45 protein-coding genes (1 of these 45 running past the window's edge) are annotated in these 57,671 nt (G+C 60.7%); 28 read left to right on the forward strand and 17 right to left on the reverse strand.

The window, feature by feature from the left end; translation table 11 throughout:
• The first annotated feature begins 369 nt into the window (after positions 1 to 369).
• From NMA52_RS00005 to NMA52_RS00045, 9 genes are all read left to right on the forward strand, one after another.
• On the forward strand, positions 370 to 1,512 hold the full coding sequence (locus NMA52_RS00005) for an amidohydrolase (RefSeq protein ID WP_254825570.1): 1,143 nt from the start codon (positions 370 to 372) through the stop codon (positions 1,510 to 1,512).
• Between the two features lie 64 nt (positions 1,513 to 1,576).
• On the forward strand, positions 1,577 to 2,311 hold the full coding sequence (locus NMA52_RS00010) for an SDR family oxidoreductase (protein WP_254825571.1): 735 nt from the start codon (positions 1,577 to 1,579) through the stop codon (positions 2,309 to 2,311).
• A gap of 101 nt (positions 2,312 to 2,412) precedes the next feature.
• Positions 2,413 to 2,880 carry a hypothetical protein gene (locus NMA52_RS00015; RefSeq protein WP_254825572.1) on the forward strand — a complete coding sequence of 156 codons (468 nt, stop codon included), beginning with the start codon at positions 2,413 to 2,415 and terminating at the stop codon, positions 2,878 to 2,880.
• 117 nt (positions 2,881 to 2,997) lie between these two features.
• Positions 2,998 to 3,864 (forward strand): DUF58 domain-containing protein, encoded by an 867-nt coding sequence (locus NMA52_RS00020; RefSeq protein WP_254825573.1) that lies wholly within the window; start codon positions 2,998 to 3,000, stop codon positions 3,862 to 3,864.
• A gap of 346 nt (positions 3,865 to 4,210) precedes the next feature.
• On the forward strand, positions 4,211 to 5,851 hold the full coding sequence (locus NMA52_RS00025; RefSeq protein ID WP_254825574.1) for an NAD+ synthase: 1,641 nt from the start codon (positions 4,211 to 4,213) through the stop codon (positions 5,849 to 5,851).
• Positions 5,852 to 5,877: 26 nt separating this feature from the next.
• A complete protein-coding gene (locus tag NMA52_RS00030; protein ID WP_254825575.1) occupies positions 5,878 to 7,263 on the forward strand; it encodes a DUF819 domain-containing protein in 1,386 nt (461 codons plus the stop codon).
• Positions 7,264 to 7,335: 72 nt separating this feature from the next.
• On the forward strand, positions 7,336 to 8,172 hold the full coding sequence (locus tag NMA52_RS00035; protein ID WP_254825576.1) for an SDR family oxidoreductase: 837 nt from the start codon (positions 7,336 to 7,338) through the stop codon (positions 8,170 to 8,172).
• 57 nt (positions 8,173 to 8,229) lie between these two features.
• Complete coding sequence (locus tag NMA52_RS00040) at positions 8,230 to 9,060, forward strand: SDR family oxidoreductase (protein ID WP_254825577.1); 831 nt, start codon at positions 8,230 to 8,232, stop codon at positions 9,058 to 9,060.
• 200 nt (positions 9,061 to 9,260) lie between these two features.
• Entirely contained in the window at positions 9,261 to 9,869 is a 609-nt protein-coding gene (locus NMA52_RS00045) for a flavin reductase family protein (RefSeq protein WP_254825578.1), read from the forward strand.
• 20 nt (positions 9,870 to 9,889) lie between these two features.
• Here NMA52_RS00045 and NMA52_RS00050 read toward each other — a convergent pair whose 3' ends face one another.
• Positions 9,890 to 12,958: a T9SS type A sorting domain-containing protein gene (locus NMA52_RS00050; protein WP_254825579.1), complete on the reverse strand. Its 3,069-nt coding sequence runs from the start codon at positions 12,956 to 12,958 to the stop codon at positions 9,890 to 9,892.
• Between the two features lie 251 nt (positions 12,959 to 13,209).
• Here NMA52_RS00050 and NMA52_RS00055 point away from each other — a divergent pair, with 251 nt between their 5' ends.
• On the forward strand, positions 13,210 to 14,847 hold the full coding sequence (locus NMA52_RS00055; protein WP_254825580.1) for a S41 family peptidase: 1,638 nt from the start codon (positions 13,210 to 13,212) through the stop codon (positions 14,845 to 14,847).
• Between the two features lie 17 nt (positions 14,848 to 14,864).
• Here NMA52_RS00055 and NMA52_RS00060 read toward each other — a convergent pair whose 3' ends face one another.
• The 3 genes from NMA52_RS00060 to NMA52_RS00070 form a co-directional block, all read right to left on the reverse strand.
• A complete protein-coding gene (locus NMA52_RS00060) occupies positions 14,865 to 16,814 on the reverse strand; it encodes a SulP family inorganic anion transporter (protein WP_254825581.1) in 1,950 nt (649 codons plus the stop codon).
• 105 nt (positions 16,815 to 16,919) lie between these two features.
• The gene (locus tag NMA52_RS00065) at positions 16,920 to 18,506 is read right to left on the reverse strand and encodes a SulP family inorganic anion transporter (RefSeq protein ID WP_371930936.1); all 1,587 of its coding nucleotides are present in this window, start codon (positions 18,504 to 18,506) and stop codon (positions 16,920 to 16,922) included.
• A 160-nt stretch (positions 18,507 to 18,666) separates the two neighbouring features.
• Positions 18,667 to 20,433, reverse strand: coding sequence for an ABC transporter ATP-binding protein (locus tag NMA52_RS00070; protein ID WP_254825583.1), 1,767 nt, complete (start codon positions 20,431 to 20,433; stop codon positions 18,667 to 18,669).
• A gap of 111 nt (positions 20,434 to 20,544) precedes the next feature.
• Between NMA52_RS00070 and NMA52_RS00075 the strand changes: the two genes are divergently transcribed.
• The 11 genes from NMA52_RS00075 to nth all read left to right on the forward strand — a co-directional run bounded on the left by NMA52_RS00075 (position 20,545) and on the right by nth (position 33,418).
• Entirely contained in the window at positions 20,545 to 20,907 is a 363-nt protein-coding gene (locus tag NMA52_RS00075) for a DUF2237 family protein (protein ID WP_254825584.1), read from the forward strand.
• Between the two features lie 127 nt (positions 20,908 to 21,034).
• Positions 21,035 to 22,282 carry an efflux RND transporter periplasmic adaptor subunit gene (locus NMA52_RS00080; RefSeq protein ID WP_254825585.1) on the forward strand — a complete coding sequence of 416 codons (1,248 nt, stop codon included), beginning with the start codon at positions 21,035 to 21,037 and terminating at the stop codon, positions 22,280 to 22,282.
• Positions 22,279 to 23,745 carry a TolC family protein gene (locus NMA52_RS00085; protein WP_254825586.1) on the forward strand — a complete coding sequence of 489 codons (1,467 nt, stop codon included), beginning with the start codon at positions 22,279 to 22,281 and terminating at the stop codon, positions 23,743 to 23,745. Before NMA52_RS00080 ends, NMA52_RS00085 begins: the two co-directional genes overlap by 4 nt.
• A 34-nt stretch (positions 23,746 to 23,779) precedes the next feature.
• Positions 23,780 to 24,445: an ABC transporter ATP-binding protein gene (locus NMA52_RS00090; RefSeq protein WP_254825587.1), complete on the forward strand. Its 666-nt coding sequence runs from the start codon at positions 23,780 to 23,782 to the stop codon at positions 24,443 to 24,445.
• A gap of 55 nt (positions 24,446 to 24,500) precedes the next feature.
• Positions 24,501 to 25,832: an ABC transporter permease gene (locus tag NMA52_RS00095; protein WP_254825588.1), complete on the forward strand. Its 1,332-nt coding sequence runs from the start codon at positions 24,501 to 24,503 to the stop codon at positions 25,830 to 25,832.
• A gap of 35 nt (positions 25,833 to 25,867) precedes the next feature.
• Positions 25,868 to 27,046 (forward strand): ABC transporter permease, encoded by a 1,179-nt coding sequence (locus NMA52_RS00100; RefSeq protein ID WP_254825589.1) that lies wholly within the window; start codon positions 25,868 to 25,870, stop codon positions 27,044 to 27,046.
• A gap of 126 nt (positions 27,047 to 27,172) precedes the next feature.
• The gene (locus tag NMA52_RS00105) at positions 27,173 to 28,480 is read left to right on the forward strand and encodes a sigma 54-interacting transcriptional regulator (RefSeq protein WP_254825590.1); all 1,308 of its coding nucleotides are present in this window, start codon (positions 27,173 to 27,175) and stop codon (positions 28,478 to 28,480) included.
• A gap of 17 nt (positions 28,481 to 28,497) precedes the next feature.
• Positions 28,498 to 29,772, forward strand: a complete 1,275-nt coding sequence (locus NMA52_RS00110; protein WP_254825591.1) for a PAS domain-containing sensor histidine kinase — start codon at positions 28,498 to 28,500, stop codon at positions 29,770 to 29,772.
• Positions 29,773 to 29,846: 74 nt separating this feature from the next.
• Positions 29,847 to 30,206, forward strand: a complete 360-nt coding sequence (locus tag NMA52_RS00115; RefSeq protein WP_254825592.1) for a BlaI/MecI/CopY family transcriptional regulator — start codon at positions 29,847 to 29,849, stop codon at positions 30,204 to 30,206.
• Complete coding sequence (locus NMA52_RS00120) at positions 30,203 to 32,692, forward strand: M56 family metallopeptidase (RefSeq protein WP_254825593.1); 2,490 nt, start codon at positions 30,203 to 30,205, stop codon at positions 32,690 to 32,692. Before NMA52_RS00115 ends, NMA52_RS00120 begins: the two co-directional genes overlap by 4 nt.
• A gap of 33 nt (positions 32,693 to 32,725) precedes the next feature.
• Complete coding sequence (gene nth, locus NMA52_RS00125) at positions 32,726 to 33,418, forward strand: endonuclease III (protein WP_254825594.1); 693 nt, start codon at positions 32,726 to 32,728, stop codon at positions 33,416 to 33,418.
• On the opposite strand, the gene NMA52_RS00130 is transcribed toward nth, so the two are convergent.
• Together NMA52_RS00130 and NMA52_RS00135 are read right to left on the reverse strand one after the other, a co-directional pair.
• Entirely contained in the window at positions 33,366 to 34,238 is an 873-nt protein-coding gene (locus tag NMA52_RS00130) for an SDR family oxidoreductase (RefSeq protein WP_254825595.1), read from the reverse strand. The two genes, nth and NMA52_RS00130, sit on opposite strands and share 53 nt — an antisense overlap.
• Before the next feature lie 18 nt (positions 34,239 to 34,256).
• Positions 34,257 to 36,470: a patatin-like phospholipase family protein gene (locus NMA52_RS00135; protein WP_254825596.1), complete on the reverse strand. Its 2,214-nt coding sequence runs from the start codon at positions 36,468 to 36,470 to the stop codon at positions 34,257 to 34,259.
• 82 nt (positions 36,471 to 36,552) lie between these two features.
• Between NMA52_RS00135 and NMA52_RS00140 the strand changes: the two genes are divergently transcribed.
• Positions 36,553 to 38,808 carry a hypothetical protein gene (locus NMA52_RS00140; protein WP_254825597.1) on the forward strand — a complete coding sequence of 752 codons (2,256 nt, stop codon included), beginning with the start codon at positions 36,553 to 36,555 and terminating at the stop codon, positions 38,806 to 38,808.
• Positions 38,809 to 38,864: 56 nt separating this feature from the next.
• Complete coding sequence (gene hemB / locus NMA52_RS00145) at positions 38,865 to 39,851, forward strand: porphobilinogen synthase (protein WP_254825598.1); 987 nt, start codon at positions 38,865 to 38,867, stop codon at positions 39,849 to 39,851.
• Positions 39,852 to 40,009: 158 nt separating this feature from the next.
• Here the strand turns inward: hemB and NMA52_RS00150 are convergent, their stop codons facing one another.
• From NMA52_RS00150 to NMA52_RS00195, 10 genes are all read right to left on the reverse strand, one after another.
• Complete coding sequence (locus NMA52_RS00150) at positions 40,010 to 40,633, reverse strand: hypothetical protein (RefSeq protein ID WP_254825599.1); 624 nt, start codon at positions 40,631 to 40,633, stop codon at positions 40,010 to 40,012.
• Between the two features lie 10 nt (positions 40,634 to 40,643).
• Positions 40,644 to 41,309: a 16S rRNA (cytidine(1402)-2'-O)-methyltransferase gene (gene rsmI, locus NMA52_RS00155; protein ID WP_254825600.1), complete on the reverse strand. Its 666-nt coding sequence runs from the start codon at positions 41,307 to 41,309 to the stop codon at positions 40,644 to 40,646.
• A gap of 27 nt (positions 41,310 to 41,336) precedes the next feature.
• Positions 41,337 to 41,993, reverse strand: a complete 657-nt coding sequence (locus NMA52_RS00160; RefSeq protein WP_254825601.1) for a DUF1440 domain-containing protein — start codon at positions 41,991 to 41,993, stop codon at positions 41,337 to 41,339.
• A 64-nt stretch (positions 41,994 to 42,057) separates the two neighbouring features.
• Positions 42,058 to 44,544, reverse strand: a complete 2,487-nt coding sequence (locus tag NMA52_RS00165; protein WP_254825602.1) for a transglycosylase domain-containing protein — start codon at positions 44,542 to 44,544, stop codon at positions 42,058 to 42,060.
• Between the two features lie 79 nt (positions 44,545 to 44,623).
• The gene (locus NMA52_RS00170) at positions 44,624 to 47,140 is read right to left on the reverse strand and encodes a M14 family zinc carboxypeptidase (protein ID WP_254825603.1); all 2,517 of its coding nucleotides are present in this window, start codon (positions 47,138 to 47,140) and stop codon (positions 44,624 to 44,626) included.
• A 61-nt stretch (positions 47,141 to 47,201) separates the two neighbouring features.
• A complete protein-coding gene (locus NMA52_RS00175; protein ID WP_254825604.1) occupies positions 47,202 to 47,801 on the reverse strand; it encodes a gluconate 2-dehydrogenase subunit 3 family protein in 600 nt (199 codons plus the stop codon).
• Positions 47,801 to 49,507, reverse strand: coding sequence for a GMC oxidoreductase (locus tag NMA52_RS00180; RefSeq protein WP_254825605.1), 1,707 nt, complete (start codon positions 49,505 to 49,507; stop codon positions 47,801 to 47,803). Before NMA52_RS00180 ends, NMA52_RS00175 begins: the two co-directional genes overlap by 1 nt.
• A 116-nt stretch (positions 49,508 to 49,623) precedes the next feature.
• Positions 49,624 to 50,592: a hypothetical protein gene (locus NMA52_RS00185; protein WP_254825606.1), complete on the reverse strand. Its 969-nt coding sequence runs from the start codon at positions 50,590 to 50,592 to the stop codon at positions 49,624 to 49,626.
• Positions 50,593 to 50,645: 53 nt separating this feature from the next.
• The gene (locus NMA52_RS00190; protein ID WP_254825607.1) at positions 50,646 to 52,166 is read right to left on the reverse strand and encodes a DUF6770 family protein; all 1,521 of its coding nucleotides are present in this window, start codon (positions 52,164 to 52,166) and stop codon (positions 50,646 to 50,648) included.
• Entirely contained in the window at positions 52,163 to 53,545 is a 1,383-nt protein-coding gene (locus NMA52_RS00195) for a M48 family metalloprotease (RefSeq protein WP_254825608.1), read from the reverse strand. Before NMA52_RS00195 ends, NMA52_RS00190 begins: the two co-directional genes overlap by 4 nt.
• Before the next feature lie 276 nt (positions 53,546 to 53,821).
• On the opposite strand from NMA52_RS00195, the gene NMA52_RS00200 reads away from it, so the two are divergent.
• The 5 genes from NMA52_RS00200 to NMA52_RS00220 all read left to right on the forward strand — a co-directional run bounded on the left by NMA52_RS00200 (position 53,822) and on the right by NMA52_RS00220 (position 57,202).
• Positions 53,822 to 55,270, forward strand: coding sequence for a hypothetical protein (locus NMA52_RS00200; RefSeq protein ID WP_254825609.1), 1,449 nt, complete (start codon positions 53,822 to 53,824; stop codon positions 55,268 to 55,270).
• The gene (locus NMA52_RS00205) at positions 55,267 to 55,680 is read left to right on the forward strand and encodes a hypothetical protein (RefSeq protein ID WP_254825610.1); all 414 of its coding nucleotides are present in this window, start codon (positions 55,267 to 55,269) and stop codon (positions 55,678 to 55,680) included. Before NMA52_RS00200 ends, NMA52_RS00205 begins: the two co-directional genes overlap by 4 nt.
• Positions 55,681 to 55,742: 62 nt before the next feature.
• Entirely contained in the window at positions 55,743 to 56,432 is a 690-nt protein-coding gene (locus NMA52_RS00210) for a rhomboid family intramembrane serine protease (protein ID WP_254825611.1), read from the forward strand.
• Between the two features lie 109 nt (positions 56,433 to 56,541).
• Positions 56,542 to 56,781, forward strand: coding sequence for a hypothetical protein (locus NMA52_RS00215; protein ID WP_254825612.1), 240 nt, complete (start codon positions 56,542 to 56,544; stop codon positions 56,779 to 56,781).
• Positions 56,782 to 56,986: 205 nt separating this feature from the next.
• On the forward strand, positions 56,987 to 57,202 hold the full coding sequence (locus tag NMA52_RS00220; RefSeq protein WP_254825613.1) for a hypothetical protein: 216 nt from the start codon (positions 56,987 to 56,989) through the stop codon (positions 57,200 to 57,202).
• A gap of 3 nt (positions 57,203 to 57,205) precedes the next feature.
• Here NMA52_RS00220 and NMA52_RS00225 read toward each other — a convergent pair whose 3' ends face one another.
• A protein-coding gene (locus NMA52_RS00225; RefSeq protein ID WP_254825614.1) for a CoA pyrophosphatase crosses the window boundary here: on the reverse strand, positions 57,206 to 57,671 show its 3' portion. 179 nt of this gene lie beyond the right edge of the window; 466 of the gene's 645 nt are visible here — the last part of the coding sequence; the start codon falls outside the window, past its right edge — the gene reads right to left on this strand; its stop codon occupies positions 57,206 to 57,208.

Consider the following 57,671-nt stretch of genomic DNA (forward strand, 5'->3'; position numbering starts at 1 on the left):
CCGGGTGGTGGCCAACGCGGTGAAGAACAAAATCATCGAGCGCGTCTTCGCCGTCGTGCGGCGGGGCACTACATATCAAAAAAATTATCAACCAAACTTGCAAGCATCATAGAAAACACGGATCTTCTCAGGTCGAGCGGCCTCCGGTCCGAGATGTTTCAGGTCGAGGCGTTGCACGCCGAGCAGAGCAAGAGGTCGAATTGCCTCTAGTCCGAGACGTTTCACCACGGATGGCCACGGATGGCTCACGGATTTAGAGCGGCCTCCGGTCCGAGACGCATCTGTATCCATCCGGGCGGCGGCGCGCGGGAGCTATAATCCTTGAGAAAAGCGAGCCATCACGGCCGGCTGATCCGTATCATTGGACCGATGATCGACCGACTAGAAAGGTTACGGAAAACACTTCATCGCTTCCCCGACCTCTCCGGGGCGGAGGGCGGCACCGCGGAACGTATCCGTCACTTCATCCGGGAACACGCCGCGGCGGAGATCATCGGGGATATGGGAGACCAGAGCTTCGCCGCCGTTTACGCATTTCCCGGGCCCGGCCCCACGGTGATGATCCGCTGCGAACTGGATGCGCTGCCCATCACGGAAACCGGAGAGCTTGCGCACCGATCAACGGTTGCGGGGGTATCGCACAAGTGCGGACACGACGGGCATATGGCCATCGCCTGTGGCGTACTGCAGTGGCTTACGGAGCGGTCTTTCGCGGGAGGCAGGGTGGCCGTGTTGTTTCAATCCGCCGAAGAGACGGGCCGGGGCGCGCGGCAGGTCGTGGGCAGCGAAGCCTTCCGGAGTATCGCCCCCGATTACGTATTCGCCCTCCACAACATCCCCGGGGAACCCCTGCACGAAATCATCACCGTGGAAGGGACCTTTTCGTCGGAGGTACGCAGCTTCGCCGTTGTCCTGACCGGGGTGGAGTGTCACGCCGCCGAGCCGGAGAACGGGATCAACCCCACCGCTGCCGTCGGCGTGCTGATCGGGGCGCTGGCGGAGCTGCAGCTCGCTGAGCCTTACGATCCGAACTACGCCCTGCTGACCCCGGTACACGTGAGCGTAGGACAAAAATCCTACGGCATCTCCCCCGGTTCCGGGGAACTCCACTATACGGTCCGCGCACGGACGGGCCAAAAGATGCAGGCGCTTGTGACCGCCGTCACGGACCTCATCGGACGCACCGCCGCCGCGCACGGACTTACGTGCCGACTGGACTGGTTCGAGCACTTTCCGGCTACCCGGAACAATGCTGAAGCTAACACCCTCATTCGTAACGCGACGCAAAGGCGGGGGCTTACCCTGAACGAACGGCCACATCCGTTTGCTTTCGGCGAGGACTTCGGTTGGTTCTCCGGGCACGCAAAAGTTGCCATGTTCGGTCTCGGGGCGGGGGAGGAGATGCCGGCGCTGCACCACCCGGACTACGACTTTCCGGACGACCTGATCGCTACCGGGGTCTCCGTATTTTCGACGATCATCGGTCAGCTGTTACCCGGGGTTGAACAATAGCCCTAAGTAATCCACTCTGACCCGCTCCCGGAAACGGGCTTTCTCAACCCTACATCTATCCCAAATGAACCTAAAGGACAAGTCTATCATCATCACGGGCTCCTCCAAAGGGATCGGAAAAGAGATCGCGATCCTGCTGGCCGCTCAGGGGGCGAGCGTAGTGGTGAACTTTCACGCCGATGCGACGGCGGCGGATGGCGTGGTGAAATACATTACGGATCAGGGGGGCACCGCCACTGCCGTACGGGCCGATGTCAGCAAGCGGGAAGAGGTTGCCCACTTATTCGACGAGACCATCAAACGGTACGGGAAAGTGGACGTGCTCGTGAATAACGCCGGGATCATGGTCTCAAAGGAGATAAAGGACAACTCCCAGGAAGATTTTACCCGCCAGTTCGATGTAAACGTCAGGGGTGTTTTCCATGGCTTACAGGAAGCGTACACCAAACTCGCTGACCACGGAAACATCATCAACTTTTCTTCTAGTACCGTCAAACTGATGTTGCCGAAGTACGGACTGTACTCCGCTACGAAGGCAGCGGTAGAACAAATGACACGGGTGTTTTCCCGGGAGATCGGCAGGGGCATTTCCGTCAATGCCGTGGCACCCGGACCCACCAAAACCGACCTCTTCCTGGAGGGTAAATCGGACGAATTCATCGAAAAACTCAGAGGGATGAATGCCTTCAATCGTCTGGCGGAACCCTCCGATATTGCCAAAGTCGTATTGTTCTTAGCCAGTGATGATTCTAAATGGATATCCGGCCAGGTAATCCTCGCAAACGGCGCGATGGTGTAGTGCCGCCAACTATCTACCGGCCGTAAACCAGTTAGGTGCACTCTCGGGCGCGCAAACACCGCCCGCCGTTCCGGGTTCTATAACCCCTATACCGTACACTAATGCTGCACCTACTACGCTCCGTTTCCGTCCTGGCCCTCTGCTGCCTGCTTGCCTGCTCTTCCTCCGGTGAGGGCAGCGAAGCGGAGTCTTCCGGTGCCAGGACCGTAACCATCGACCAACCCAACGAGGCTAAGGAGGTAGAAAATACACTGGCCCTGGAGCCCGGCCTCTACGTAATCGACGGTTCGGAATGTGATGATCCGGTCGCTACCGGCTCCCGGGTCTGGACCGGTCGCGGACTGGAAGCGTCTTCGACAACGAATTGTACGTTCGAGGTCACGTCCCATGAGGGTATGGTGTACCACGGTCGGCAGTCGTGCGACAACTCGGGCACCACCGAATTTTCGGTCGAGGTACTCGAGCCGGGCTCGTTCGTCCTGACGGAGGCGGGCGAGACGATGCATCTGACTCTGTGTCCGGATGGCGAGGTACCGGAATGGGTAAGGGATAAGCTCAGTGGAAAGTAACGGAGCGGTGGAATCAGGTTTGCTTTAGCTTTTTTGCCTTGCTCCCGCGCGCCGCCGCCCGCCTTGCCGCTGGATCGTACCTTGCATCCACTCATCCTCCCAACCACTCCTACCCCCATGGAAACCACCGAACTCCTAAAGCGCGTCCGCCGGATCGAGATCAAGACGAAGGGGCTGAGCCGGCAGATCTTTTCGGGAGAGTACCACTCGGCCTTCAAGGGGCGCGGAATGTCGTTCAGTGAAGTTCGCAACTACCAGTACGGTGACGACGTGCGCAACATCGACTGGAACGTAACCGCCCGTTCGGGAGAGCCATACGTAAAGGTCTTCGAGGAGGAACGGGAGCTGACCGTGATGCTGCTGGTGGACATCTCAAAGTCCAGCTTCTTCGGTACGGTGAGGCAGCCCAAAAATGAATTGATCACCGAGATCTGCGCGGTACTAGCCTTTTCGGCCGCCCAGAATAACGACAAGGTGGGACTACTGCTGTTCAGTGACCGGGTGGAGAAATTCCTGCCGCCGAAAAAGGGTAGGGGGCACGTGCTGCGCATCATCCGGGAGTTGCTGGATACCCGTCCGCAGGGCAGCGGTACCGACATCGGCATGGCGCTGACCTACTTCACCAACATGGTCAAGAAGCGGAGCATCTGTTTTCTGGTCTCCGATTACCTGGCTACCGGCTACGAACGTCCCCTGCGGCTGGCCGCCCGCCGCCACGATCTCGTCGGACTACACCTCTACGATCCCCGCGAACGGGAACTGCCGCCCATCGGGTTGTTGCGTACCGTCGACGCCGAATCCGGCAAAACCCAGTGGATCGATACGGACAGTAAGCATGTACGCACCCGCTACGCCGACTGGTACAGCGAGAACATGGGCTACTTCAACGACTCCTTTCGTCAGAGTGGGGCCGATACCCTCAGCGTGGAAACCACGGAGGACTACGTGAAGGAACTGCTGAGATTTTTCCGGCGGAGGGGGTAAGGGGGGTATTGCAGCTATGCTCGCTTCGCTCGTGGGGTTAAACGCAGATGTTGGCGGATTCAGGTCGCAGATTTACGCGGATTTGCTCCCTACGCCCGTATTAAATCCGTGGAAATCCGTGTCCTAATCCGTTCAAATCCGTGATGAAAAAACTGCCGCGCAGCGGCCTCCCCACAACATTAATCTGCGTTAATCCGCGAAGACAATCTGCCTAAATCAGCGCTGAAAAACCACCCGCGCAGCGGTCATCTACCAAAATAAAAATCCGCCGAAATTTGCGTTGAAAAAAACCACCTGAGCAGCGGCCACCCCCCACCGTTCCTGCCACCTTCCTTACCTTCCCGCCATGAATATAGCCCTCGCCCAGATCAACGTCCACGTCGGCAATTTCGACGCTAACCTGAAAAAGATGCTCGACTATACCGAGCGCGCGAAACGGCAGGGAGCGGATATCGTGGTGTTTCCCGAATTGGCCACCGTCGGCTATCCCCCCCGCGACTTTCTTGAGTTCGATGACTTCATCGACAAGGCCAACGTGGTCGTCCAGGAACTCGCTAAGGCCGCCGACGGCATCGCCATCGTGGTGGGGTCACCGACCAAGAATCCCGTCGTGGAGGGCAAGGATCTGTATAACAGCGCCTACTTTCTGGCCAACGGACGCATCCAGCAGGTACAGCACAAGACCCTCCTGCCCACCTACGACATCTTCGACGAGTACCGCTACTTCGAGCCCGCCGCGGAGTGGAACGTCGTGCGCTACCAGGATAAGACCATCGCCATGATTGTCTGTGAGGACAGCTGGAACGTCGGCAACGAAAATCCACTCTATAAGATCAACCCCATGGATCTGCTGATGGAGCACACGCCCGACTTCATCATCAATATCTCGGCCTCCCCCTTCTCCTTCGACCACGCCGCCGAACGGGTCATGGTACTGCAGGCCAACGTCGACCTCTATAACCTGCCGATGTACTACGTCAACCACGTAGGCGCGCAGACCGAAGTCCTCTTCGACGGCGGCTCCCTGGTCATCAACCAACGGGGGGAGGTGGTCGACGAGATGCCCTACTTCGAAGAGTGCCTGCGGGTGTACAACACCGAGGAGGTAAAGGACGGCGACGAAATGACCGGCGAGCGCGAGCGGGACAAGATGACCCTCATTCACGACGCGCTGGTAATGGGCATTCGCCAGTACTTCACCAAACTGGGTTTCCGGCGCGCCATCCTCGGACTGAGCGGCGGCATCGACTCGGCTCTCGTCGCGGTGCTTGCCTCCCGGGCCCTCGGACCGGAGAACGTACGCTGCGTGCTCATGCCCAGTCAGCACAGTAGCGACCACAGCGTAAACGACGCCCGCCAACTGGCCCAGAACCTGGGTTGCCAGTACGACATCGTCCCCATCGAAAGCGTCTACCACAGCTACATCGACCTCCTGCGGCCCCACTTCTTCGGGTATAAGGAAGGACTGGCCGAAGAAAACCTACAGGCCCGGATTCGCGGCATGATCCTGATGGCCTTCAGCAACAAGTTCGGCAACATCCTCCTGAACACCAGCAACAAGAGCGAAATGGCGGTGGGCTACGGTACCCTGTACGGCGATATGGCCGGCGGCCTCAGCGTGATCGGCGACGTATATAAGACCGAATGTTTCGAACTGGCCCGCTTCATCAATAAGGACGGCGAGGTCATCCCCGACAACATCATCACGAAGCCCCCTAGTGCCGAACTTCGTCCCGATCAGCTCGACAGCGACAGCCTCCCTCCTTACGAAGAGCTCGACGCCGTCCTCTACCAGTACATCGAGCTGCACCAGAGTCCTCAGGACATCATCGAAGCCGGCGCCGATCCCCTCCTGGTTCAGAAGGCACTCCGGCTGGTCAACATCAACGAGTTCAAGCGCCACCAGACCGCGCCCGTACTGCGGGTCAGCAAAAAAGCCTTCGGTATGGGTCGGCGCTTCCCGATCGTAGCCAAGTACCTGAGCTGACCTCCCCTAATCTCTAAACCCAACCCTTGCAGCCCCTCATCACCAACGACGCGGTAGTTTTCGGTCTCCTGCTGGTTATTCTGGCTCTGGTCTTCACGACGGCCAACAGCGAGCGACCCTTCTGGAAGACGTTCTACACCTACGTGCCGGCCCTCTTACTCTGCTACTTCCTCCCGGCCCTGCTCCACTGGCCCCTGGGAATCATCGCCTACGACTGGTACGAATACGGACTGATCGATGCGTTGGCGGAGCGGGGCGTGACGCTGCCGGAGGGACTCTCCTTTGGGGAGATCAACCGCTACATCGAGGCGCAGGGACTGGACCCCGCAGCATTCAGTGAATTTACCGGGCACAGTCAGCTGTACTTCATGGCTAGTCGCTACCTGCTTCCGGCCAGTCTCATCCTGCTCTGCCTCAATATCGATATTCCCGGCATCATCAACCTGGGTTACCGGGCCATCGTCATGTTCCTGGCCGCCACCTTCGGCATCGTACTGGGCGGGCCGATCGCCCTGCTCATCGTCACTTATCTGTTTCCGGGGCTGATCGACATCGACCCCGATCTGCTCTGGCGGGGACTGAGCACCATTGCCGGCTCCTGGATCGGCGGCGGAGCGAATCAGGCGGCTATGCAAATCATCAACGAAGTGCCGCCGGGCATTTTCGGGCAGATGATCGTGGTGGACGTGCTGGTCGCCAATATCTGGCTGGCGTTCCTGCTCTTCGGGGCCGGTCGCGCCGCCCGCATCGATCGGGCTACCGGGGCGGATTCCTCGGCTATCGACCAGCTCGTGCGCAAGATGGAAGACTACGCGGCGCAGGTGCGGCGCATCCCGACCAGCATCGATCTGTACCAGCTGCTCGGCGTGGCCTTCGGCGGCGTGGCCCTGGCCCACCTGGGCGCCGACCTGATCGCGCCCTTTTTCGCCCGCTTCGAGGAGGCTCTGGAGGCCCTCCGGCTGAACACGTTGACTAGCGGCTTCTTCTGGATGGTTGTACTGGCGACCACCATCGGATTCCTGCTGAGCTTCACCCGGGCCCGGCGGTTGGAGGGCGTGGGGGCCAGCAAGTGGGGCGGCATCTTCATTTACATCCTCGTCGCTACCATCGGAATGCAGATGAATATTGGCGACGTCCTCGACAATTTGGGGCTCTTTGCCATCGGACTGATCTGGATGCTGGTTCACATCACGGTACTACTTATCACCGCCTACCTCATCAAGGCCCCCTTCTTCTTTGTGGCGGTGGGAAGTCAGGCCAATGTCGGGGGGGCGGCCAGCGCGCCGGTGGTGGCCAGCGCCTTTAACCCCGTACTGGCACCGGTGGGGGCGATCATGGCCGTGATCGGCTACGCCCTGGGCACCTACGGAGCGTTGCTGTGCAGCTATTTGATGGAGCTCGCGGTCACCTGACACCGTCCGACGGCTATAGCCGTCGGACGGTCCCCCCCTTTACCCCTACCTTCCCCCCCAAAACACACTAGTATGCACGACGCAATCCTCGTCACCGGCGTATCCTCCGGCATCGGCCTTACCACGGCCGCCCATCTCCTCGACCGCGGGTTCCACGTGTACGGCAGCGTGCGGCGGGGCGCGGGTCCGGAAGAACTGACGAAAGAGCAAAGGTTCTCGGTAGTGCACTTCGACGTCACCGATCGGGAGGCTATACGCAGGGGCGTGGAGCAAATCCGCACCGACGGTAACCGACTGGTGGGCGTGGTAAATAATGCCGGAGTAGCGATCTCCGGTCCCGTAGAGACCATTAGTGAAGCGGAGTACCACCGGCAGTTCGAGGTCAACGTATTCGGACTGATCGCCGTCACCCAGGAAACGCTGCCGCTGCTTCACGAAGCCAGGGAGACCGGCTTCCGACCACGGATCGTCAACATCAGCAGCGTGAGCGGTTACCTGACCTCGCCCTTCACCACCCTCTACTCCGCCTCTAAATTTGCGGTCGAAGCCCTCACCGACGGACTGCGCCGCGAACTCATGACCTTCGGCATCGACGTGATCAGCGTAGCCCCCGGACCGGTCAAGACGCCCATCTGGTCCAAGGGGCGGGAGCAAACGGAAGCCTTCCGGAATAGCCGTTACGGCGCGATGCTCGAGAAACTCGGTCCCTACACCGAGGCCGCCGAAGCGGCAGGCATCGAACCGGAGGTTGTCGCCGAGGCCGTCTACCGGGCCCTGACCGACGAAAATCCCCGCCCCGACGTGCTGGTCATGAAGAAAAGCTGGATGGCCAAAGCCCTCGCCCTGGCCCCCAAGCGTGTCCAGGATAAAGTCTTCGCCAAGCGACTGGACCAGAACCGCCGCTACTAGCACAATGCGGCCCTGGGCTGCGATAGTAAAATGCAGTCTCCGACCGCGACCCTCCCTATGCACCACAAAAGCATTCTTGTCACCGGCGTTTCCACCGGCATCGGCCTCGTCACCGCCCGGGATCTCCTGCGGCGCGGCTTCCGGGTTTACGGCAGCGTCAGGTCACCATTAGGTGAGGACGACGATCTGGCCCGTCACCCCCGGTTCACCGAACTCCACTTTGACGTACGCGACCGCGAAGCCATTCGTGCCGGTATTCAGCGGATAGCGGCCGAAGGCCGACACCACCTTGTCGGAGTAGTCAATAACGCGGGCGTAGCGGTTCCCGGCCCCATCGAAACAACCGACGAAGCGGAGTACCGCCGCCAGTTCGACGTGAATGTCTTCGGTTTGATCTCCGTCTGTCAGGAGAGCTTACCCCTCCTCCATGCCTCCCGGGAGGCCGGTTTTCGGCCGCGCATCGTCAACGTCAGCAGCGTAAGCGGCTATCTGACGTCCCCCTTCATGGCCTTTTACTCCAGTTCCAAGTTTGCCGTAGAGGCACTCACCGACGGATTACGCCGCGAACTCATGCCCTTCGGCATCGACGTAGTAAGTGTAGCCCCCGGGCCCACTAAAACCCCGATTTGGGCCAAGGGACGGGCACAAACTTCCGGTTTCGAGGACAACCGGTACAGCTACCTGATCCCCCAACTGGCCCCGTACACCCAGGCAGCCGAGCGGGGTGGCGTCGAACCCCAGCTCGTAGCCGACGCCATCCATGCGGCACTTACTGACAAAGTCCCCCGCGCCCACGTGCTGATCATGAAAAAGCGGTGGCTGGCCAAGCTGATCCGTCACGCGCCGAAGCGGGTACAGGATCGCTTCTTTACCAAGCGTGTCCGGTAGGATGCGGCCTCCGGCCGCGGAAGCACAATGCGGACTCTCCCGATAACTATCGGGACGCAAACCAAATAACCTCCTCTACGCTTATATCACCGAATCTAAGCGCAGCCGGAGGCTGCTTCGTGCTTCCGCTGCCTGAGGCAGCATTTTACGTCGCAGTCTTAGGCTGCATCCAACATCGCTGCCGGAGGCAGCATCGTACTATGCAGCTAACACCCGAATCCCTCTCCTCCCGCGACCGCAACTTCCGCCGCAACTTTTACAATACCCTGCCCGGCCCGCGTGGCGTACACTTGATTGGGACGAAGGGCCACCGCGGCACCGAAAATCTGGGCGTATTCAGCTCGGTCGTTCACCTGGGGGCGAGCCCGGCTCTGCTCGGTTTTCACCTACGGCCGCTGACGGTACCCCGCCACACCTACCACCACCTGAAGGCCCGGGGGTGGTTTACGCTGAATACCCTGCACCCCGACTTTCTGCGGGCCGCCCACCAGACGAGTGCTAACTACCCCCTCGGAGAATCTGAGTTTGCCGCCACCGGCCTGACGCCCCTGTACAGCGAAAACTGTCCGGCACCCTACGTGAAGGAAAGCCCGGTCCGCATCGGCCTGACATTCGAGGAGGAACACCACATCGCCGCCAACGACACGCTCTTCATCGTAGGGCGGGTCCGGGAGGTGTTCGTACCGGATGAGGCGGTGGAAGACAGCGGGCACGTAAACCACGAAACTTTGCAATCCCTTACGGTAACCGGACTGGATACCTACTTCCGCTCATCAGCCGTGGACCGCCTGCCCTACGCCCGGCCCTGAGCCGGTACGGGTGTGAAAAGTTACTGCCGGTAGAATATTAAGTTGGCGGTTGCCGTCCGTACGACATAGCCACCCGCCGGAAGACCGCTGAGGTTGAGTGTGCGGCGCGCAGTTCCCTCCCCATCGATCCGGATTCTACGGGTTACGTCCTGACCGTGGACACTCCAGACGCGTAGGTCCGCCAAGCTTTCCGCTTCGCCTTCTAAAGTGACCGTCTCCCCGGCGGGGTTGGGGTACAGCCGGATTGGAGCGGAAGTTGCGGAAAGGCTCACCTGACGGACCGGAGAATAGGTGAACGCACCGTCAATGTCCGTTTGTTTCAGTCGGTAGTAAGTGGTCTGCGGGTTGGGCTGCGCATCCAGCGCTTCGTAGGTGAGACGGCCCGCGGAATTACTCGAGCCGTGGATGAGGTGGAAGGCCGACCATACCTTACCGTCGGCGGATTTTTCCAGGGTAAAAAAGTCATTGTGCGACTCCGAGGCCGTTTCCCAGTTCAGGTGAACGGTTCGCTCGGTGGTTGCCTCCGCGTGAAAATACAGTAGGTCGACCGGCATGGCGGCACTGGCGGTAGCACTGGCCAGCGTAAATCGACGACCATTCTGAAGGGCGGAGACGGCCGAGAATTGATATACCCCGTCGCCCAGATCGGTGGCGCCGGTGATGGGAGTCTCGTCACTGAAGGCACCGTCGCCATCGGTATCGACGAGCAGGCTCAGATCGGAGGCGGTCAGGCTGCCTAGTTCGGACAGGTCCCAGCGCACGTCCACCGCCCCTACATCTACCGCGGTCGTTCCGGAGCTGTTCAATTCACTGACCCGCCAGACCCGGGGGAAACGGGCGGATGTGCCGGCGGGGGCGTCGGCCTCATTGGTGAAGGTAGCCGCGCCGTTGTCGTGGCCCCAGGTGAGGAATTCACCATCCCCCAATCCCTGCGGATTACGCATGCGGACCATACCGGTGCCCTGGGCATCGTTGTGGAGATCGGTCGAGCCGATGCGACCGATACCGGCCACGTCGTAGTCGTAGTTACCGTTGGCCGCGTCGTCCTGGCGGTAGACGTCGTTTGCCGATAGAGCATACCCGTACTTGGCGGCGAGGAAGTTGGCCACCAGAATGCGCTTGCTACTGGCCAGCGCTTCTCCGAAGTAGATCACCTCGCCAATGTCTCCGGTAAAGAAATACTGGGCGGCCCCCTCGTTGAATCCGGCACCGACCCGGGTGTTATTGATCGTATTCACCGGCATTTCTGCGGTTTGCGTGAGGGAGGATGCTCCGGTCGTATTTATCCTGAAGATCTTACCATTCGTACCGCTGCTGTGGGTCATGACCTGTCCGCCCCAGGCTCCCGCCGTGGAACCGGCATCCAACTTTGCCCAACCGCCCGCCGGCTGCCCAGTCCAGAAGGTCCAGATGTTTGAGGTCGGAGCGGCATACAGCATATACCCCAGGGTGGGGGTGCCGGTCCCGTCGCGGCTGGAGATAATTGTCTTGTACAGCCCGGAGGAATTGACCTTGCTCGCGGAAAAACAGGTAAAGGCGGAGGTATTCAGGTCCGCATCGAAGGCTTTTTCGAAGTACTGACTGCTCCCGTCGAAGCTAAGCGCGGATCTGCCGTTCACCGCGGCGTGTTTCATCGTGGCGCCGGCACCGCCGGTGAAGTTTTTCCCCTTTCCCGAACGATCCGACCAGTTAGTCACCGTGGCATTATTGGCATCACCGAGCGCACCGGCGTCCAGCCAGAGGTGAAGGGTAGAGGTGGTATTGACCAGGCCTACGCCGCCCGGGCCCTGCGGGGCTTCCGAGTTACTGGTGGCAAAGGTGAAACGCCGGGCATCCGCGAGGGCGGTTACCCCGGCGAACTTATAAACGTTGGAGCCCTCATCGCTCGCCCCGGAGATCGGGGTCTCGTCGGCGAACGATCCGTCGTTGTCCGTATCGACGAGTAGGCGGACCTGGCCGCCGGAGTAACCACTTAGTCCGGTAAGGTCCACGCTGAGGTCCACCGCTCCCATGTCCACCGCGCTACTCCCGGTGGCGTTGCGCTCGCTTACTCGCCAGATGCGGACGAACCGATGGTCCACGCCGGCAGGAAGGTCCGTGGTCTGGGTGGCCCCCTTGGTAGCATTGTCGTGCCCCCAGAGCAGGAACTCGGAGTTGCCCAGATCCTGTGGATTGTTGATGCGTACAATACCGCTGCCGCGGGAATCGGTGTGTAGATCGGACGAGCTGATGCGACCGATGCCCGCCACGTCGGTATCAAAGTTGCCATTGGCGACATCGTCCTGGAGGTATACGTTATCGGACGAGGTCGTATAGCCGTACTTCGCGGATAGGTAATTTTTGACCAGTATTCGCTGCGTTTCGTTTACGTAGGTGCCGAAAATGATCACCTCGGCGATATCCCCCTTGAAGTGATACTCCGCGGTCGAGGATTCCGTGGTTCCCGCTCCGATCCTGGTCGGTCGGGTCAGGTTGGCGGCTACGGAAGCGGTTGACTTCACGGTGACTTGCCGGCTTACCCGGAGTTGCTTACCGTCGGTACCGCTCTGGTGGCGCATGGTCTGTCCGGCCCAGGCATCCACGGTATTGGTGGCCAGATCCAGCTCGCGATAGGTCGCCGTATTGTCTCCGGTCCAGAAGGTCCAGTTGTCGTTGGCGCTGGAAGGCCGGGCGTAGAGCATGTACCCGCGGATGCCGGACCCCGTGTTGCTACGACTGGTGATCAACGATTTAAAAATACTCGAGGTCGAAACCTTGGACGCCGTGAAGATCGTGTAGCTGGTAGGGTTGAGGTCGGCATCGTAGACCCGCTGAAAGTAGTGGGAGGTCCCGTTAAAGTTGAAGGCCGGCTTCCCATTCACCCGACTGCTATAGTAGACGGCTCCGGTACCGGCGGTGAAGTCATTGCCCTTACCCGATCCGTCGGTCCAGGAAGTGACGGTTGCACCGTTGGTGGCCGTTACCTTGCCGGCATCGAGCCAGAGGTTGAGGGTGCCGGTACCGTCGGTAGTCCCAACCCCCGCAGGGCCGGTCTGGGCGAGCACGGGAAAGCTTAAGGCCAAAAAGGCCAGAGCGTACAACAGCTTCATGGAGTTAAGGCGTATTCATGAGAGGGGGGAAGCAGTGGGGCAATACCGTAGCCCGCCGTTCCAACCGAAAGACCTATTCAACACGCGCGGGAAATAACGTAGTATACCGCGCTAAAGAATTTTTCCCGCTGCTTCATTTCGGGTCCGGCCGGGTCCGCTCGTTGGTGTATGGTCGGCTCCCGCGCGCCGCCGCCCGGCGTAATCTTGTTTGCTCGCTTAGCGTTAACTTACGGTAAGTAAAAAATGAGCAGATGTCGCTACGTAAAACAGTAATGGGCGGGGCCGCGGGAGCCGTGATTTTAGTAGGCCTGACGGCCGCAACGGTCAACCCGGTCAACGATAAGTTCTTCGAGATCATGAAGGCCATCGAAGTGTACACTAACGTGTACAAGGAGGTAAATACCTACTACGTCGACGAGATTGAGCCCAATAAACTCATGCGCACCGGCATCGAGGCCATGGTGGGCTCGCTCGACCCGTACACCAACTACATCAGTGAAACCGACGTGGAAACCGCCCGCCTGCGGCAGAGCGGACAGTACCAGGGCATCGGCGCCGAGATCGAATATATCGAAGGGTTCCCCACCATCCTGACCCTCTACCGCGACCAGCCGGCCGACGCCGCCGGACTCAAAACGGGCGACCGCATCCTCACCGTCGACGGACGCGAAACCGTTAATTACAACCGGGAGCAACTGGAGGAAATCATGCGCGGTTTCCCCGGAACCGTGATGAAACTGACCGTGGATCGCCCCGGCAGCGGCCGTCAGGAGCTCGAACTGGTCCGTGGCGATGTAGACATTCCTAACGTACCCTACTTCGGGATGCTGGACGGCAACGTCGGCTACGTCGCCCTCACCACCTTCACCCAACAAGCCGCTAAGAACGTGCGGGATGCCGTGAGCGAACTGCGGGCGGCGAACCCCGGTATGACCGGCGTTGTCCTCGACCTGCGCGACAACGGCGGCGGACTGCTCAACGAGGCCGTCGACATCGTCAACATCTTCGTGCCGAAGGGGGAGACCATCGTGACCACCCGGGGTAAGGTGCGCGACTGGGACCGCAGCTACGAAACTAAGGGCAACCCCCTCGATACCGAGCTTCCGGTAGCGGTACTGATCAACGGGCGCTCAGCCTCCGCCTCGGAGATCGTATCCGGCGCCCTGCAGGACCTCGACCGCGGCGTGCTCATCGGGCAGCGCAGCTACGGTAAGGGACTCGTGCAGAACATTATGGAGACGGGCTACGGCAGCCGGGTGAAGATCACGACGGCGAAGTATTACATCCCCTCCCAGCGCTGCATCCAGGCCATCGAGTACCGCGACGGGAAGCCCTTCGACATCCCCGACGATCAGCGGGCCGAGTTCCGTACCCGGGCCGGCCGTCCGGTCCTGGGCAGCGGAGGCGTAGCTCCCGACATCAAGGTAGACGTGCTCGGTAAGAACAATGTCGCCCAGGGCTTGCTGGAAGACTACATCATCTTCGACTTCGTCAACGAGTGGGTACGCGACCGTCCCACCATCGACTCGGTGGCCGACTTCCGCTTCACGGACTGGGATAAATTCGAAGCCTTCCTCAACCGCGCCGACTTCAACTTCACCTCCAAGGCCGAGGAATTTCTGGAGAACGCCGCCGAACGCGCCCGGGAGGAGGGCTACGACATTTCCGCCGAACTGGCCGACATCCAGGCGAAGGTGGACCGTGAGCAGGCGACCGCCATCGCCAGCCTCAAATCCGAGATCGTCGGCATTATCGAAAAAGAGATCGCCGGTCGCTACTACTACCAGCGCGGACAGGTACAGATGGGCCTGCGCAACGACAAGGAAGTACGGGAAGCCATCGCGGTACTGAACGACCGGGCGCGGTACGATGACCTGCTGAGTAAGTAAGCCCGTAGTCCCCCCGACTACATCTCGTCGATATCCTTGCCAATGGCCGGGGTTTGGTTGCGTTGGTCGTCGGAAACGGTAGCCAGATTGCCCTCCTCCAGGCGTTCCCCGAGCCAACGGCGAGCCTTGGCGAAGGAGGCGAAGGTGTGCTCGATGGGGACGAGCCCCGGGATCAGGTTGATCCGTTTCATCATATCGCTTACCTGCTCATTCATCCCGGTGAAGACGACGGCAATGCCGCGGCTGTGCATCTCCATAATCGCGTCCTCCATAGCGTAGAGCCCGGATTGGTCGATGTAGGGTACGCGGCCCATACGGATGATGACCACCTCTACCGTGGGCAGTTTTTGCATCATGGCCTGGAAACCGGAGACAAAGCCAAAGAACAGTGGTCCTTCGAGGCGCTTAATGAATACCCGGTCGCCGACCCTTTCGATGAGGTCGCCTTCGTCGGCCCAGGGCTTTTCGCGACTGAAGTCGGAAAACGACGTGGAGGAGGCTCCTTCTTCCACCGTATCGGCGGTCTTCTTCATGAAGAGTACGGCGGCCAGCACCATACCGATGGCCACGGCTTCGAGCAGACCGACGAAGACCGTCAGCAGCAGTACCAGGATCATGACCACGGCGTCCCCCTTGGGTACGCTGCGCAGGTGGCGGAAGCCTTTGTAGTCGATGATGCCGATACCGACCGTAATGAGGATGCCGGCCAGTACTCCGTTGGGGATGTAGCTAACGATCCCGCTCAGGCCCAGCAGCACCAGGAGAAGGAAGAAACCGGCGATCATGCCGGAGATCTTAGTCTTACCGCCGGACTTCACGTTGATCACGGTACGCATGGTGGCACCGGCCCCGGGAAGACCCCCGATGAAGGCGGCGGCCATGTTACCCAGGCCCTGTCCGATCAGCTCCTGATCAGGATCGTGCTTGGTCTTGGTGATGTTGTCGGCGACCACGGAGGTGAGCAGGGAGTCGATGGCCCCTAGTGCCGCCAGGGTAAAGGCGAATTCCAGGATCCGAAACAGCATACCCGAACCGAAATATTCGCCAAAAAAGTCGAAATAGAAAGGCGGAAGCCCTTCCTGTACCTCACCGATGATCGGCACTTTCCCGGGCATGAAGAAGTAGGCCACGAGCGTCATGACGATCAGGGCCACGAGACTCGAGGGAACGATACTGGTGATCCTTTTGAAGCCGTAAATGATGGCGATCGTCGAGAGTGCCAGAATTACGTTCAGCCAGTTGACTCCCCCCGGGACGGAGAAGGGCCGGTCGATACTGGAGAGCGTGCCCACCGTGCCCCCGACGCTGCGACCGGCGAGGCGTACGGCGCGGGCACGGATGTCTTCCTGACTGACTTCGGCGAAACGCCGGCCGGTTTCCTCGATCACGGCAGCGTTCATGATGCCCTTCAGGGCACCGTCGGCCTCCTCTTCACGGATGATCTCCTCCAGAATAACCTCCTCGGCGTGGGGCATTTTGCTGGCGACGAGGGCCTCGTCGTTCGCGACGCTGTACCCCAGGGCCGGAAAGAGCTGGGTAATGATGATGATCACCCCGATCCCACTCATGAAGCCGGAGACTACCGGGTAGGGGATGTATTTTATGTACCTGCCGAGTTTGATCACCCCGAAGAGCATTTCGATCAGGCCTGCCAGGAAGAAGGTGGCCAGAATGATGGGCAGGGCCTCCTGTACGGTGTCGGCGCCTGATTCCACCAAAGCATTCGCAATGATGGCCGAGGACACTACCGTCATCGGGGCGGTAGGACCGCTTACCTGAGTATTAGTACCTCCGAAGAGCGCGGCGATGATGGCGATGGCAATGGCGCCGTAAAGACCCGCCATCGGCCCGAGTGCCGTCTGCGCACCGAAAGCCAGGGCCAGGGGGAGAGCTACAATCCCGGCCGTGAGGCCGCCGAAAAAGTCGCCGCGGAGATTGGAAAAATCAAAGGTAAAGGGGTTGGTCATGGTGTGTTCTTGGAAAGTACGAGTGAATCTCACCCGATGTAGATACCCGCAACTGCCTATACAGTTCGCGAACACCACCATCAAACCCCTTACCCAAGAATGCCGCTAGTGGGCCGTCACGGCACCCGATCGCATACCGAGCACCTCAAAGTAGTCTTCGGGATTGCGTACGGTGCCACTCTCCTTGACCAACTCCACTTCAATATTGCGATTCCGGAAGGTAGTCACGAAGTCATTCATGATCTCGACGACGTCGTAGTCCAGAAACTGGGTCTTCCGTACGTCGAGGTGCAGCAGGGCACCCTCCGGAATGGCATCGAACTGCTTACGGATAGCCCCTTTGTTGAAGAAGGTGACCTCCTCGGCCAGCACCATATTCACTACGGCGCGCTGACCGTTTGCGTTGGACATGTGCAGGAAGTGAGAGTTCTGGTAGCTGGTGTAGAGGATTACGATAATCCCCACGATGAGCCCCAGACTGATTCCAATGAGCAGATCGGTGAAAATGATGGCTACCACGGTGACGATGTAAGGAATGAACTGTCGCCACCCGGCCCGGTAAATCGATAGGAAAGTGGAAGGTTTGGCCAGCTTGTAACCCACCAGTAGAAGAATAGCCGCCAGTACCGAAAGCGGAATCAGGTTCAGAATATTCGGGACGAAAATGACCGATACCAGCAACAGACAGCCGTGTAGAATAGCCGATAGTTTCGTCCGCCCGCCGGATTGAATATTGGCCGAACTGCGGACGATAACCTGGGTGACGGGAAGCCCGCCAATCAGGCCGGAAATGATGTTACCCGTTCCCTGGGCCAGCAATTCGCGGTTGGTGGGGGTGACGCGTCGCCGTGGGTCCAGCTTATCGGTAGCTTCCACGCAGAGCAGGGTTTCCAAACTGGCCACGAGCGCAATGGTGAAGCCAATTATCCAGACGTTCAGTTGCGTGATCGCGCTGAAGTCGGGGAAGCTGAACTGGCCGATAAAGGAGTCGAAACTGTCGGGTACCGGTACGCTCACCAGGTGCTCATCCGAAATACCGAGATCGCCTCCACCCATGGATATTTCCCAGATGATACCTACCGCTACGGCGACCAGTGGTCCGGGAATGATGTTGAAGATCTTGCTTCTCTTGACGAGCACCGCCTCCCACAGGATCAGGATGCCCAGAGCAATGAAGGCGATAATGGTGGCCCCGTCATCCGTGTAGTTGAACATATTGAACAGCTCCGAAAAGGTATTCTCACCATCGGCCTGCAGGAAGGCATCATCACCCTCCGGATCCGCGTCGTAACCGAAAAAGTGGGGGATTTGCTTAAGGATGATGATGAGCCCGATGCCCGTCAACATCCCGCGGATGACCGCGGAGGGAAAGAAATAACCAATGACGCCGGCCTGGAGAATGCCGAACACCACCTGAATGACACCGCCGAGCACGACGGCGGCGAGGAAAAGTTCCCAACTACCGAGTTCGGTAATGGCCCCCAGCACGATGGCCGTCAGGCCGGCCGCCGGACCGCTCACCCCTACCTGTGAACCACTTACCGCACCAACGACGATACCGCCGACGATACCCGCGATCAGGCCCGAAAACAGGGGTGCGCCACTGGCCAGGGCAATACCCAGACAGAGGGGAATGGCGACGAAAAAGACGACCACACTGGCCGGAATGTCGCCCTTTAAATTGTCAAACAAACCAAGACGACTAGGAGTAGAAGAATTGTCCATATGAAGGTTTAAACAGCCGCTTAAAAGTAAAGCAATGCATACGATTTAATGATCACTTAGTTTACAAGCGGGTCGAATTTCCTTGTCGTTGGTGCGCCGAGCGCCGTGCTCCTACGCAAATTACAGCCTATTCCGCAGCTTCCATGAACTGCATCTCGTACAGTTCCCGGTAGCGGCCGTTTTCGTTCTGCAGCAACTGGTCGTGGGGTCCAAGCTCCCTGATTTCCCCTTTCTCCAGCACCATAATATTGTCCGCGTTACGGATAGTGCTCAGGCGGTGAGCGATGACGATGCTTGTCCGACGATCGATCAACTTTTCGATGGCGTGCTGGATGACGCCCTCGGTTTCGGGGTCCACGCTGCTGGTGGCCTCGTCGAGGATCAGGATGTCCGGATCGAAGACCAGGGCCCGCACGAAGGAGATCAACTGTCGCTGCCCCATGCTGAGGGTCGCGCCGCGCTCCATGACGTCGTAGTCGTAGCTGCCGGGCAGCCGTTCGATAAATTCGTGGGCCCCGATGAGCTTGGCGGCCTCGATCACCCGCTCCCGGCTGATCTCGGGGTCGCGGAGGGTGATGTTCTCGAATACCGTACCGGTGAAGAGGAATACATCCTGCAGGACCATGGCCATCCGGCTACGCAGTGCCGTGAGCTCGTACTCGCGCAGGTCGTGACCGTCGATGCATATCTCCCCCTTCTGGTATTCGTAGAAGCGGTTGATCACGTTGGTGATGGTCGTCTTACCCGAACCGGTACTGCCTACAATAGCGAGCGTTTCCCCGCTGTTGAGTTTGAAGCTCAGGTCCTTCAGGATCCAGTCAATGCCCGTGTAGGCAAACCAGACGTTCTTGAACTCCACGTCTCCCCGTAAACTATCCGGGCGCAGCGTACCGGTATTTTCGATCTGATCGTCCCGGTCGATCACCTTAAAGACCCGCTCGGAGGCGACCAGGCCCATCTGCAGGGTATTGAATTTATCGGCGAGCACCCGGATCGGGCGGAAGAGCATGTTGATGTAGATGGGGAAGGCCACCAGGGCCCCTAGCGTCACGCCGCCCGCCCGTGCCACGTCCTGCGCGCCCCACCAGACCATCAGGGCCAGACTGGCCGCGGCGATGATATCCACCGTCGGAAAGAAAATGGCGTAGTAGAGGATGGCGTCGATGTTGGCCTTGCGGTAATCCTTGTTGATGTCGGCGAATTTGCGGGCCTCGGCCTGCTCGGCGTTGAAGATCTGCACGATCCGCATGCCCGTAATGCGCTCCTGCAGGAAGGCGTTCATCTTCTGAATCTGCGTGCGGACTTGCTGGTAGCTGCGCTTCACCGCCTCCTTGAAAATGTAGCTCGCCAGCATGAGGAAGGGCATGGTGGTGAGGCAGATCAGCGTAAGCCGCCAGCTTGTGGTGAGCATGATGGCCAGCACGGCGAAAATGGACATCAGGTCGGCCAGAATGGTGATTACGCCCTCGGCGAAGATGCTGTTGATCGACTGGATGTCGTTGATGGTACGCGTGGTCGACGTGCCGATGGGCGTTTTGTCGAAGTAGCTCAGGCGCAGACTGTTGATGTGGCTGAACACCCGCACGCGGAGATCCCGGATGACGGACTGCCCCAGCCAGTTGGAGCTGTACACGAAGGCGTAGCGGCAGAGCGCTTCCAGAACCAGGAGCCCGGCAATGACGAGTGCCCAGAACGTGAGCCCGCTGGTGTCGCCGACGAAAACGTAGTCGTCGACCATCTTCTGGATCAGGCGGGGCCGGGCGATCGACAGCGGAGCCAGCAAAATAGCCAGCGTGATGGCCAGAATGGCTACCTTCTTGTAGGGTTTGGCCAGCGCCAGTACCCGCCAGAGGAGGTAGAGGTCGAATTTTTGCTTCTCTTCTTTGGTGGCCATGAAGTGGTGTAACACGCGGCCGGCTTTTTGGGTCGCACTCCGCGCCAAAGTTTTTGCGGGCGGGGCCGCGGGAGCCACGCAACCAGGAAAGCCATGTGCGGTTACACCGGTATGAAAAATGTACTCGGCACTCCCCTGCAACCCTGCTGTACGGATCCCATGACGGGATACTACCGCGACGGTACCTGCGCTACGGGCCCGACCGACTCCGGTCGCCACGTCGTCTGTGCCGTGATGACTGCGGAGTTCCTCACCTTCACCAAGTGGCGGGGCAACGACCTGAGTACGCCGCTTCCGGCCTACGATTTTCCCGGACTGAAGCCGGGCGACGGGTGGTGTCTCTGCGCCCTGCGCTGGAAGGAAGCCTACGAGGCCGGCGTCGCCCCGCCGGTGAAACTGGAGTCCACCCACCAGGCCGCCCTCGATTACGTGTCCTTCGAAGCGCTACTGGAACACAAACTGGTGAGCGAATAGCCGTCCACTCGTGTTCGCTTTCGTACGGGGAGTGTCCGGAATCGAACACATGATTTTAATTTATACGCATAAGTGACTCACTAACAAGGTGTAGTTTTTGTGGCACGCTTCCTGCACTTCCCAGGTCATGGATCGTACCATTGACAAGAAGGAAATTGGCCGGAGGCGCCGTAGAAGAGTCCTAATTTGGATAGCGGGCGTCGGCCTGATTGCCGCCCTCGGTTGGTTCGGGCTACGTACCCTGCGCCCCTCGGCAAATGAGGATACCCTGCGCTTTGCCACCGTCGAACGGGGGGAGGTGATCAATACCGTCAATGCCACGGCCCTGGTCCTCCCCGCCTTTGAGGAACAACTCAATGCTCCGGTAGCCACGACCATCGACCGGGTGCTTCTGACGGCCGGCACGCAGGTGAGTGCCGGCGATCTCCTGATGCGACTCGACCGGGACTACGTACAATTGCAACTCGATGGCCGCCGCGATCAGCTCGCCGTACGGGAGAACAGCATCGAACTGCTCGGTCTCGAGTACGAACGGGACTTACGGGAACTCACCTACGATGCCGAGATCAAAAAGCTCGAACTTTCCGCCGCCCGCGCCCGGCTGGCCGATGCCCGCCGGCTTCTTGAGATCGGAGGTGCCACCGAAGAAGAAGTAGAGGCCGCGGAGCTGGCGGTCCGAATCAGCGAACTGGCGTCGAAGAAGCTGGACAACCAGTTGGCGTACAGTCGCAACAGTCTCGCCGGCCGCAAACGCCAGTTGCAACTCGAAGTCGGTATGGAAGAAAAGGAGGTGAGCCAGCTCAGCCGCCGCCTGCGTGAGACGGAAGTGCGGGCCCCCCGTGACGGGGTAGTGACCTGGGTAAACGAAAACATCGGTCAGCAGGTCACGGAAGGCACTCCCCTGGCCCGGATCGCCAATCTCGGACGGTATAAAGTAGAAGGCAGCGCCTCCGACCGCTATGCCGATCAACTAGCCGTAGGCCTACCCGTAGAGCTGCGGACCTCCACCAGCCGACTGGCGGGAAAGATTACCGCCATCCTGCCCGAAGTAAACGACAATCTCGTTCGCTTCCGCGTCGAGCTGGACGACCCCAGCCACGCCGACCTGCGTCCGAATCTCCGCGCGGAACTCTACGTGATCACCAACCGCGTCGACGACGTCGTCCGGGTGAAGAATGGCCCCGCCTTCCGCGGTGGCCGCCAGCAGTCGGTATTCGTAGTCGAAGGACGGGAGGCCGTCCGCCGGGAAGTCGGTACCGGAATGCGTAACGGCGACTTCGTGGAGATCACCGACGGCCTCCGCCCCGGGGAACGCATCATTATTTCCGCGACCGAAGAACTGGAGCGGGTCACCTCCTTTAAACTGGAAGAATGATGCTCCGCCTCACCCGAATACTCCCGGCCCTGCTCCTCCTGGGTTTGCTCAGCTCCCGCGTCCCCGCCCAAACGATCACGCTGGGCGAACTCCAACGGGAAGCCGCCGAACGCGCCGAAAATGTACTCATTGCCGCCCAGCGGGCCGAAGCCGCCCTCCTGGATCTGCGGGCCTACGAAGCCGGCCTCAAACCACGCCTCGACCTGGCCGCCAATCTCCCGAACTACTTCCGCACCTCTACCGAAGTAACCCAGGACGACGGCACCATCGCCTTCCGCGAAATCGAGCTGAACAACTCCTCCGTCTCCCTCCTGGCCAACCAGCGCATTGGCGCCACTGGCGGACTGATCGGCCTCGAAACCCGCCTGCAACGTACCGATAATTTCGCCCTCGACGCCAAACGCTACAATGGCTCCCCCGTGCGCCTCACCCTCCGGCAACCCATTCTGGCCTTCAACTCCTGGAAGTGGGACCGCGAATTGCTCCCGCTGCGGGTAACCGTCGCCGAACGTAGCCTGCAGGCCGCCCGGGCCGACGCCGCCCTCGCAGCCACCGCCCGCTTCTTCGATCTCGTGACCGCCGACCAGGAACGCCGTATCGCCGAAACCAACCGGGAGGCGAACCAGGCCCTCTTCGCGATTGCTGAGGAACGCTACCGGCTGGGAAAGATCAACCGGGGCGACCTGGTCCAACTGGAACTGGAACAAACCAGTGCTGCCCAGAATCTGCTCCGCGCCGAACGCCTGGTGGGAGCCGCTTCCGCCGCCGTCCTGCAGCTACTCGGAGAAAGCTACACCGGTCAGCTCCTCGAGCCCGCCCCCCCGGAAATCAGCGACGAACTGGTCGGCCTGGAAATCGCGGCCGCCCGGGCTACCACCCTACTGGCCAGCCGTCCGGAACTGCTCGAAGTGAGCGAACGTACCCTGACCGCCCGGCGGGAGGCCGACCGCGTAAGGCGCAACTACGGCCCCCGCCTGGACCTGGACGCCAGCATCGGTCTCATCCGCAACGCCGACGAGCTCGACCCCATCTATACCGACCCCCAGAGCGAGCGCATCGTCAGCCTGACCTTCGCCGTACCCCTCGTCGACTGGGGAGAGCGCCGCGCCCTGAATAAGCAAGCCGCCACCGAGGTCGCGCTGGTACAGCAGCTGGGTCGCCGCACCGAACTGGACCTGCAAAGTCAACTGACCCAGCTCCTCGACCAGTGGCGCACGGTCCGCGAAGAACTCACGCTTGCCACCCGCATCCGCGACCTAGCGGAAGAACGCTTCCGCATCAGTCAGGAAAGCTACACCCTGGGCGCTATCCCCCTGACCGACCTCACCTTCGCCCAGCAGAACCGCGACCAGAATACCCGGGCGTACGCCGAAACGCTGCGGGCCTACTGGCTCACCTACGCCAGCCTCGAACGCCTTACCCTCTGGGATCTCATCCATGACCGCCCCCTATACACCCGATAAATATCCATTCCTCCACCCATCCACTCCTCCAACAATGATCCAGCTCAACAACATCTCCAAGTCCTACCGCACCGATACCATCGAAACTCTGGCTCTGCAGCACATGAACCTCAGCGTGCCGAAGGGGGAGTTTCTGAGCATCATGGGCCCTTCCGGCTGTGGAAAATCGACCCTGCTGAACATCATGGGCCTGATCGACGAGCCGAGCGAGGGTACCGTCGTACTGGCCGGCCGGGAAGTGACGGACTATCATGGCAGCCAGACGGCCCGCTTTCGCAACGAGCAACTGGGCTTCATCTTCCAGAGCTTCCACCTGATCAATGACCTGTCGGTAATCGATAACGTCGAGCTCCCACTGCTGTACCGTAGGGTGGGGGGCAAGGAGCGGCGCGAGCTGGCCCGGGAGGCACTGGCCCACGTAGGATTAAGCAACCGGGCCACCCACTTTCCGAACCAGCTTTCGGGCGGTCAAAAACAACGGGTCGCCATCGCCCGGGCCATCGTCGGTAAGCCTAACATCATCCTGGCCGACGAGCCGACCGGCAACCTCGACAGCCACATGGGCGGCGAGATCATGGACATCCTCACCCGGCTTAACGAGCAACTCGGCACCACCATCGTGATGGTTACCCACGATGAGCGTATGGCCAAACGTACCCATCGACTCGTACGGCTGAGCGACGGCGAACGGGTGAGTTGAATTTTAAAATTTCAGATTTACAATTTGATATTTAAAAATTTAAATTCTTACCGCCATGATCAAGAACTACTTAACTCTTGCCCTTAAGGTGTTGCGCCGCAAGCCGTTCTACACCTTTATCAGCCTGTTCGGGATCAGTTTTACGCTGATGATCCTGATGGTACTGACCTCGCTGTTCGATGCGGGACTGGGGAAAAACCGACCGCTTACGAAGCGGGATTACCTGGTGGTATCGCCCATGGCCCAGCGCCTTCTTACCGTACCCGACACCAGCCTGATCGTGGATACCCTGTCGCTCGCCGACGGTCAACTTCGCTATGATACGACCGAAGAAATTACCGAACGGACCGTCTCCAACTCCAACGGACCTATGAGCTACCGCTTCATTATGGACAACCTGGCCGACCTAGAGAGCGCCGAGCGGGTTGCCATTTACAACGACGGCAGTTTCACCGACGGCTTCATCGACGGGCGGAAGTACACCTTTTCGAGCTATTACACCAACGCCGACTACTGGCGGGTGCTGGATTTCGAATTTCTGTACGGAGGCCCCTTCACCGTAGAGGACGTCGAGGCCGCCGCAGCGAAGGTGGTACTGACCGACCGGGCGGCACGCGAATACTTCGGTACGCTCGGCCCGGAGCTGATCGGCCGCGAAATGGAACTCGGGCGGCGCACGGTCACGGTAGCGGGTATCGTGAACCGCCCGCTGGCCGACAGTCCCATGTTCGCCGGTGACGTCTACCTGCCCCTCACCACCATCGATGCGCGGGCACTGGCGGATACGGACGTGTCCGGAGGGTTTAGCGCCGTCTTCGAAGCGGCCACTCCCGGGGGGCGACGGGCCATCAAGGAAGAGATCGACTTCATTTCGGCCAATTATCAATTTCCGGCCGAGAGTAACTACAATAAGCTGGAGATCATGAACGCCACCGTGGTAGAAGGGTACGCCATGGCTACGGTGCGCGAGCAGGATCCCCGCAAGGCGATGCGCATACTCTTCATTCCCCTGACCGCCCTGATCCTGCTTTTCGTGGCCCTGCCCCTCATCAACCTCATCAATCTGAACGTCAGTCGTGTATTCGAACGGCGCGCGGAGATCGGGGTCCGCAAAGCCTTTGGGGCGGGCCGACGGGATATTCTGCTTCAGTTCATCTTCGAGAACCTGGTGATTACGGTTATCGGCGGCATGATCGGCCTGGTGCTGGCCATCGGGCTCATACGCTACGTCAACGCCAACGACCTGCTCGGCCTTACCCGCCTGTCGCTCTCCTACCGGGTCGTGTTTTACTACTTACTGGTCATCCTGCTCTTCGGTTTGCTGTCCGGCTTACTCCCCGCCTTCCGCGTCAGCCGTACCAACGTGGCCACCGCCCTGCGGGGATAGCTCCTTCATTTCTGACCCTTCAAAACGATCAATCTATGCTTTCCCACCTCCTGAAGCTCATGTGGAACAAACGCCGGGCGAACGTGCTGATCTTTCTGGAGATCCTGCTGGCCTTCATCGTGCTCTTCGGCGTGTACACCTTTACCCTGTACAACTTCGACCGTTACCGCTCGCCCCTGGGGTTCAGCTACGAACACAGCCTGGGCGTGCGGTTGGACTTAAACGATCAGCTCGACTCGGCGGGCGTAGTGGAAGCTCACCGCCGCATCCGGGAGGAAGTGATGAATCTGCCGGACGTAGCCGCCGTCACCTGGCTGGGACCGGTGAACCCCTTTGGCGGCAACACCTGGCAGACCAGCAACGATAACTACGGCTTTCTCATTTCCACCCAGATGATGTTCGCCGACGAGCACTTCGCGGAAACCGCCGAACTGTCCTTCCGCGAGGGGCGGTGGTTCGACGAATCGGATCAGCACGCTAAATATCCCCCCATCGTGGTCAATGCTGCCTTCCGGGACGAGTATTTTCCCGATGCCCCGACACTCATCGACTCCGTCCTACCCATCAATGGGCCCCACCGCGTCGTGGGGGTTATCGGCGACTTCAAGTACCAGAGCAACTTTGCCGAAAACGTGCCCCTCACCTTCTTTTCCCACGCCGACCAGGACCGGAACGAACAACCCTTCGAGATGCTCATCGTACGTACCCACCCCGGCCGGATGGCGGCGGTACAGGAACCCCTTTACCGCAGTCTGGTAGAACTCACCAAAAGTACCGATGTCGTAATCTGGGACATGGCCGCCGACCGCATCAAGGCCAATCGACCCGTAGTTATCCCGCTGGTCATTATGCTCATCATCTCCGGCTTCCTGCTCATCAACATCGCCCTGGGACTCTTCGGCGTCCTCTTCACCCAGATCAACCGCCGTCGCGCCGAAATCGGTTTGCGCAAGGCCATGGGTGCCACCCCCGGTGAAATTACCGCCCAGTTCGTCAGAGAGGTGCTCCTCGTGACGGCGGCCGGGCTGTTACTGGGTACGCTGTTCGCCGTGCAGGTCCCCCTGCTGGAGTTACTGCCGATCCCGCCGAAGTACTTTTACCTCGGTGCCGTGGCGGCTATCGCGACTATCTTGCTCATCGTCACGGTATGCGCGCTGCTGCCCAGCCGACAGGCCGCCCGCCTTCACCCGGCCCTCGTCCTCCACGAAGAATAACCGGCGAGCCCACGAGCGGAGCGAGCATGGCCGCTAAATTTAAAATTTCGCATTTAAAATTTTCAATTTCTGCCCCGCCTCCTCATCATCGACGACGACCGCACCGTCTGCACCAGCCTTGAACTCTTGCTCAAGCGGGCCGGGTATGCCGTGCGGTGCATCCACTATCCGGCGGAGGCGCTGGCGGCGGTGAGGGAGTTCCGGCCGAATCTGGTACTGCTCGACCTCAATTTTACCATTGAGACCAGCGGTCGGGGCGGAATGAAGCTACTGGGCGAACTGTTGACCGAATTTCCCAACCTTCCCGTCATCCAGATGACCGGTTGGGCCACCGTACAGCTGGCGGTGGAGGGCATGAAAGCGGGCGCCCGCGATTTCATCGCTAAACCGTGGGACAATCACGAGCTCCTGAACGCCATACGTACGCAGATCGGGGACGGCGGCGGGAACGCGGGAGCAACGACCCCCCGACCCCCAAAGGGGGAGCAGCCCGGAGCAGCTGACCCCTTCGGTACCCTCATCGGTGCTTCTCCGGCGCTAACTCACGTGATCGACCAGGCGAGGCGCGTGGCCGGTACCCAGGCGTCGGTACTCATTACGGGCGAGAGCGGTACGGGCAAGGAACTGATGGCGGAGGCCATCCACGGGGCGAGTAAGCGATCCACAGCGCCCTTCGTAGCCGTGAATCTGGGAGGCATCCCCGCCGGATTATTCGAATCGGAACTATTCGGTCACAAAGCCGGGGCCTTCACCGACGCTGGCACGGACCGTCAGGGAAGGTTCGAACTGGCCGAGGGCGGCACGCTCTTTCTGGACGAAGTCGGCGATCTGGCGCCCGCCGCTCAAGTGAAACTGCTGCGGGTACTGCAGGAGCGGCAGTACGAGCGCCTGGGGGAGAGCAAGCCCCGCCCAACGAACGTACGCATCATCAGCGCTACCAGCCGGAACCTCCACGGAATGGTTACTGCCGGCACCTTCCGCGAAGATCTGCTGTACCGCATCAATCTGATCCACCTTCACCTGCCCGCCCTGCGCGAACGTCCGGGCGATATTCCCCGCCTGGCCGAGCACTTCCTGCACAGCGCCCGGCGGCGGTACGACCGGCCCGCCCTGCGGCTTCGACCGGAGGCTGTTTCCTGGTTGCGGCGGCAGGAGTTTCCCGGTAATATCCGCCAGCTCCAGAACCTGATCGAGCGTACCGTGATCCTTTCCCCCGCGGAGGATATCGACGTCTCCCAACTCGAACGCCAATCGACGGGCCCCTCACCTTCCGTCTCCAACTTCGCGCCCTCCGGCATCACCCTGGAACAGATGGAGATCAAAATGATCCGGGCGGCCCTGGACCGTAACGGCGGAGAGATCAGTGCCACGGCCCGCGAGCTGGGCCTTACCCGCGCGGCGCTGTACCGAAGGATCGAGAAATTTAAAATTTAAAATTTCATATTGCTCCCTTGTCCGCCGCCGCCAAATACATTCTCTACCTCACCGTCCTGCACCTGCTCCTGGGGGTAATGGCCTACTTCGTGATCGGGCGCGGACCGGTACTCCTGCTGGCGGAAATGATCCTGCTGCTGTCGGCTTACCTGGGCTACCGGCTCTACGAAGTGCTGGTTGCACCCCTGGATCTGCTGAGTCGAGGGGTGGGGGCACTGGCGGATCAGGATTTCTCCGTCAAGATGATCCCTACCGGTAGCCCCGAGATGGACAGACTCGGTCAGGTATATAACCGTATGATCGACCAACTGCGCGAGGAACGGATCACCGGTCGGCAGCGGGAGGAATTCCTGGACCGGCTGGTCGGCGCGGCGGAGGTCGGTATCGTAATTCTTGATTTTGACGGAGGAGTGGAGTCGGTCAACCCCTGGGTGTCCCGCCACCGCAAAACGGACCAGGACTTCGACCTTACCGTACTCCAACCGGCCCTGGAACTGGCGCCGGGGGAGAAAAGGGTGCTCACTACTCCGAATAACCGCCGGATTCACACCGAACGGGCCGACTTCGTCGATCGGGGCTTCGAACGGGGATTTTTGGTGCTGCAGGACGTTACGGCCGACCTGCTGCTTGCCGAGAAAGAGGCCTACGGGAAGGTGATCCGTATGATGGCCCATGAGGTGAATAACTCGAATGCCGCCATCGTATCCCTGCTGCGCTCCCTACACGATATAGCTACGGAGCACGACCCTCACTTGCCGGAGCTGGCTACGGAATACTTACCCCCCGCCATCAACCGTGCGGAGAACCTGACGGAGTTCATGCGCAATTTTGCCCGGGTGGTACGACTGCCGAACCCCCAAAGATCCCGAACCGATCTTATAAAACTCATTCGCTCGGCGGGCGGGGTGGTACAGGAAATGCTGCGGGCACGAAACATCGAACTTAGCTATGACGTCCCCGATCATCCGGTCTACGCCGAGGTAGACGCCGGGCAGATCGAGCAGGTGCTGATCAATGCGCTGACCAACGCCCGGGAGAGCATCGGCACCGATGGACGGATCGAACTATCCCTACGCGATAACCCCCCGTCCTTTACCATAGCCGACGACGGGCCCGGTATCCCGGCGGAGGTCAGCGATAAATTGTTCACCCCCTTCTTCAGTACCAAGAACGCCGGGCAGGGAGTGGGCCTTACCCTATCCCGCGACATACTGACCGCCCACCAAGCCACCTACCGCCTCCGTACGGACGCCGACGGATGGACCCGCTTCACGGTGACTTTTGCCCGGTAAAATTTAAGAATACTAATCAATTAGTTGCAATACTAGTCTATTAGTACTACATTGGTACTAATCAATTAGTAGACATGCAACGATTAGCTAAGCGCGAGGCGCAACTGATGGAGGTACTGTGGAGGTTGCAACGCGCCTTCGTGAAAGAAATCATCGAAGAACTGCCGGAACCGAAGCCGCACTACAACACGGTTTCCACGATGGTGAAGATTCTGGAGGAAAAAGGATTCGTTGCTCACGAGAAAATAGGCAACGCTTACCGCTTCTTTCCCGTCGTTGCGGAAGAAGAGTACCAGAAAAAGGCGGTGGACGATGTCGTGAAGCGCTTCTTCGACAACTCCCCCATGAAGCTGGTCAACTACTTTGCCCGGGAGCAACGGCTCGATACCGAGGAGCTGGAGCGCCTGATCCGCCTCATCAAACAGCAGCCATGAATTATTTCCTTCACGCCGGACTCCTACTCGCCGTTTGCGCGGCTTACTACCACTTCCTGCTCCGCGGAGAAACCCATTTCGTCCGCAACCGCCGGCTGCTGCTGGGCAGCATGGTCGCCTGCCTCCTTCTGCCGTTAATCACGGTGCCGGCGGCGCTGTCCCTCCGTGTAGCGTCGGCTTCAGCCCGTGTAGCGTCGGCTTCAGCCGACATGCTGCCTTCCCATACAGCGTCCCCCTCCGCCGCCATGCTGCATCCCCGTGTAGCGTCGGCTTCAGCCGACATGCTGCTCCCCAAACCGGAATTCTCCACATCGCAACCGTCGCCCACGCTCACGGAACGGGTACGACCGACGGACCCGGAAAAGTCAGGCGTCAGCAAGGACGGGACCACGGAAATTAACCCTGCTCCGTCGTGGACCGCCGTTCTTTGGTACACTTACCTCGGGGGCGTTTTACTTTTCGGCCTACACTTCCTCCTGCAGGTGGCCAGACTTATCGGGCGCACCCTGCGCCGTCCGGGCTGCCGGATGGGGGATTTATCCGTCGTACTACTCGAGGGAAACGAGGGGCCGTACTCCTTCGGCAACCGGGTATACCTGAATCCCGATAATTACGATGCGGACACCCTGCGCTGCATTCTCGATCACGAGCGCGTCCACTTGCGGCAGCGTCATAGTCTGGATATCATGCTGGCCGAACTACTGCTCGTAGTCCAGTGGTGCAACCCCTGCGCCTGGTACTACCGCCGCGCCGTGGAGCACAACCTTGAATACCTCACCGACGCCGAGGTCCTGCGTCACGGAGCCGACCCCGTGCACTACCAGTTGAGCCTGCTCCGGGTGGCCGCGCCCCGGCATACGTACAGCCTGACTACCCACTACAATCAAATTCTCGAACAACGCATAATCATGATGAAAACGAAAAGATCCGCTACCCGCACCGGCTGGAAGTACCTTCTCCTTCCCGCCCTTCTGTTCTGCTCGCTCAGTTCCTTCAATGCCGTAGCCCAGCAACCACCACCCCCCGCACCTCCGGCACCTCCGGCCCCGTCCGCTCCCGCGGCTCCCCCGGCTCCCGCTCCCGTGGCGTCTCCTACACCCGCTCCGACGCCTACACCCGCTCCGGTGCCCGCTCCCGCTCCGGTTCCGCCGGCTCCCGCGCCCCCGCCGCCACCCCCCGCTCCGGCGCACACGGAAACCACCCGCAGCTGGACCGCCCGTATCGATGGTGACCGCACCTGTTTCAATTTCGTCGTACGCGACGGCAACGGCTACCACAACACTACTTCCGAACGTTGCTTTTCCACGGCCGACCTGGGCGACTTGCCGCGTAACGAGATCGGTAATTTTTCGGTACGCCGGGAAGCCGGCACGCTGAATCTCCGCGGCCTCTTCGACGGAAAGGAAGGCATGGGCTCCTTCACCTACGAACCCGCCGCCGACTACCAACGCGCCCTGGCCGATCTCGGGTACGCGAGTATTGACGAGCACAGCTGGGTGCATTTCTTCTTCACCGACGTCACGGTGGATTACGTGCGCTACCTGAAGCGGGAGTACAACGCCGGAAAAGACGAACTCATACAGGTGGCCGTATTCGGTATCGACCGCGCCTCCCTCGAAGCCGTAACGAAGGAACTGGCGGCCGGCGGCTTCGGAAAGCCCGGTCTGGATAAGGTCGTGCAACTCCGCATCTTCAATATCGACAAGGCTTACATAGATCAACTGGCCGGTTTCGGATTCAGAAACCTCACCCTCGACCAAGTGCTACAGGCAAAAATTCACGGTGTAGAGCCGGAGTTCATTCGCGAAATGCGAAAGCTTGGGTTCGCCGTCGACGACCTGGACCAGGTAATGCCACTCGCTATCCACGGCATCAGCGCGGAGTACGCCGCCGAACTCGCTGACCTGGGGTACGAAGACCTGAGCACCGACAACATCGTCGCGGCCCGCATTCACGGCGTTACCGGCCCCCGGGTCCGCGAGTTACGGGACGCCGGCCTGGGGGATCTCACCCTGGAGGAAGCCCGCACGGCTACCATACACGGGGTCGACGGAGAATTCATCCGGGAGCTGGCTGACCTGGGATTTGATGACCTGAGCCTCGGGGAAGTCGTCGCCGCCAAGATCCATGGCGTAAACGCCCGTCGGGTGAGGGAAATGCAGGAGCTTGGCCTGGATTTCGATGGTCTGCGGGATATTCAGAGCTTTACCATCCACGGTGTGACCCCCGAATTCGTGGGCGGACTACGGGATCTCGGCTACACCGACCTGAATACCGAAGACTTCACGACCGCCCGCATCCACGGCGTGACGCCCGACTTCGTCCGCTCCTACGCCGATCTCGGTTACGGGCAGATCCCCTTCCGTACCCTGATCGACTTACGCATCCACCAGGTTACGCCGGAATTCATCCGGGAAAACCGCCGCGACGGCGATAGCCTGCGCGACATGATCGACTACAAGATCGTGCGCCGCGCCCGCCGCTAAACATCCGGGGGGCGGGGTAACTTTTAGCTAGGTATGCCCGCCCTCCAACCCGATACCGACCTGCATTACCTCGTCGCCACCCTGCAGGAAACCTACGGTCGCCAGACCCGCTACAGTACGAAGTCGGCGATCGACCAGCTCATCGCGACGATCCTCAGCCAGCGCACGAACTACGCCGACGAGCGGGCGGCCTACGAAAAACTGCTCGCTACCTACGGCGACTGGGCCGGGGTCGCGGCAGCCTCCGTTGAGGGCATCGAAGCGTGCATCCAGACCAGTCGCTGGCCCGAGATCAAGGCCCCCCGCATCAAGGAGATCCTAACTCACGTCATCGATGAATACGGATCGCCCAATCTCGACTTCCTGGCCGAAATGCCCGTCGCGGAAGCCCAGGAACTGCTCATGAAACTGCCCGGAGTGGGGTTCAAAACGGCCACTTTCGTTCTGTTGTTCTCCCTCCGTAAACCCGTGCTGCCGGTCGATACCCACGTGCACCGGGTGAGTACTCGCTACGGCATCTTGCCTGCTAAGATCACCCAGGCGAAGAGCCATGGCACACTGCTGGAGATGCTGCCCGAGGACGCCGACGAGCTCCTGAACTTCCATAAGCTGCTCTTCAAACACGGACAGCGGGTGTGCACCTACTCCCACCCGAAGTGCGGCCAGTGCGTGGTCAGCGAACGCTGCCGCTACTTCCGGCAGCGCCGGGTGGATCCCCCCGCCTAGCGGCGCGGCCCAGAAAAGTTTCCGGTTTGTACCACCGCGCCAGGATGCGCTCGTAGCTGCCCGGCAGCAGGCGGGTAAACTTGTCGATCCAGTATGCGTCGCGACCAATCAGCAGCCGGGGCTGCCGCCGCTCGACGGCCCGGATGATCTGACGGGCCGCCTCCGCCGCCGTGGTGCGGGCCTGCTTATCGAAGTTGCGAATGAAACGCTCACGTTCCTGTGGGTCGTCGATCGCGACATTGCGGTGGATGTTGGTGGCGATGCCCCCCGGATGAACGCAGCAGACGTGCAGCAACTTCCCGAATTCCACCCGCAGGGTTTCGGTGAAGCCCCGCACGGCGAACTTGCTGATATTGTAAGGCCCCGATCCGGGAAAGGCGAATAGCCCGAAGACGCTACTGATATTGACCAGGCTGGCGCCGTCGCGTTCGCGTAGGTAGGGCAGAAAAGCAAGGGAGCCGTAAACCACGCCCCAGAGATTCACCCGCAAAGTCGTTTCGTAGTCTTCGATCGCGATAGCGGCGGCCGGTTGCTGGCGGACGCTCATACCGGCATTGTTGATCATGACATCGACCCGCCCCAGGGACTGCCGCGTCTCCTGCGCGAAATCTTCGATCGCCGTGCGGTCGCCCACGTCGAAGGCCCGTCGGAGCCCCCGGGCGGGGGCGGGCAGATCGTGCCAGGTTTCGTCCAGCGTCAAATCGTGCAGATCGTTGAGGGCGAGTACCGCGCCGCGGGCCGCGAATTGGCGGGCCAGTTCGCGGCCGATTCCGGATCCCGCGCCGGTGATGACCACCACCTTGCCGTTGAAATCTTTCATCCGGTCAAGATAAGGTCGCTAGAACCAGTGGCCGAGGTTAAAGTATAGCTGGCCGCCCTCCGTGCCGTAGCCATAAGTGAGCTCGATGGGCCCCAGGGGGGAGTCGATGCCGTAGCCCAGGACACCGGCGCCGATGAAGGCACCATCGATGGAACTCGGGAAAGCCTCCGGGTTACCGATCCGGGCCGCGCGGGCACCCAGGTGCAGGTAGTGGTTGGTGAACAACCGCCGCCGCAGGAACAGCTCGGCCAGTAGCAGATTACTGCCTGACGCCTCCCCGAGATCGATGCTCGGGAAGGGCTTGAAGTTGTTCATCAGTTGTCGGTTGTTGCTGCCGAGGTAGTAGCGGTAGGGCAGACTGCTGGCATCGAGGAAGCCGCCGGCCGTGAATTCGAGGCCCAGGGCCTGTTTTTCCCCGAGGGGGAGTAGACCCATAAAGTCAACGTCACCGTTGAGGGCCCAGCCGTTGTCGTTTCCGGAGAGCTCGCGGATGGCGCGGGCTTCGGCGATGATCCTGAAGCCGCGGAGGGGAAAGTGGGGACGATTGAGTTTATCGTACAGGAAGTACAGCTTCGATACGGAGAAGATGTCGTTGCTGAGGGAAAACAGTCCGGACGTATCGGCCGAAGCCAGCTGGTCGGAGGTCGTGGAGTAATACTTCAGGCCGGAAGCGATGCCGGTAAAGCTGTTCTGCGTCTGTCGTAGATCCCAGTAGGCCTCCGCGTTGAGATCGGAGAAGCGGAAGTCGAGTCGGTCGAATACGATGCCCAGTCCCTCGTTCTGGGTTTCCTGAACGTCGAAGCCCACGTCGGCGTAATCAAGGCGGCTGCGGAGCCCGAAGGCGGTGCCGTTAATGCGGTCGATGCGGTAATCGAAACGGTAGCGCAGGCGGTTGCCGGCGATGACGTCCAGGCTGGCGATGGTGTTGTCGATGAAGAGATCGTACATGGTCAGATTGACGAGCAGGTTCGCGCGGTATTCCTGATCGTAGTGGAGCCCCAGTCGCAGTTGTTGTCCGAAGGAGGGGCGCTCCTCGAAGATGAGGTCCAGGTCCACGCCATCGGCCGCGCCTTCCGTAAGTTTCCAGCGGTAGTTGATGTTGGCGTAGCGGCCGGTGACGTGGAGGGCGGTGAGTCCCTTGCGGAAGTCTTCCCAGGTGATGAGGCCGGGCAGTTTGTCCTCGAAGTAGCTCAGGATCTGGCGGTCGGAAAGTTCCTCAGCACCGGAGATGGTCGACTTGTTGACGTTGAAGTAGGTGGGCACGGGGGCCGCGCTGGTATCGCGGGTCGTGGTGGTGGCCCGCTGGCGGGCGGCCAGGGAGTCGAGCTGCGGCTTCATCTCCAGGGCGGCGCGGTAGCCGGCGTTGATGAGCGTATCAATGTCGCTGAAGCTCAGGACGGAGAAGCCATCCAGCTGGGGCTTAATGTCGAGGTCCGTGACTTCGTACTGCTCCAGATTCCGGCGGTTGGCCTGGAAGAACGCGATCTGCATGATGAGGTCGCCGACGCTCTTGATCTCTCCGGCCTTGAGGGGGTCGGCCTCCACGCTGATGCCGAGTACGTAGTCCATCCCCTTGGCCTTGATCTCCTCGGCGGGGTAGTTGTTGGAGACGCCGCCGTCCGTAAGCAGGCGACCGTTGAGTTCGTAGGGGCTCAGGACGCCGGGTAGCGCCGCACTGGCCCGCATGGCTTCGGCGAGCATGCCGGTTTCGATGACTACTCCGTCACCGGTTTCCAGGTCGGTGGCCACGGCGAGGTAGGGGATAGGGAGTTGGTCAAAATCGCGGATGTGGCCTACGTCGGCCGTCCAGTGCGCGAAAAGATCGTGTACGCGCTGCCCGTCGGAAAGGGCCGTAGGCAGCTGAATGCCGAAGTCCTGCATGGAGATGGACAGCAGGTATTTTTCGTTGTACAGCTTCTCGTAGATCGTTCGGTCTTCCCGGGCCACGGCGTCCTGCAGCTCCCCCATGATGTCGATGCCGCGCAGGAGTTCCTCGAGCTGATCGGCGCTGTAGCCGGCGGCATAGAGTCCGCCGACGATGGCCCCCATGCTCGTGCCGCCAATGTAATCGACCCGTACCCCGGATTCTTCGATCACCCGCAGTGCGCCGATGTGGGCGTAGCCCTTGGCGCCTCCGCCACTCAGGACCAGTCCGACCTTCAGGTCATTCGGTTGGGCGCGGACGCAGGAGCAAAGTAGGACCAGGAAGAGCAGGGTAAGTTTGGTGGGCATTGGGGGTGAGTGGATGGGGGAGGAGTAGAAGGGGAGTGGGTGAGTGGATGGCAATCTACCATTAAGCGTTCTATCTTGCCGGATGCTCTATCGTGTCGTGGTTTGCTTGGTACTGGGCGTGCTGGCTTCCGGGGGGTTGCGTGGCTCCTGCGGACCCGCCCCTTCGTCGTACGCGTACCGCTTCCTGAATCCGCGGGTGGTGGGTTACGATACGGAGCTCGCGCCCTTTTTCCTGCACTTCGGGGAGGTGTACCGCGACCGGCTTACCCAACCCGCTAACCTCCAGCGGACCCTGAATATTGCCGAGTGGCACGAGCGTTTCTGCGACCAGGCGGAAGTAGGGGAAATCGACGCCATCGTCTACGATAACAATCTGAACCTACTGCAACAGTTGCAGCGATTGCTGGCAGAGCCCGAGGCCCGCCTCGCCGACCTGCCCCCCGCCCTGCAGGCCAACGGATTTGCCCGCCACCTGCTGGAAGCCCGCTGCACCGAAGTGCTCGACTACCTGCTCTTCGCCAAGCGCTGCGAGCCCTTCGTGACCGCAGCCGCCGATGCCTTCGAACAGCGTACCCTCAACCGCCCGGAAATGGAAGCCCTGCTGGAAGAGGGACTGGAGGTGTTTCCCCGCACGGAGAGTCACTACGTCCGCCTGCGCTACGCCTACCAGTTGATCCGGCTGGCGCACTACCTGCGGGCCTACGACTACGTACTCGAACTGTACGACTACCTGATGCCGAAAATCGGCGCCGACCCGAGCCTGATCTACGACTGGATCGAGGGGCACCGGGCCGGGGCGCTGCAATCTCTGGGACGGATAGCGGAATCCGCCTACCTCTTCAGCCGCATCTTCGAACGCAGTCCCAGTCGCCGCGAAAGCGCCTACCTGAGTTTCCGGATCCAGACGGACGAGCAGTGGCGGCAGGCCCTGCTGCTGTGCCAGAACGACCACGAACGGGCCATGCTGCACGTACTCCGTGCCCACAACGGGCGAGCCGTGGTGCTGGAGGAGATGCGCGACATCTACGCCTACGAACCCGCCAATCGCTCGCTCGAACTCCTGACCATGCGGGAGCTGCAGGACCTGGAACGCGACCTCCTGGGGGCCAACTTTCGTGCCGGCCGCTACCAGCCCCGGCCCGGCGCCGCCGAGCGCCTGATCGAACTGCAGACCTTCGTGAATCGCGTGGTGGATGAGCGGAAAAGCAACGACCCCGATTTCTGGCTGCTCGCCCGCGGCGTACTGGAAATGCTAGCCGGCGACTACTTCTTCGCCGAGGAAACCTTTGCCAAACTGGGTGGACGAACGGAGAACGACACCATCCGGCAACAACTCGCCATTCTGGGCGACGTGATCGACGTGCTGGAGCTCAGCCGGGTCACCGACTCCACGGAACTGCGCTATTACGACCTGCTGACCGATCCCGAAATGCAGGCGGCGTACCCCGATTTTCGCCGGCTGGTCAACGACAAGCTCGAGGCCGCCTACCGCCGGAACGGTCGCACCGCCAAGGCCGATCTCCTGCGCTACGGCTTCGACGCGATCCGCAAGAACCCCTCCATCGATGCCCTGCGCGAGTTGGAACGTATGGCCGACAGTCTGAACCGCAACCGCTTCGACCGGGCCCTGCTCCGCGATCGCATCGGTCCCCACGCCGCCGCCGACATCAACCACCTGATCGCCAACGACTACGTGCAACGCGGGCAGTGGAAGACGGCCATCGAGATCTACCGTCGTATTCCCGTGGACCAGCTGGAACGCTACGGCCGTTTCGCCCCCTTCGTCCGTCAACTGGACGATCGGGTGAACTTCACCCCCGCCGCCGATCAGGCGACCTACAATAAGCTGCAACTGCTGGAACGGCTCGATGAATTGGAGGAGCAGGCCGACCGGACCACCAACGACACCATCGCCGCGCGCAATTATTTCAACATTGGTCTGGCTTTGTATAATTTGAGTTACTTCAGCTACAACTGGCGGTTCGCCGATGCTTTCCGTTCCGGTACCAGCGCCGTGCGTGCCGCGGCGGCCCGCACCCCGACCCGGACGTTTTCCCACCCCAGTGCGCCGCTCGGCAACCAGGAGAACTTTGCCATGGACCAGCCGCGCTACTACTTCGAACGCGCCCTGCGCCGTGCTCCGGACCGGGAGGCCGCCGCCCTGGCCGCCTACTACGCGGCAAAGACGGAACGCAACGAACACTATGCCCTGGGGCGGCCGGGCGGCGCGCGACCCTTCAGCTATTTTCGATTGCTGCGAGATTCCTACGCGGATACGGACTTCTACGACGAGCTCATAGCCGAGTGCCGGACTTTCGCGTGGTTCGTGGGGCGGTAGAGCGAAGTTAAACCGTCCTTCGGCTGGTGGGTTCTCCTTCCCAAATGGCCCGATCTATGCTTTCCCGTCCCCGCCGCAACCGTTCCTCCGCCGCCGTCCGCAACCTCGTACGCGAGACGGAGCTGAACGCCGGTCACCTCGTACAGCCCATATTCCTGATGCCGGATGCGGGGGCACGGCTGCCGATCCCCAGTCTGCCGGGTACTTTCCGCCTGGGCATTGACGAGGTGCTGCGCGAAATCGAGGACTGCCTGCGGGTGGGCCTGGCAAGTTTCATGATGTTCCCCGCGGTACCGGAGGAGCATAAGGACAAGACGGGCACCTACGCCACCGCCGAGCAGAACTTTTACCTCCACGCCGCCCGGGCCATCAAGGACCGCTTTCCGGAGGTGTGCCTGATCTCCGATGCCGCCCTGGATCCGTATAGCACCGACGGTCACGACGGGGTAGTCATCGACGGAAAGATCCACAACGACGAAACCCTCAAATTGCTGGATGCCATGTCCGTAGCCCAGGCCCGTGCGGGTTTTGACATCATCGGGCCCAGCGATATGATGGACGGTCGGGTCGGGAGTATTCGCCGGGCACTGGATGCGGCGGGGTTCACGGACACCGCGATCATGTCGTATTCGGCGAAGTACGCGAGCGCCTTCTACGGACCCTTCCGCGATGCCCTCGACAGCGCCCCCCGGAAACTGCAGGACGTACCCTCCGACAAGAAAACCTACCAGATGGATCCCGCCAACGCCCGGGAGGCACTCCGCGAGGCGGCCCTGGACGCGGACGAAGGCGCTGACTATCTGATGGTGAAGCCGGCCCTCAACTACCTTGACATCATTTACCGTCTGCACGAGGCACATCCCTTGCCCATTGCCGCTTACCATGTTTCCGGGGAATGCGCGATGCTGCTGGCCGCCGCCGAACGGGGCTGGCTGGATTACGAGCAGGCGGCCTCCGAGGCCCTGCTCAGCATCCGGCGGGCGGGCGCGGACGTGATCATCAGTTACTTCGCGAAGGATTTCGCCCGCTGGCAGCAGCAATAGGTCGAGTGGCCTTTGGTCCGAGACAGGTTCACCACGGATGGGCACGGATGGAACACGGATTGTGGAACTTAGGTCGAGGCGTTGCACGCCGAGCAGCTCACAACGAATAGTACTCCCCATACAGGGCCGACTGAAAAGCCCCTACCATGCTTGGTCAATTACACATCTTCCTCCAGCGCGTCCAGGAGATCGTCGATGTCATCGAAGCTCTTATATCCTACCTTTTCCTCCCCGCTTCCCCGCAGGGCAATGCCGTGGGCTACGTTAGAGGCTGCCATGGCTTCGTCGGGGGTCAGGTCGATGCGGATGAAAACTTCCCGTCCCTCGGTCATTGTCTTGAGTATGCCGGTCGGGAAGGGGTGGCCGTCGGCTAGGTCACTCCAAGTGATGCCGCCGTCGGTAAAGTCGAGCAGTACGGTGCCGGACAATTCATTCAGCCGTTCGGCTACGTCGGGGGCCGATTCGTAGCCGGCCACGGGTAGGCGGGTGAGTACTTCGATGCCGGCTGCCCGGAAGGGACCGGCATCCGTGGCGTAGTCGATCAGGGCGTGGGTGACGCCGGCATCGCGTAGCTCTTCTACGGTGTAAGCTGCTCCCGCGTCCCCGCCCAGTTCTACGACGCAGACGGGCCCTTCCACCCATTCGCGGATAGCGAGGAAGTAATCGAGGGATAGTCCGCCCTCCCCGAGGGGGAAGCAGAGGTAGTCAGGGTACCAGGCGGCGAAGTAGCGGGCATCGGTGAGGTGAGTGATGCCGTGAGCAAGCAGGTGAGTAGACAACATTTAGCGAGGTTTATGCGCCGGCGACGACGACCACGATCTCCCCCTTTACCTTGCCGCGGGCGGCGTAATCGGCCTTCAGCTCGGTGAGGGAGGCGGTGGTGATCTCTTCGTAGAGTTTAGAAATTTCACGGGCCACGCAGGCTTGCCGGTCCGGGCCGCAGTGCTCTTCCAACTGACCGAGCAGTTTGGCGATGCGGTGGGGGCTTTCGTAGAGCACGAAGGTGTGGGGGAGTTCCGCGAGGTACGTCAGGCGCGTCTGGCGACCCTTTTTGTGGGGAAGGAACCCTTCGAAGTGAAAGCGGTCGCAGGGAATGCCGCTCGCGGCGAGGGCCGGAACGAAGGCCGCGGGGCCGGGCAGGCAGCTGACTTCGATCTTCGCTTCCCGGCAGGCACGTACCAAAAGAAAGCCCGGATCACTGATGCCGGGAGTGCCGGCGTCGGTGATCAGGGCGTAGGTGGAACCGTTCTTTAGTTCCGTCACGAGCTGTTCGACGAGCGCGTGTTCATTGTGGGCGTGATAGGCCCTTAGTGGGGTTTCGATGCCGTAGTGCTGCAGCAGCGGCCGCGAAGTACGGGTATCTTCGGCGAGAACGAGGTCGACTTCCTCCAGTAGGCGCAGCGCCCGCTGGGTGATGTCTTCCCGGTTGCCGATGGGAGTGGGAATCAGGTAAAGCACGGAGACAAAGGTCGCCGCGCGGGCTGACTACAGCAAATCTTCTTCGTCCATGGCGTGACGCACCGTGCGGCGCACCATCTCTACGGTGGCTCCGTAGGCCATGTGGCTGCCCAGCTGACCGGCCTGCAGGCTCAGGTCTTCCTTCAGCGGATTGGGTGCCAGACCCAGGGCGGGCAGACCAACTTTGTGGGCCAGGGTCCACAGCGCAGCGCCGAAGGGCACGCCGGCGGGAGCCTGAACGGCGGGAGCGGCCTCGGTGATCACCCCGTAAATACCCCCGACGATGGCGCCGAAAGCGATGTTAAGGGCCTGCTGGGCAACTTCCTCCTGGTTGCGGTTCATGTCGGTGTTCGTCAACTCCTCGGCACCTTCAACGACCTGAAGGCGGGCATCGTGCTCCTCCTGGGGCTGGGCGGTAGGCAGGGCCCGGTCAACGAGCATTTTGATGCCGGTACCGACGAGGCCGCCGATCATACCGGCCACGAATCCGCGAACGTAATCGGGCTCCCCGTGGGTACGGGTGCGCTCGAAGTAATCGCCGGCACCGTGGTATGCACCAACGGCGTAGCGCTCGGCGTCCTTGGCGGAGCTGGCGGCGGAGTGGTATGCGCTGGACGCGTACTTTTCTACGGGCGTGAGATCGATGTCCTTTACGGAATCGATAATTTTATCGAGGAATGACATATGTTGGTTTTATTGGTCCAACGGAAGTCGGGGGCGCCAGGTTCGCGGAGGGGGGCGCGGCAGACTAGTCGTCCTTTTTCCCGAAGAGCCGCTTGATCCAGGACTTTTTGCGGTCCTCGCGCCGCTCCTCCTTGCGGTCGTCCTTTTCCAGCTCCCGGGCAATGCGGGCGGCGTATTCACTGGCCGACTCGTTGCGGCGGCGCTCCTTGTCTTCCACCTTCTCCCGAATTTCCGACTGGTCGAAGCGGCCCAGGGCGCGGGCTACTTCCTCGCTGAGATTGAGGTCGGCGAAGATCGGCATCTCCTCGAGGTAGTCCGGACAGTCGAGTAGGGCGAGGGTCATTTCGTCCAGCGAAGGAAATCCTCCGCCGGTGAATTGCTCGAGGCCTTTCGTTTGCTGCACTTTGCGCATGAAGGTGCCCCAGACCGGCATGGCGGTGGCGGTAGCGGAGCCGCGACTAAGGGTGCGAAAATGGACCGCCGGATATTCCGCGCCTACCCAGGTGCCGACTACCAATTTGGGGGTGAAGCCGAGAAACCATCCGTCCGACTGATCCTGGGTCGTGCCCGTCTTTCCGGCGAGGGCGCCCCGGATGCCGTAGGTCGACCGCAGGCGGGCGGCCGTACCGCCGTTCACTACGCCGGCCATCAGGTAAGTGGCGATCTTAGCGGTCTGCTCGTCCAGTACCCGTTGGGTTTCGGTGGGGCGCTTAAATTCGACGAGCACCTTGCCGTCGCTGTCCTCGATACGGTCGAGGTAGTGGATGCCCGCCGGGCGGCGGCCCTGGTTGGCAAAGGCGCTATAGACGGTATTCATCTCGACCAGGTTGGCCTCCACGGTGCCCAGAGCGATGCTGGGAATGGCCTGTACTTCGGTCTCCACGCCCATGGTGTTGATCTGGCTGGCCACGCTGGGCAATCCGCTGCGGACGGCCATGCTGACGGCTACCGTATTGACGGACTTTGCCAGCCCGCCCCGCATCGAATAGGCCCCCTCGTAGCGGTCGCCGGGGTTGCCGGGGCGGTAGCCGTTGAACTGGGCGTAAGTTACCTGCTCGGCGGGGGTGTACTCACAGGGTAACACTCCCTGTTCGATGGCGGTAGCGTACACGACCGGTTTGATGGTCGACCCGACCTGCCGGCGGCTGTTGACGTGGTCGTACTGTACGTACTGGTAGTCCACCCCCCCTACCCAGGCAAGCACCGTGCCGGTAGCCGGATCGGTAGCCAGCAGCCCGGCGTTCATGAGGGTGAAGTAGTGCCGCAGGCTGTCCACGGGCCGCATCAGGGTATCGACCGGCGCGGCCCGGCGACCGTCGTAGATGGTCATGCGGCGGGGCTTGCGCAGTTCCTCCATGATCCGCGCTTCGGAGAGTCCCCGCCGTTCGAGGGCGCGGTAATGGGTGCTGCGTTTCAGGGCCCCGGAGAAGGCCTCCTCCCAGGGAGCCTGCTTTCGGGACTTCCAGTCGTCGGCCAGGTTCTGCTGGATGCGGGGGAGTTGCTCGAGTACGGCTTCTTCGGCCAGCTGCTGTAGTTTGGAGTGGAGAGAAACGTAGATGCGTAGCCCGTCGCGGTCCAGATCGTAGGGCCGACCGCTGGGGTGGGTCAGGTCCGCGAGGGCATTGCGTACGTCGGTCCGCAGCCGCTGCCGGAAGTGGGGGGCCGAGCCGATGCGGTCATTGTCGCGGCGGTAGTTGAGCTTCAGGGGCAGCTCGGATACGCTGTCGGCTACGGCTACGGGGATGCTGCCGTTCTTGGCCATCAGGTTCAGGACCACATTACGGCGGCCGACGCTTTTTTCCGGGTGGTTTCGCGGGCTGTAGGTTGTGTTCGCCTTGAGCAGGCCGATGAGGATGGCCGACTCCTGCAGGTTCAGTTTAGCGGCCGGTTTACCGAAAAATCGGTTGGCGGCGACCTCGATGCCGTAGGCGTTCTCGCCGAAGGGGACGGTGTTCAGGTAGAGATTGAGCAGCTCCTGCTTGGTGTACGCGTCTTCGAGCCGACTGGCGATGACCATTTCCCGCAGCTTCACCTTGAGCATTCCGAAACGACTGTACTGTCGGCGGGGGTAGAGTTGTTTGGCGAGCTGCTGACTGATGGTGCTGCCGCCGCCGCCACTGCGGTCGCCCATCAGGACGGTGCGCACCGCTACCCGGAACAGGGCCCGCAGGTCGATGCCCTGGTGCTCGAAGAAGCGGCTGTCCTCGGTCGCGATCAGCGCCTTGGTGACGTGCGGACTGATACTCTCCGCCGGCACGCTCACCCGGTTGATCTCAAAGTACTTCCCCAGCAGCACGCCGTCGGAAGCGTACACCGAGGAGGCATCCGCGTTCTCGATGTTGGCGAGTTCTGTTCTGTCCGGAAGATGGCCGTAGGCACCCAGCATCACGCCGGCAAAGAGAAACAGAAAGAGCACGACGACGATCGCTACGGGGATGGCCACCGCGGTGAGCGCCAGCTTTTGCCAGGAGGAGGTCTTTATGAACTTGCGCGTCTGCTTTACCCAGCGGTCGAGCGACTGTCGCAGTTTTTGGGAGCGGGATTTCGCCATAGGGAATAATATCTAGGGTAAACGCGGGCCGGCACCGAATGCGTGTGAGTTCGCCGCAACACTCGGTGTTATAGAAAACTTACTGGACCTGAAACAGCGCGTTGGCGAAGAGAAACTTGCCGTTCTCCCAGAAGGCCCGGTACAGGGGGTTGTCGACGAGGTAGATGACCGTTCCCCGCCGCAGCGGTTCCACCCCGAAGTTGAGGGTTTCCTGGATCTTGCGGTAGGCTTGGTTCCCGACAAAACCCTGCACCCGCGCACCCGCCCGAATACGTCCGACGTTCCAACCGTTCTCGAGGTAGGCGTAGGCATCCTCGCTCACTTTGAGGGAAGCGTAGCGGTCGCCGATGCCGAAGCTCAGGGGGTGGGTACCGTCCATCTCGACGTTCACGATGGCTCCGGGGATGTAGCCGGCAATAAAGCGCCGTTCCTGACCCGCGTAGGGCAGCAGTATTTTTTCCTGTTTCTCCTCTTCGGAAAGGGTGTCCTGGGCCTCCTTGTTCGTCAACCCAAAGCCTTCCCGGCCCGCCAGGCTACCGTTAGCCGCTCCGATGGCGATAAGCTTGCCGCCGCCCCGCACCCAGGCGGTCAGCGACGAAAGCTCCTCGTCGGTGAATGCGTAGCGGCCTTCGGGTAAGACGAGCACATCATAATCACCGTCGAATACCTCGTTTACGTCTTCCCGGTGAAAAACGCTGACGGGGTACTCCAGATCCTGCTCGAAGTAGTACCAGACCTGCCCGAATTCGTTGTTGAATACGCCCTCGCCGGAAAGCGTGGCCACCTTCGGTGCGCTGACCAGCGCGTAGTTGCTACTCCCCAGGTCTCCGCCGATCGTGGCGCTGAAGCCGGTCTGTAGCACCGTGAGTGGCGCCTCGTGCTCGGCCGTCAGCCGCCGCAGCTTCTCCGCGAAGTCGGGCGTTACCCGGTTATCTCCCCGGTTGATGATCATGGTGCCGGCCGGGAACCGCTGGTCGCCAAAGGAAAAGGCCTGCGCGGAGGTGCGCACCCGAATGCCGGCCCGCAGCAGGGCGGCAAGGTAGCGGGCGCTGGTCATCCCCTCCCAGGGTAGGGCGAAGGCGTAGGCCGTCTCGACGTCCTGCCCCGCCAGCGGGTTATCGTAGGCCGGCAGCACGAAGGGTTCGGTGGTGACGTCCAGTCGCGCGGTGCTGGCCCGCGTCTCCAGCCCGTAGGCGGCGGGAATGGACCAGGCCGTGATGTCGTAGGTCACCGAATCCTCCACAACGGAAGAGGGGTCGAAGAGTACCTGGGCCAGTACGCCGCGGGGCTGGTGGGCGGAGATGACCAGGTCGCCGGCCATGACCCGCGATTTGCCGCTGCCGCCGCTGCCGTAATCAAAACCGTCGAAGTCCCGGGACTGCGTAGCACGACCGTAGCGGATGCCGTTGCGATCGAGTAGGGTAGTCAGGGCCCGAAGCTTACCGGGAGCGTTGCTTCCACTGATCACGTACGTCCGGTACTTGCCCTGGGGCTGGTTGGTGGCGTTGACGAAGTAGTCCGCGAACTCACTCGTCAGTCGTTCGGCCTCCCGGGAAGCGATCTCCACCGTGCTGAGGGCCGTGGTGCGGTGGTGAGCAACCCGGTCGTACAGGGTGAGGGTGTCGCCGGTAGGGAGCTCGATGGCCCGGCCGCCCCGGCCGCCGCCGCCCTGCTCGTAGGTCATGCCGATGGCGCCGTTGAAGGTGGGGTAGGTATCGCCGTAGCTGGGGTAAAGGAGGTCAAAGCGCTCCCGGGTGAAGTAGAGCCAGCCGTTCTGGTCGAAGTAGCGGGCGTGGTTCTGACCGATCTCGGTCTGGAAGTCGCCCTGCCAGTCGGTGATGTATTCGTGGTAGGGGGCCGCGGCCGGGGCAAAGTAGTAGGGGGAGGTGTAGCCCTGTTCGTGGAGGTCGGCGTGGATGTGGGGCATCCAGGCGTGATATTTGACAAGGCGCTGCCGGCTTTCGACCTGGGTTTGCCAGGCCCAGTCGCGGTTCAGGTCGAACAGATAGTGGTTCGTGCGGCCGCCCGGCCAGGGCTCCCGGTGCTCGCGGGTGGTGCCGTTGGCTTCGACGAAGCGGTTGGCCATTTGGCGGTACCAGTTCGTGTAGCGGTTGTAGCCGTCGGGGTTTTCGCTGGGGTCGAGAAGCACTACGGTGTTTTCCAGCCATTTGCTGGTTTCCGGGTTGTCGGGATTGGCCAGGTCGTAGAGGACACCCATGCTGGCTTCCGATCCGGCGGCTTCGTTGCCGTGTACGCTGAAGGAGAGCCACACGATGGCAATGTTGTCGAGGGCCGGGTCGGTGGCGCCGTCGAGCAGTCCCGCCCGGCGCAGATTGTTCTCGCGAATGGCTTCGATGCGGGCCAGGTTCTCGGGGGTGCTGACCGTGGCGAGCAGCAACGGGCGATCCTCGTTGGTGAGCCCGTACTGTTCCAGGTTGACGCGGGGGCTCTCCTGAGCGATGCGTTGGTAATAATTAACCAGCTGGTGGTGGTGGGTAAAGGTCTCGCCGAGCCGGTGGGGCAGGAAGTCGTCGGGGGTGGTGATTTGGGCGCGCAGCGCGGGAGCAATCAGAAGTAGGAAAAAAAGCAATCGCATCTGGTGGGGATCTGTGGAGCCGCAAAGGTAATTCACGCAAGACCTTACACCGTCCGCGGGGCTACAGGCTCCAACTCCGCCCCCCCACGCTGCTCAGGGGCAGGTCGCCGTTGTACTCACCCGGCGCCGGGTCGTAGTTGAGGACTTCCGTCCCGATGACCTCCGAACTGAGGAAGCCCCAGAGCGCCATCGACTTCAGCGAGCGGTAGAATCCAACGGGCGGTTGCTCCCCGACGGCCGTTCCCCAGACGGCGGGTTGGTACCGCGGCGCTTTCTCGGCCTCGCTGAAGAGTTGCCCTCGTTGGTCGGCCTCCAGTTCGTGGAATACCTTTCCGAAGCGGGTACGGGCATCGTCGTCGAAGGTCAGAATGCCCGTTCGCATGGGCGACGGTTGATCGCCCGCCGGGGTGGTCGCGGCCATGACTTTATCGATGAAGCGGTCGACACCTACGTCGAGTCCGCCCGGGGTGTCGGTGGTGGGAAGGAGGGTGTCGACGTAAGCGGTCACGAAGCGGGCCTCGTCGTCGCTGAAGTAAGCGGGGGCCCAGTCGAGTTCCCGGTCGGGGGAGCAGGATTGCATCAGCCCGAGCACGGAGGGGGCGACGAGCGCGCCTCCGGCCAACCAGCTGATGCGGCGTAAAACTTCTCTGCGGTCCAGCATCAGATGTTCTGTTTGTTGAGTTCGGAAACGGCGTGGTCGGCGGCCCGGGCGGTCAGGGCCATGTAGGTGAGGGAGGGGTTCACGCAAGAGGAGGAGGTCATGCAGGCGCCATCGGTGACGAAAACGTTATTGGCCGCGTGCACTTGGTTGTAAGCATTGAGTACCGAGGTTTTCGGGTCGCGACCCATGCGGGCGGTGCCCATCTCGTGGATGCCGTAGCCCATTTCGTGCTTATTGTCGAAGCCCATCACGTTCTTCAGGCCGGCACGTTCTAGCATTTCCACGGCATCGGTGCGGGCTTGTTCGTTGAGGGCCAGCTCGTTGGGCCCCCACTCGGCATCGATGCTGAGGGTGGGTTGTCCCCATTTGTCCAGGACGTCGGAATTTAGGGTCACCTTATTGCGGTGCTGTGGCAGACTCTCCGAAAAGCCGGTGATGAAGAACTCCCAGGGGCCGGGTCGCAAGAGTTTATCTTTAAAGGCCGCGCCGTGTTCCGGCAGGTTGGCGGCTTCCCGCGAGCCGCCCCGCCCGGCACCACCCTGGTAGCCAAAACCGCGCACGAACTTATCCGATTTACTGGCCGCATCGACGTTCCAGTAGCGGGGAATGTAGATGCCATTCGGTCGCCGACCTTTGTAGTAGCGGTCATCGAATCCCTCCACGGTACCCGTGGCGCCTACCCGGTAGGTGTGGTCCATGAGGTTGTGGCCCAGTTCGCCGCTGTCGTTGCCCAGCCCGTTCTCGAAGCGCTTCGATTTGGAGTTGAGCATGATCTGGGTGGTGGACAGGGCCGACGCGTTGAGAAAGATCACGCGCGCCTTGTAGTCAATCACCTCGCTGGTCTCGGCGTCGATGACGCGCACGCCGGTGGCCTTGCCCTTCTCGTCGTCGTAGATGACCTCCTGGACGATGGAAAAGGGTCGGATGGTCAGATTTCCGGTAGCGTTCGCGGCGGGGAGGGTCGTGGAGTTGGAGCTGAAGTAAGCGCCGTAGGGACAGCCGTGACTGCAGCGGTTGCGGTACTGGCACTGCCCCCGCCCGTTGTGCGGCACGGTCAGGTGGGCGACCCGGCCGATGATCATGTGGCGACCCGGGTGGTTCTTCTCGATCCGCTCCCGTACGGCCTTTTCCACGACGTTCATTTCCATCGGGGGCAGGAAGTGGCTATCGGGGAGTTGCTTCAGGCCGAGTTTCGCGCCGCTGATGCCGGCGAACTTCTCCACGTAGGTGTACCAGGGCTCGATGTCGCGGTAGCGGATGGGCCAGTCGACCCCGTGACCATCCTGGGCATTGGCGGTGAAGTCGAGGTCGCTCCAGCGGTAGGTCTGTTTGCCCCACAGCAGGGAGCGCCCCCCCATTTGGTGGGCCCTGACCCACAGGAAGGGCTTAACCTCGGTGTAGGGGTTGTCGCGGTCGTTGGCGTGAAAGTGTTCGGTATCCTTGCCGATAAAACCGGTGCGAATACTTTTGTAGTGCTTATCCTGTTCCTCGGCGGTGAGGCCGCCGCGCAGCTCCATGTCCCAGGGGTCCACGTTCATGGTTGGGTAGTCCTCGACGTGCTTGACGATGCGCCCGCGCTCCAGGACGAGCGTCCTGAGTCCCTTCTCGGTGAGCTCCTTTGCCGCCCACCCTCCGGAGATGCCGGAACCCACCACGATGGCGTCGTAGGTCAGTGCCTTGTCGGCATCGATGTTGTAGTTAGCCATGTGTTCTTCGATCGACGTTCAGCGGGAAAGGTAGGAATTCACGGTGTATTATTCCGGCTCTCCGGACGCGGTTTTGGGCACCCTGCTTACCGCTTAATGTCCGTCCGTCCCCCCGTTCACGGATCGGCAACCTCACCCGCCAGGCCCCTTCTTGTGCCTACTCCGGTACGATGTTTCGGAAGCCGGCCTACCTGCAGCACGACGCCCAGGCGCAGGGAGGTGTAGGTCAGATCGTGAAGCCCGAGTTGCAGGCGACCGTAGTACTGCACCAAATGGTCTTCTCTCCGGGTGCGCAGGGAAAACCGGTAGACGACGGGCCGGTCGCCGTCGTTGAGGTAGCCGATGTAGCCCCCTAGGCCGGTCCGCAGCTCTACCTTGTTAAGGCTCAGTTCGGATCCCAGACCGTACAGGAAGGCATCGTTCTGGGGGTTATGGTCCCGGTAGGTTTGCCAGACGTAAAAGCCCACCATGGCGAAGGGACGTATGCTCGCCCCCGCTGCCGCGAGGGAGTAGGTTTTGCCGACCGAAAGGTCGAAGAAGTAGCCCGGCGTATCGGTGAAGCGAGCCGCTGATAGTCGGTTGCCGGAGGCCGTGCGCAAATTGACGGCCAGGAGCACGTCGGGCAAGCGGGGGTGGTCGCGCACCAACTGAACGTGGGTACCCAAATAAACATCGCCATTGGCCACGCCCCGACCGTCGTAATCCCGGGCCCGCCGGGCATCGCGGGTTGCGGGGGTCATACGGTAGTGTTCGATCGGGACGCTGCCGATTCGCAGGCCCACGCGGTCGGAGAAGAGCGGCAGGAAAAGTCGAAGATGAAGGTTCTGGGTATCGTCGCCCCGGCTGAAGTGCCCTTCCGTGTCCAGCTGAAACTCGGCGTCCCGTCGGATCGATCCGTTACGCAGGAAGGGCACGGGCAGGGCGTTGGGGCCCATGAAGGCGGGGGACAGGATGAGGTAGTCCTGCCAGGGGGAGACGCCGTCCCAGTCATGACGATCGTTCCACCAGGCATAGTCCTGTCCCCTCGCCACTACTCCGCAGAGCAACAGCGCCCCCGCCCAGAGGAGGTAAGCGTACGGCCGCATACCCTAAAATAGGGTTTTCCGGCGGTGCCGTGGGTGCTTTGTTGGGGGGGCTACTAAAAAGTGAGTCGCTCCATGTGCACGTCGAGGGCCTGACTGTCGCCGTCGTACTCGATGATGGCCAGGTACCCTTCCTTGGCGGGTAGGACGATCGCTTTGTCCGTCGTGGTCGCAAAGTCAATTCGCTCCTGCATGATGTCCCCGTCGAGGTACACGCAGACTTGCACGCCATGGCTGGCCTCCCGTTTGTCTTCCCCCCTGCCCAACTCGTAGGTCGCGATGATCGTCCCCCGGTTGTCGTGCAGGAAATTGAAGTCGAAAATGCCGCGGGCGTTTGCGTAGTTGCCCATGAGGGCGGCCTTGGGTACGCCCAGCATAAAGCCCGAGACTCCGAAGGCGGAACCGGAAGAACTTCCCTTTTCAACGATGTCCACTTTTTCCAGGGACATGTCGGGGTACAAACTGATGAGTACCCCCGCATTGGTCTTCACGTAAATATTCATGACGCGGTAGAATTCCCCGGCCAGGATGAGTCCGCCCTCGGGAGTCACCGCCAGATCGTGAAGCATCAGGTTTCCGTACTCGCTGACCTTGCCCGACTTTTTCACGTCGAATTCCGAACGCATTACGTCCGCCACGGATATGGACTGTCCTTTTTTCAGTTTACCAGTCGCGGAAAACCGCAGGGCATGGATATTCTCGGGCGATTCGGTAAACAGGGCCGGCTTCTTACCCACGTCATATCCGTACACGACGACGTCGTCACCGGCGGCCTTGCCGCCCATGAAGCGGATCATGGGTTCTCCCTTTTCGGGCGCGTAGCTGAACAACCGCCTCCCGGTCGCCAGGTCGAAACCGACGACTTTCATGTCGTGTTTCTTCGCGGGAAACGCCGATTTGGAGAAGATCCCCATCAGCAGAAATTCGTCGTTAGAGCCCAGGTAGATGGCTCCTTCGGTATGGATCTTTTTATCCCGGCTGGACGATCTCCATCCCCGCTCCTCGGCGGCATTGGGTACCATCGTAAGCAGGTAATGTCCGCCGGAGGTAATGAACTTTTTCTTCGCGTTCAGGCCGACGTGGAGGAATCCTTCCGGGGTCGGGATCAGGGGGCGAATACCGTAGAGGTTGACCTTGATCGGGTTGTTGAAGGCCTCGTATTCCCGGGTATCGTACATGCTGTACGGGAGGGCGGTCTTCTTTACGAACTGCCCGTCGCCGTCGAGCACGATGAGCCACTTCTTTTCCTGATCGTGATTGACGACCAGTACCCCCAGGTTGGTCCCGTTATACGCGACGTCTATTACGGTGATGTCTCCGTAATCGTCCAGGTCTTGTTCGCCGATCTTGTTCAGGTCCTGGTCCATCAGCTGGATGGTATAGAAGCCCTGATCGGTACCCGTTTTGTGGTAGTTGAGCAGGTAGTATCCTACGATTTCGCCCGCCGTTTCCAGTACGCCGCTCTTGTTGAAGTAGGTCGATTCTACTTCGGCGAAGGAGGCGCGCTGGGCGGAAAGCCGGGACGTGGAGAGAAAAATGCTACAGAAAATGAAAAAAAGGATGGTGCGGGTTGTCATTCGTCTAGTGTGTTGAAATAGTGAGTGGCCTCCTCGTGCAGTCGGGCGAGTGTGCTCTCCCGGGGGAAGGCGGCGGCCCGTTCGGCGAGGTAGGCTAGGGTGAGTCGTTGGAGTTCGCTGTTGCGGATCTGGTGCAACAGCAGGAGAAGTTGGCGGGCGCCGGCGTCGTCAAAGTAACCGGTGGGGGGGATGCGGCGACCGAAGTCGTGGTCTTCGATGGATCGGTAAGTATTCAGCAGGGCCCGGCCGATGGCCTCCACGTAAAAGGGATCGTCGGGGGTAGCGGCCAGGGCGGCAACGGACATGCAGATGGCATGAGCGCTCAGGCCCCGCTCGAGGTAGCGGGTCACGATCAGCCGGCGACTCGGCTCAATCCAGTCGTGGTCGGAGGAGTCCGGCCCGGCGGCGGAATCCACGCCGATCCGAAGGCGAGCCCCGGTAATACGCTCCGCCAGGTTGGGGTGGGTGGCAAGGCTGTCTTTCTGCCAGAACATCCGTTTTTCGCCATCCTCTTCCGCGCCGCCGAACGATCCGCCGAACATTACCCGGGGGGCGGCGATCCACTTCTCCTTAAAGGGGTAGCTTTTGGTGTGCAGGGCGAGCTGGAGGGCGGAATCGGGAAGCACGAAGGGATCGTCATCGCGAAGTTTGGTCAGGGACGTGGCCGCCGCGCTAGCTTGAAAGCCAGAGCGCAGGAGGTAGGTCATGCCGAGCGAGTCGGCGGCTAGTTCGTTGCTCCGGCCGTGGCGGCTTTGTTCGTAGACCAGGTCGCGCATTTCGCTCATGACCTTGTGCCGGCCCTCGCGGCGGAGGCGGCGACGGAGTGCCCGTTCTTCCTTGCGGTCGGCGGGTTCGCGGGAGCGCTGCTGAACCAGAAAGCCGAGCTTATCCCGCAGGTGCAGCAGTTGATCGTGGGCCAGTTCGTGGCCGAAAACGGATGCCAGCTCGTCCCGGCTGCTCATACGAGTGAGGAGGCCGATGTTGACGACGAAGAGTCCGTCGCCCAGGCTGGCGGCGTTGGCCGACGGCGACCGACTGATGAATACGAGGGGTTCGAGCGCGAGCGCGTTGGCGGTGACCAGTTCAGTAAAAATGTCTTCGACAAACTGCTGCAGTGCCGGCTGAAAGAGGTAGCTGCCGTCGAGGACGGCGTCCTTCAGGTCGTCGGCCCGTTCGAGGAAAATTTCTTGAACAATATTCCTCTCCGCCGGGGGAAAAGTAGCGATGCTCCGTTCGGTAATCCGATCCAGCCTGGCGAACAGTGTAGTGGTATCCGACGGCAGGTAGGCGACCGGGAGTACCGTGTCTTGCGCCGATGCAAAGAGAGAGGCACACGAAAATATAATTAGGGTAGATAAACGACCGTAAAGGGAATGCAAGGAGGTGTGTTGTTGGGCGGCACGTCTAAGCACGTTCTTAATAAAAAATCGTGCGTCGCGCGGCGTGGCTTCTAGTGAAGTATGTAGAAACAAATATACGTAAAAGTGGTCCTCGGGGGAAGCCCGTTCGGGATAAGCGTACGACCGTTGTGTATCCTCCCCGCCAAAACTTCCCCCCTGAACTGCGTACAATGCCTTAGCTTAGGTGTTGGAAGGATGACCGCCGCGATGAGCGCGGGTCCCGGCCACCCGGAATTATTTTCGTACTCAATGGATATGCGTAGTACCCTGTTTGTTTGCTTTATTTTGATGCTTTGCTCCTGCGTCCGCGCCCAGGTACTGACCGTGAGCGAAGAGATTCCCATGCGTAACGATACCGAATACACCCTGGTGGGTAAACTGGGCGGGCAGGTGCTGCTGTTGCAGGATCGGGAGAACAAGCACCTGCTCACCGCCTACGGCCGCAGTATGAACGAGAGCTGGGAAAAAGACCTCGAACTGCGGGGCCGGAATATTCGCATGCTCGAGGCAGTAGCCGATCAGGACGGCAGTGGATTTCACCTCCTGTACCTCTTCCGCGAACGGGGCCGTAATCATTTACAACTCGACCGCTACAATCCCGCCGGCAACCTGCAGGACAGCGTGACCCTGGTGGATTTCGGCCTCTTCGTCTCCTCCCCCGAAGACGAGATCTTTCGGTCCGAGGACGAATCCAAACTCCTCATGCTTTTGGTGGAGCAACAGAGCAAGGCGCGCTACCTGGGCATCGACCTGGACAGTATGCAACTCCTCTATGACCAGGAAGTGGAGCCGGAAAAGTTCTTTTACAACGAGGACTTTCTGCAGGCCGAGATCAGCAATCGCGGCGATATGTACTTCGTGGTGGAACGCGACAACTTCAAAAGCAAGCGCAAGGAACACCGCTATGAGGTGTACACCCACCGGGCCAACGGCGGGCAAACCGGTATGATCGACGTTAACCTGGGGGATAGCCTGACTTACGACGTCTTTTTCCGCTACGACAATATGAACCGGCGACTGACGGCCGGGGGGCTGTACTCCACGAAGGACTTCGTGCGGGCCGAGGGATACTTTTACGTGTGGATCAATCCCGATAACCCCCGCGACCTGCTGCGCCCCCACTTTCAGCGGTTTCCCCTGAATCTGGTCAAGAACGTGGAGGGAAAGAAATACAGTAAGCGCAACCCCGGCATCAATGACCTCACCGTGCGCGATGCCGTATTGCGCCGTGACGGGGGTATGGTCATGATCACCGAGCGCGACCGGCGGCTGCAGCGGCGGGGCGGCGCTACCCAAAATCAACTGCTGAACACCTACGGCGGTCGTCCTTTGGTTGATTACCACTTCGACGAGATCGTCGTGTTTGCCGTAAATCCCGACGGCACGCCCCACTGGAGCAATATTATGCACAAGAAGCAGTACAGTCAGGACGATAACGGGGTGTATTCCAGCTTCTTTCTGTTAGAAAGCCCGAGCCGGCTGCGCTTTCTCTTCAACGACGAAATTCGTTTCGAGAACACGGTTAGCGAGTACGTGCTGAACGGGCGCGGGGAATTCGACCGCAATAGCCTGTTCCATACCCGCGACCTCGATCTGCGGCTCCGGTTCCGCGACGGCGTACAGGTTGCCAGTAACGAACTCGTACTACCCAGCGAGCACCGCAACCGCTTACGACTGGTGAAGATGACCTACGACGCCCGATGAAGGCCCTCCTTTCCTTGCTGTGCCTCCTTATTTTCGGATGTAGCCCCCGGCTTGCCGAAGGCGTCCACTTGCTAAAGGTCGACGAACCCGTGCATCTACTGAGCGGCGAGTCGGCGAAAACCCGGAAAAAATCTCTGGAGCTGATCACCTTCGTGGAAGTATTGGAGGATAGTCGCTGTCCCACCGGTGTGCAGTGCATACAGGCGGGCCGGGCGGTCGTCGGACTCAGGGTGCTTCGTAACGGTATCCTTGAAAATCAGTCGGTCACGATCGACGGTGAGGGACTGATGGTCACGGATGGGGGTACCTTACGGCTTGTCGGTCTCGAACCCTATCCTGATGCCGCCGTTGAGGAACCTGAGCCGTATCGATTGGTCGTACGTTTAATGGCGGACGAACGGGAGCGGTAGCCGGAGCCGGGCGGCAGCGAATGGTGTATGGCGCATCCGTAAATGGTAAATTGTAAATCCCTATGTTCTTTCCCACCGGCGACGACCAGGTCCGCGGCGGTCACCGCCCCCACTTTTCCTACGGCCTCATCGCCCTGAACGTGTTGATATTTGCCTACCAGTACAGTCTGGGACCGGAGGCGGGACAGGAATTCGTGTACCAGTGGGGCACGATCCCGGAGCGCATTCAGTCGGGAAGCGGCTACGCTACCCTGATCACGAGTATGTTCCTGCACGGCGGTTGGTTGCACCTGCTGGGCAATATGCTGTACCTGTGGATCTTTTCCGATAACATCGAAGCGACGATCGGCAACGTGAAGTTCATCGCGTTTTACCTGCTGGGCGGGCTGGCGGCCGGTCTGTGCCACATCTACTTCAACAGCGGCAGTCCGGTACCGGCGGTGGGGGCCAGCGGGGCACTGTCGGCGGTAATGGGGGCCTATATCGTGCTGTTTCCCCGGTCGAACGTGCGTGGGTACTTCTTTTTCTTCCGGATCACGGTGCCGGCTTTCGTGTTTCTGGGCTTCTGGTTTTATCAGCAGTCCTCGGCCGGCTTCGCCAGTCTGCAGGATAGCGCCGGGACGGGCATTGCCTGGTGGGCTCACATCGGTGGCTTCGTATTCGGAGTGCTGGCGGGATTTTACTTCCGGGCCACCCACTACATTCCGCGCCATTCCGATGGCTACGCATCGGGGGATGACATCACCTTTTAGTACGAGGCGGTCTCCGACCGCGCAGTACGAGGCGGCCTCCGGCCGCGCTGGATGGACGGAAGGCAACTTCCGAAAAGCGAGAAGCGTTCCTAAATCACAAGCGGTAAAGATGGCTAAACGGCTGAAAAAGAGCGTAAAGACTGACAATGCTGCGGAAGATAACGGACCAAAAATCTCCGAGCACGAATTGAGAAACCTTGTTCGTACTATCGTCAGAGAAGAATTAACTCAGTTACAATCGCAGCTGCTTAGGTCACAAGATCAATCATTTACCGAGGGTCAATCCGTTGATCGTTTGGCGGAGCATATCTTCGAGAAGTACGATGATTTATTTAAGAACTTGGCCTAATGCATTATCTATCTTTTGATATGCTTTTGCATTGCTATAGATTGACCGTGCGACGGCCCAGCGCCCAATTTGTTCCGCCGGATAACTTCCTTAACCGTAAAGCACTGGAATATCCGGTGGAGACGATTAACCGTACGGCAGCATTATGACTCCTCACCGTTTCCCAGTCATTCACTAACTTTAGTTCAGTACCAACTGGTCTGCCATGCCCACCGCCCACCTCACCCGCGAAGAACTCAAATCCGCCATGCGCGCCCTCCTCATCCGGGAGCCCGAACTCTTCTTCGAGGTGGTCCAGGAGCTCCGCGAGGAGGTAGAGGAGGTGCCCCCCGCCGAACACGCCACCGAGCAGGAAAAGCTCCGCGCCATGATCGAGGAAGAATTCATGCAACTGGGGGAGGTGTTCCGGGGATTCGCCTAGCTGCTAGGACGGGCGACCTAGTTCGACCAGTTCTCCGACGATCATCGCGGTCGCACCCCATACGGCTTCCCCGGCCACGATCCAGTGGGGGACTTCCTTCAGGATCATACCGTTGAAGAGTCGCTTATCGTGGTAGGCAACGGCATCGTCGACAAAAAAGCCGGTCAGGGGAAGCTCCAGCGTCCGTTCGACCTCACTGGCCTGCAGCACGAAACGGGGACGGTCGGGGAGGTAGCCGACGAAGGGATTGACCAGGTAGTTGCTGACGGGGATGTACAGTGGAGTCAGTTCGCCCACCAGCTCAACCGCGGCGGAATCGATCCCGACTTCCTCCTCCGCTTCCCGCAGCGCCGTCGCGGCGGGGTCCGCGTCGTGGGCGTCGGCCGCGCCGCCGGGGAATGAGATCTGTCCGCCGTGGCGATCGCCGGGCGGGCTGGTGCGCTGAATGAAGAGGAGCTTCAGTTCGCCG

Origin of the sequence: Lewinella sp. JB7 (assembly GCF_024297185.1) — a bacterium.
Taxonomy (GTDB): domain Bacteria; phylum Bacteroidota; class Bacteroidia; order Chitinophagales; family Saprospiraceae; genus Neolewinella.

Bases quoted from the DNA above. Each gene is read 5' to 3' on its own strand.
- NMA52_RS00005 (WP_254825570.1), top strand. From the start codon at position 370: ATGATCGACCGACTAGAAAGGTTACGGAAAACACTTCATCGCTTCCCC.
- NMA52_RS00010 (WP_254825571.1), top strand. From the start codon at position 1,577: ATGAACCTAAAGGACAAGTCTATCATCATCACGGGCTCCTCCAAAGGG.
- NMA52_RS00015 (WP_254825572.1), top strand. From the start codon at position 2,413: ATGCTGCACCTACTACGCTCCGTTTCCGTCCTGGCCCTCTGCTGCCTG.
- NMA52_RS00020 (WP_254825573.1), top strand. From the start codon at position 2,998: ATGGAAACCACCGAACTCCTAAAGCGCGTCCGCCGGATCGAGATCAAG.
- NMA52_RS00025 (WP_254825574.1), top strand. From the start codon at position 4,211: ATGAATATAGCCCTCGCCCAGATCAACGTCCACGTCGGCAATTTCGAC.
- NMA52_RS00035 (WP_254825576.1), top strand. From the start codon at position 7,336: ATGCACGACGCAATCCTCGTCACCGGCGTATCCTCCGGCATCGGCCTT.
- NMA52_RS00040 (WP_254825577.1), top strand. From the start codon at position 8,230: ATGCACCACAAAAGCATTCTTGTCACCGGCGTTTCCACCGGCATCGGC.
- NMA52_RS00045 (WP_254825578.1), top strand. From the start codon at position 9,261: ATGCAGCTAACACCCGAATCCCTCTCCTCCCGCGACCGCAACTTCCGC.
- NMA52_RS00050 (WP_254825579.1), bottom strand. From the start codon at position 12,958: ATGAAGCTGTTGTACGCTCTGGCCTTTTTGGCCTTAAGCTTTCCCGTG.
- NMA52_RS00055 (WP_254825580.1), top strand. From the start codon at position 13,210: ATGTCGCTACGTAAAACAGTAATGGGCGGGGCCGCGGGAGCCGTGATT.
- NMA52_RS00060 (WP_254825581.1), bottom strand. From the start codon at position 16,814: ATGACCAACCCCTTTACCTTTGATTTTTCCAATCTCCGCGGCGACTTT.
- NMA52_RS00070 (WP_254825583.1), bottom strand. From the start codon at position 20,433: ATGGCCACCAAAGAAGAGAAGCAAAAATTCGACCTCTACCTCCTCTGG.
- NMA52_RS00075 (WP_254825584.1), top strand. From the start codon at position 20,545: ATGAAAAATGTACTCGGCACTCCCCTGCAACCCTGCTGTACGGATCCC.
- NMA52_RS00080 (WP_254825585.1), top strand. From the start codon at position 21,035: ATGGATCGTACCATTGACAAGAAGGAAATTGGCCGGAGGCGCCGTAGA.
- NMA52_RS00085 (WP_254825586.1), top strand. From the start codon at position 22,279: ATGATGCTCCGCCTCACCCGAATACTCCCGGCCCTGCTCCTCCTGGGT.
- NMA52_RS00090 (WP_254825587.1), top strand. From the start codon at position 23,780: ATGATCCAGCTCAACAACATCTCCAAGTCCTACCGCACCGATACCATC.
- NMA52_RS00095 (WP_254825588.1), top strand. From the start codon at position 24,501: ATGATCAAGAACTACTTAACTCTTGCCCTTAAGGTGTTGCGCCGCAAG.
- NMA52_RS00100 (WP_254825589.1), top strand. From the start codon at position 25,868: ATGCTTTCCCACCTCCTGAAGCTCATGTGGAACAAACGCCGGGCGAAC.
- NMA52_RS00115 (WP_254825592.1), top strand. From the start codon at position 29,847: ATGCAACGATTAGCTAAGCGCGAGGCGCAACTGATGGAGGTACTGTGG.
- NMA52_RS00120 (WP_254825593.1), top strand. From the start codon at position 30,203: ATGAATTATTTCCTTCACGCCGGACTCCTACTCGCCGTTTGCGCGGCT.
- nth (WP_254825594.1), top strand. From the start codon at position 32,726: ATGCCCGCCCTCCAACCCGATACCGACCTGCATTACCTCGTCGCCACC.
- NMA52_RS00130 (WP_254825595.1), bottom strand. From the start codon at position 34,238: ATGAAAGATTTCAACGGCAAGGTGGTGGTCATCACCGGCGCGGGATCC.
- NMA52_RS00135 (WP_254825596.1), bottom strand. From the start codon at position 36,470: ATGCCCACCAAACTTACCCTGCTCTTCCTGGTCCTACTTTGCTCCTGC.
- NMA52_RS00140 (WP_254825597.1), top strand. From the start codon at position 36,553: ATGCTCTATCGTGTCGTGGTTTGCTTGGTACTGGGCGTGCTGGCTTCC.
- hemB (WP_254825598.1), top strand. From the start codon at position 38,865: ATGCTTTCCCGTCCCCGCCGCAACCGTTCCTCCGCCGCCGTCCGCAAC.
- NMA52_RS00150 (WP_254825599.1), bottom strand. From the start codon at position 40,633: ATGTTGTCTACTCACCTGCTTGCTCACGGCATCACTCACCTCACCGAT.
- NMA52_RS00160 (WP_254825601.1), bottom strand. From the start codon at position 41,993: ATGTCATTCCTCGATAAAATTATCGATTCCGTAAAGGACATCGATCTC.
- NMA52_RS00165 (WP_254825602.1), bottom strand. From the start codon at position 44,544: ATGGCGAAATCCCGCTCCCAAAAACTGCGACAGTCGCTCGACCGCTGG.
- NMA52_RS00170 (WP_254825603.1), bottom strand. From the start codon at position 47,140: ATGCGATTGCTTTTTTTCCTACTTCTGATTGCTCCCGCGCTGCGCGCC.
- NMA52_RS00175 (WP_254825604.1), bottom strand. From the start codon at position 47,801: ATGCTGGACCGCAGAGAAGTTTTACGCCGCATCAGCTGGTTGGCCGGA.
- NMA52_RS00180 (WP_254825605.1), bottom strand. From the start codon at position 49,507: ATGGCTAACTACAACATCGATGCCGACAAGGCACTGACCTACGACGCC.
- NMA52_RS00185 (WP_254825606.1), bottom strand. From the start codon at position 50,592: ATGCGGCCGTACGCTTACCTCCTCTGGGCGGGGGCGCTGTTGCTCTGC.
- NMA52_RS00190 (WP_254825607.1), bottom strand. From the start codon at position 52,166: ATGACAACCCGCACCATCCTTTTTTTCATTTTCTGTAGCATTTTTCTC.
- NMA52_RS00200 (WP_254825609.1), top strand. From the start codon at position 53,822: ATGCGTAGTACCCTGTTTGTTTGCTTTATTTTGATGCTTTGCTCCTGC.
- NMA52_RS00205 (WP_254825610.1), top strand. From the start codon at position 55,267: ATGAAGGCCCTCCTTTCCTTGCTGTGCCTCCTTATTTTCGGATGTAGC.
- NMA52_RS00210 (WP_254825611.1), top strand. From the start codon at position 55,743: ATGTTCTTTCCCACCGGCGACGACCAGGTCCGCGGCGGTCACCGCCCC.
- NMA52_RS00215 (WP_254825612.1), top strand. From the start codon at position 56,542: ATGGCTAAACGGCTGAAAAAGAGCGTAAAGACTGACAATGCTGCGGAA.
- NMA52_RS00220 (WP_254825613.1), top strand. From the start codon at position 56,987: ATGCCCACCGCCCACCTCACCCGCGAAGAACTCAAATCCGCCATGCGC.